We start from the raw sequence: 56,397 nt of genomic DNA, 5'->3' as shown, positions 1-56,397 counted from the left end.
TCCCGCCGATCAACACGCCCCTCACCATCCACGGGCGCAACAGCACGATCCAGCGGGCCTCGGGATCGAGCCCCTTCCGCCTGTTCACCGTCAACAGCAACTTCAACCTCGACCGGGTCCGGCTCATGGGAGGCGACGCGTCCACCTCCCCAGGAGCATTCGGCGGAGCCGTCGCGGTCAACAGCGGCACCACGAACCTCGACAGCCTGATCATCACGAACAACACCGGCACCTTCTCCGGCGGCCTCGGCGGCATCAACGGAACCATCGTCAACGTGACGAACAGCGTCATTCAGCGCAACTCCGCGACCCTGAACGGCGGCGGCGCGGCCAATGACGGCCGGATGACCTTCTCCAACAGCGTCATCAACAACAACCAGGCCGGGGCGAAGGGCGGCGGAATAGCGAGCGACGGAATACTCGTGGTGAACCAGAGCACGGTCAACGACAACACGGCCGGAAACGTCGGCGGAGGTATCGCGAATATCGGCCCCGGCACCGCGACGGTCACCCGTAGCGTGGTCAACAACAACAGGGCGAACAATGCTCCGGGCGGTATCGACAACGAGGGCGGCGCCGGCACCGTGACGCTGACGGCCTCGGTCGTGCGGGGCAACACCCCGACGAACTGCGCACCCACGCCTGTCGCGGGGTGCGTCAACTAAACCTCGAACAAGCGCGAGGGACGAAGCGGGGCCGCGCCACGAACCCGGCCCCGAACACCGCCCCGCGCCCGGCCCCCGGCAACGCCGGGGGCACCCAGCCCCTGACCGGCCAGAACGACCGGCCTTGGCGGGCCGGCTGCCCGCGTCCTACGGCGTGACCCACGCCGCCGCGCTGACACCGCTGCGAACCCGCTGAACGGACCCGCGGTTTCAGGACCCGGCAGCCTCCAGCACCACCTTCAACCGCCGCAACAACTCGATGTCGGAACGGCAGCCGCGATTACGCTCCTGACGACGCGCCGCCCACAGCCCGACGCCGCCGGAGCCGTCCGACGCCCGGATGACGTGGAGATCGACGAGGGCATCCCCGCGTACGACCTCGAACCGCTCGCCGCCGGCCTCGTCCACGATCGGGTCCGCCGGCCCCCGCCGCACTGCGACCTCGCCGCGAGCCCGCATCGACTCGACGACCTCCCACAACCGCGACGACCCGCGCACCATGACCCCTTGCAGCGGCGGCACGAGCCCGCCCGGCTCCCGCCCGGCGAGCCAGACCGCTCGATGACCGTCGACCTCACCGCGCCGCAACCAGGCGGGCACGGGCTGATCCATCCGCTCCACGGTGACCGCCTCTTCAGGCATCCCCATCGACAGCAACCGCCCGCGCAGCTCACCCGCCTCACCGACGCTCATGAACCCGACCCGGAAGAGGTGCTCGTCCTCGCTGTAGCCCTGCTGGGCCGGCGCGAAGACATCCAGCCCACCGGAAAGCACACGATCGGCCTCCACCACCCGCCCGACCACACTCGCGAACTCAACCCCAAGCGCCACCCTCACCACCCCGCCCCACCGAGAACGCCATTGTGCCCCAGCGCCTACCGCGCCAGCCCTGTGAGCAGAGCCGAGGAGATCAGCGATCGCCTGTTCGCTCTGATGGCGAGGTGATGAACTGGCGATATGAGCCTTGACGACGGCAAGAGCGCGGTTCGCGAACGTGTCTGGTCGGCGCTGATCGACGCTCGGATCTCCACGCCGGACGCACGCGGCTACATCCCCCGGTTCGTCGGCTCCGACCAGGCCGCTGAGCTGCTCGCCGCCACCGACGCCTGGCGACGAGCGCGCGCCGTGAAGGCGAACCCCGACGACGCCCAGCTCCCGGTGCGGACGCGCGCCCTCGCCGAAGGCAAGATCCTCTACATGGCCGTTCCGAGGATGGCGACCGTCGAGCCGTTCTACTTCATCGACCCCGCCCGCTCCAAGCTGCCACCTGACCAGGCCGCCACCTGCGAGGCCGCCGAGAAGGCGAGCCCGCGCGTGGGCACGGAGCGGATGCGCCCGATCGACTTGGTCGTGTGCGGAACGGTCGCGGCGAATCGGGACGGTGTGCGCCTCGGCAAGGGGGCTGGATACTCTGACATCGAAGTGGCCCTCCTCATCGAGGACGGCCTCGTCGATGACGACACCGTGATCGTCACGACGGTCCACTCTCTTCAGGTGCTGGACGAACCGCTGCCCGAAGGAGAGCACGACTTCCGGGTGGACGTGATCGTCACGGAGAACGAGGTCATCACCTGCCCCCGCGCTCCGCGACCCCGGGGGCTGATCTGGTCCAGCATGCCCGCTGACAAGATCGCGGCCATCCCGGTCCTCGGCGCCCGCGCGACGAGGGGCGGCGGCTGAGCGGATCGATCCCCAGCGCGTCCGTACGACTTGACCTTGACGCGGCGGCAACGTTTCTCATGGAGGCGAGCTGCCGAAGGAGGAGTACGTGATGGTCGGAGCCGTGCTGCGGATCGTGGGGTTCGAGGTCAAGGGACTGGCCGCCATCGGGCTGTGGGTCGTGCGCCGCAAGCACGGGGTGCCCCGGGGCGCGGTCGTCGTGAGCTACGCCAAGGAGCAGGCGTTCATGCTGACGCTGATGCTGTTCGCGATGGCGGTCGAGACCGTGGTGGTGGATCTGCTGCTGGTCGCGCTCGACGTGCCCGCGTGGCTGCGGTACGGGGTGCTGATCGCCGACCTGTACGGCCTGCTGTTCGGGGCGATGCTGGCCGCGTCCTGCGCCACCCGGCCGCACGTCGTCACCCGTGACGCGCTGCGCATCCGGTACGGCGCCTACTTCGACCTGCACATCCCCCGTGACCTCGTCACCGCCGTACGGACGAGCCGGACGTTCAACGAGGACGGCATGGTCTCCGTCAAGGACGGCCGGCTGAGCGTGGCGGTCTCCTCGCGGACCAACCTGACGGTCGAGCTGGCCGAGCCGGTCACCGTGGTGCGCCCGCTCGGCGGCCGGGCGGAGGTGCGCTCGATCCGGTTCTTCGCCGACGCGCCCGAGGCGATGCTGGCGGCGCTGCGCCCCGAGCAGGCCGCACAGAGCACCTAGCCGGGCCTAGTCGATCGGTGTGCAGACGACGTGGACCTCGACGGTGATCGTCTTGTCCTTGCTGTTGAGGAAGAAGAGGTCCCAGGCGTCGGCCACGGCGTCCGGCCGGTCGCTGGTGCGGCCGGGTGCGTTCACCTCGACGATCACGGGGTTTCTGGTGCTGTGGACACCGTGGTAGGCGTAACCGCCGCTGATGGCCCGCCGCCCCTTCGGGCAGACCACGTTCGTGCCGAGGTAGCCGGGAGGAACCTCTCTGTTCTCCGTCACGACGGTGACCTGCTGCGCGGCCGCGGTGCCGGCGGGCCGGTCGGCCATCGCGCTCCCGCTCCAGGCGAGCGCCCCGCCCACGAGCCCGCCGATCGTGACGAGTACGGCCGTTCTGCCGGACCCCGGAAGTCCACCCATGGTCGCCCCCTCCATCTCGGTCGGTGGTCAAGGTAGCCGAGCGCACTTGACGATCACTTGCCGCCGAAGTCGATGAACCCAGCACCGGCCGGAGCTTCCGGCAGCGAGCACCTAGGCGAACCCCTTTTGTGGCGTTACGTTCAGGCCAGCACCATCTCGGGATCTCCCACCCTCGACCTCGGATGGAGTCGTCGCCATGCACTTATCTAGGCGTCCGACCTGGAAGAACGGCATGAGATCGGTCATCGTGGCGGCGGTCGTCGCGCTCGCCCCCACCCTGACCGCACCGGCCGCGCGGGCCGCCGCACCGCCGGACATCCCGCTGGCGGGCGTCAAGGCCCACCTGTCGCAGCTCCAGTCCATCGCCACCGCCAACGGCGGCAACCGAGCCCACGGCCGGCCCGGCTACCTGGCCTCGGCCGACTACGTGCGCTCGCGGCTGGACGCCGCCGGTTACACCACCACCCTGCAGTCGTTCACCTACAACGGCGCCACCGGCTACAACGTGATCGCCGACTGGCCGGGCGGCGACCCGGACGACGTCCTGATGGTCGGCGCGCACCTCGACAGCGTGACGGCCGGGCCGGGCATCAACGACAACGGCTCGGGCAGCGCGGCCATCCTGGAGACCGCGCTCGAAGTGTCCCGCCAGGCGCTCCAGCCGACGAAGCATCTGCGTTTCGCCTGGTGGGGCGCGGAGGAGCTGGGGCTGCGCGGCTCGCAGTTCTACGTCAGCAACCTGCCGGCCGCCGACCGGACGCGGATCAAGGGGTACCTGAACTTCGACATGGTCGGCTCCCCGAACGCCGGCTACTTCGTCTACGACGGCGACAACTCGGACGGCACGGGCGCGGGGCCGGGCCCGGCCGGCTCGGCGCAGATCGAGCGGACGATCCAGGACTACTTCACCTCCATCGGCGTGGCCACGCGTGGCACCGACTTCGACGGGCGCTCCGACTACGGGCCGTTCATCGCCGTGGGGATCCCGGCGGGCGGCACGTTCACCGGGGCCGAGGGCGTCAAGACGGCCGCCCAGGCCACGCTGTGGGGCGGCACGTCCGGGCAGGCGTTCGACGTCTGCTACCACCGCGCCTGCGACACGACCGCCAACATCAACGACACCGCGCTGGACCGGAACGCCGACGCCATCGCGTACGCGGTCTGGACGCTCGGCACCGCCGTCCCGCCGGTGACGGTCTACTCCGAGACGTTCGAGACGGCCACGGGCTGGACGGTCAACCCGGCCGGCACCGACACGGCCACCCTCGGGCTGTGGGAGCGCGGCGACCCGGAGGCCACCGCGTCCAGCGGCGCCAAGCAGCTCGGCACCACGGTCAGCGGCACGAACGACCTGGTCACGGGCCGTCTGGCGGGTAGCGCCGCCGGCGACCACGACGTCGACGGCGGCGTCACCTCGATCCAGTCGCCACCCATCACACTGCCTTCGGCAGGGCCGCTGAACCTGTCGTTATCGTGGTACCTGGCGCACGGCTCGAACTCCTCCAGCGCCGACTACCTGCGGATCCGCGTGGTCGGGAGCAGCACGGCCACGGTGCTCAACCAGGCGGGCGCGGCCACCAACCGCAACGGGGCCTGGGCCACCGCCACGGCGAACCTGGACGCGTTCGCGGGCCAGACCGTACGCATCCTCATCGACGCGGCCGACGCCTCCGGAGCCTCGCTGGTCGAGGCGGGCGTGGACGACGTGAAGATCACCCGGTGAACGGGGAGGCGGTGTCTCCGGGCTGGAGACACCGCCTCGGCCGGACGGGTCCGGGTCAGCCCGACGAATCAGCCGTCAGGGCCGCCGCCTGGGGCACGGTCCTCGGCGGGATGGCCTTCAGGTTGTAGGCGAACCGGGCGACCGAGTCCGCGATGGCGTCGGAGTTCACGTCGAGCGCCGTGTCGTCGATGTTGGCGATCGTGTCGCACGCCTGGTGGTAGCAGGCGTCGTACGCCACCCCCGCCGTGCCGCCGAACAGCGCCGCCTCCTCGGGCGTCTTGAGGCCCTCGGCGCCGGTGAAGATGCCGCCTGACGGGATGCCGACGGCGATGAACGGCCCGTAGTCGGAGCGGCCGTCGAAGTCGGTGCCGACGGTCGGCAGTGAGCGGGAGCCGAGGAAGTCCGCGAGCTGCCGCTCGATCCGCGCCGACCCGGGCGGGCCGGCCGGCGAGCCGACGCCGTCGGAGTCGTCGCCGTCGTACAGCTTGTACGCGTAGTTCGGCGAGGCGATCATGTCGAAGTTCAGGTACACCCTGATCCGGTCGCGCTGCGCTTCCGTCAGGGAGTCCACGTACTGGTCGGCGCCGAGCAGGCCGAGTTCCTCGCCCGCCCAGAAGGCGAAACGCACCTTGTTCTTGACCGGGAGGCCGGCCATCTCCTCCGCGATCTCCAGGATGGCCGCGCTGCCGGAGCCGTTGTCGTTGATGCCGGGCCCCTCGGGCACGCTGTCGAGGTGGCCGCCGACCATGACGACGTTGCGCGGGTCGCCGGTGCGGCTCTCTGCGAGCACGTTGTCGTTGGTGCCGAGCACGAGGTCGGCGTCCACCTTGAGGCGGACGGTGGCTCCGGACGTACGGGCCAGTTCGTCGCCCACGGCGAAGTCGGCGAACACCATGGGGATCCCGGCCCGCCACTCGCCGAGGTCCAGCGGGTAGGCGTCCGTGCGTCCCGGCTGGCCCTCGTTGAAGATGATGATGCCGGACGCTCCGGCGGCGGCGGCGTTGTCCACCTTCTGCACGAACGGGCAGGTGCCGCGCTGGACGAGCGCGATCCGGCCGGACACGAAGCCGGCGAAGTCGGCCGTCTCGCAGCCGCTGGTCGAGCCGGGCGCCGGGGACGGCGGCAGCGTCAGGTCCACGGCCTGGACCGGCGCGGTCACGTCGCCCGACGGGGAGGGCTGGAAGGTGAAGAAGTCGTCGCCCGGCACGTACGACCGCGCGGCGGGCGCGGTGCGGTCGAGGACCGGCGGGCTGCTCTCGCGCCAGCTCTTGACGTACTTGATCGGCTGCCGCGTGACCTGGTAGCCGGCCTTGCGCAACTTGCCGGCCACGTAGTCGACGGAGGCGTCGTAGCCGGGCGTGCCGGTGGCGCGGGTGCCGCCGTTCGCGTCGGCGATGGCCTGGAGAGCCTCCAGGTGCTTCTTGACGTTGGTCCCTTTGACCTTCTTGACGAGCAGTCTGGCGAAGACGTCGTCGAGGCCGCCGGCGTGCGCCGGCGCGGCCGTGGTCAGGAGCAGGGCGAGCGCCGCGAGCAGCGCGATGGCGATTCTTCGCATACGTGTCCCCCATGAGTCATCAGGAAACGCGGCCTCTCCCCCCGAGCCGCCGCTGCCCGAACGTAACCCGGCCAGGAATCATCGTGAAGACCCACATGTGTGGCAAATCTCCGAGATTCCGACCGTCACTCCGCGCGGCGGGCGCGGGCGCGCCGCTTGCCCTCGTGCATGGCCTGCACGCGGGCGACCGGGATCGTGTGCCCCTCCGCGACGAGGTCGGCGGGCAGCCGCTGCGGCGCGGGCATCTGCCCGGCCCACGGGTCGGCGTCCTTCAGCAGCCCCGGCGCGGTACGCAGGGTGAAGTCGAGTGGCGAGACCCGATCGACGTCCGACCACGACAAGGGGAAGGAGACCGGCACGCCCGGCCGGATGCGGGGGCTGTAGGCGGCCACCACCGTGGCGCCGCCCGCGCGGGTCGAGTCGAGGAACACCTTGCCCGCGCGGTCCTCGCGGATGAACGCCGTGGTCGCCAGCGCCGGGTCCAGCCGCTCGGCGCGGGCGGCCAGCGCGCGGGTGGCCGCCGCCAGGTCGTCCATGGCCGTGTCCTCGGCGACGGGCACGAACACGTGCACGCCCTTGGCCCCGCTCGTCTTCACCGCCCCGGCCAGCCCGGCGTCCTCAAGCGCCTGCCGGACGAGCAGCGCGCCGCGCACGGCCAGCGAGAAGGAGTCGTCGTGCTCGGGCGGGTCGAGGTCGAGGACCATGTGGGTGGGATGCCCGCCGGCGAACAGCCCCGGGTGGTACTCCACCGCCCGCTGGTTCGCGAACCACAGCAGCGTCTTCCTGTCGTCGCACAACGCGTACGTCACCTGCCTGCGCGACGCCTCCGCCCACAGCGACACCGACCGCACCCAGTCGGGGGCGTACTTGGGCAGGTTCTTCTGCATGAACGGCGCCTGCCCCGGGCGCACGCGGATCACCGACAGCGGCCGGTCGCGCAGGGCGGGGAGGATGCGGTCGCGGACGGCGTCGAGATAGTCGACCAGGTCGCGCTTGGTGGCGCCGGCGCCGTCGAACAGCGCCTGGTCCAGGTTGGTGAGGTCGACACCGTCACGTGTCTCATCAGCGGCCACCCGCTCTACGATGCCGATGTTCGAACGTATGGTCAACAACCACGGAAGGTCGGCGATGACCCGATTTCTCTACCTCACCCGCCACGGCGAGGCCACGCCCGACGAGAGCCGGCTGACGGAGGCCGGCCGCCGCCAGGCCGCGCTGCTCGGCGACCGGCTGCGGGACGTGCCCCTCGCCGCCGTGCACCACGGCCCGCTGCCCCGCGCCGCCGAGACGGCCCGGCTGATCGGCGAGCGCCTGCCCGGCGTCCCGCTCCACGTCTCGGAGGCCGCCGGCGACTACGTCCCGTACGACGAGGAAGTGCCCCCGGTCTTCGCCGCCTTCGTCAGGCAGTTCACGGCGGACCCGGCGCTCGCGCAGGAGGCCCTCGACCTGTTCACCGGCCCGGTGGACGACGTCCGCCACGAGCTGGTCGTCACCCACAACTTCCTGATCGGCTGGCTGGTCCGCGCCGCCATGGACGCCCCCGCGCACCGCTGGCTCGGGCTCAACCACGCCAACGCCGCCCTGACCGCCATCCGCTACACCGAGGGCCGCCCGCCGTCCCTGCTCCTGTTCAACGACATGGGGCACCTGCCCGCCGAGCTGCGCTGGACCGGCTTCCCACCCGACCTCCGCGTCTGAGATCGCACCCGTCGGCATCCCCCCGACGAACTGGGTGTTCGGCCCACCGCCCACGTTTCGATCCGCGGGCGGGTGGGGTTATCGAGGCTTCGAGGTGCGGGACCACCTCGAAGCAAGGTGACGCGGATGCGTCGTGGTTCAGTAGCTGCCGTAGAGCCAGTTCCCGGGGGCGTCGGCGTCGGTGCTCGTGAAGAACTCGTCGACCAGCTTGCGCCACTCGTCCAGGTCCAGGTAGCCCCGTCCTTGGAGATCCAGGCGCTGGAACGCCTGGATCACGTCTCGCCGCGCCAGCCCGCATCCGACGGCGAACATGTCCACGTATTCGTCCTTGACCAGGCGACCGTCCCCGTTGGCGTCGGCGACCTCGAAGAACGCGTCGGCGGCACCACGGAACGCGTCGGCTCCGTCGGCGTCGGGAAGCGCCTCCGCCATCCGCTGCGTGAGTTCCTCGCGGGCGATGCGATGGTCGCCGTCGGTGTCCATGGGAGACAGCACCACCTTCCACCAGTGCTCCAGAGCGGCGCGCAGGCGGTGCGCCTCGGCGGAGTCGGGGGCATAGCCGCGGATCCGGGCGTAGCGGTCACCGATGGCCACCACGGTTGGCAAGGTCAGAGCGCCGGCCCCGTCGGGGTCGAGTACTTCGAAGAAGTGGTCGATCTTGCGCTGCTGGAGCTGGGTGAACATGGAGGATCCTTTCTGTTGTGACGCTCCGATGACGTACCGTCGCGTCGGTTCTCAGCCGCTCGTGTCGCGAAGAATGTCGACACTGGCCTTCTGAGAGAGGGTCTGGACGGCTGCGATGAGGAACAGGCCGGGCATTTTCGGAAAGACCGAAGCGTCCACGATGCGCAGCCCTTCCACTCCGTGGACCTTGAAGGAGCTGTCGACGACGGAGTCCTCGATGGTCCTTCCGAGCGGGTTGGAGCACGCCGCGTGGTGGCCGTAGTGCTCCTTGCGAATGAAGTCGCCGAGATCCTGGACGTCGGGGCCGGGGAAGATCTCGCCTTCGCCGGGCTCGAGGCGGTTCAGCTCGCGGCACATCTCGATGGCCTGCGTCAGTGCGGCGAGGTCTTTCGCTCCGCCCGCACCGTTGCCGAAGGCGCGGAAGTTGATGTCCGGGCTGTGGGTGGGGTCACCCGAACGCAGGCGCACGTAGCCGTTCCGGTCCCCGGTGTACCCCATGAGCGTCAACCAGGTCCAGGACTGGCCGACGTGTGCGAACGCCTCCTTGACCCAGTCGGGGTGGTGGGCCCGGAACTGGATGGGCACCCCGATCGTGACGCAGTTGGTGGCCGATCCGTCGGCGCCCTCGGTGCGATAGGTGATGCACGGAACGCCGAACTGGCCGAGTTGCGAATTCTCCGGGTCGGCCCGCCACCCGGACAGGCAGACGCTCAGCCGTGGCCCTGCCGGGCTGAGCGACTTGACGAGTGCGCCTACATAGGGATTCTCCGTCAGCTCCGGCAGGGCGTAGCGGTCGATGACGGAGATCTCGCGCCGGTCCTGCAGGTTGGTGCCGACGCAAGGTGAGTCGACGAGGACGTCGATGCCGTGCTCCCGCAGGTGGTCGGCGGGGCCGATGCCGCTCAGCATGAGAAGCTGCGGGCTGCTGTAGGTGCCGCCCGCGATGATGACCTCTCGACGAGCTCGGACCACCTGCCGCAGGGTTGCCCGCTCTTCCTCGGTCGTCTCCTGAAACTTCGGTGAGGCTTGGTAGAGGTGACGTCCGTTCAGGAACTGGACGCCCACCGCCCTCGGGCCTGTCTGTCCGGGCTCGAAGAGGATCTTCTCCACCAGCGCATCGCACTGGATCTCAAGGGTCGGGCAGTTTCGCTCGGCCGAGATGAGGCGATCCCGGACGCCGTGGCGCACGCCGCCCTTGATCCCGATCTGCAGGTGCCAGGGTCCTGGGGTGCCGACGTTGTTCTTGTCGTTGAGTTCCCCCGAGCGTTCGGCGTTCTCCATCGACTTGAGGAACCAGCCCGGGTCCTTGAGCGACGCGATCAGGTTGCCGGGATCGGTTCGGGGTGACTCCAGTTGGGCGAACGGGTTCTTGGAGGAGACGGCCTGCCATTCGAGCACCTTCTGCCAGTGCTGCCACATGGCTTCGTGGTGCCATCCGGTGTCGCCCGTCAGCTCCATGATGTCGTCCCAGTCGCTGTGCGCCGGGTACATGATGATGCCGGAGTTGTGGATGGCACAGCCGCCGAGGGCCGACGCCCGGGGGTAGAGGACCCCGTCCTTCTCATCGACCCACATGTCACCGTGGGCGGCCTTGCCCCCGTCGTTGTGCTGCACCCAGTACTCCCAGGCCACCTCAGGGTCCTCGGTGGCCTGGGCGAAGAACAGGGGAACGTCCCGGTAGACCTCGTTGCCGCTGGGCGGACCCGCCTCGAGGACGAGCACCGAGAAACCGGCCTCGGCGAGATTCGCGGCGACGGTCCCGCCGCCCGGTCCGGAGCCGACGACTATGTAGTCGTAGGTGGACGTTTCGGACGGATCATCTGCTTGAGCGTTGTCCATGAATGTCCCGGAGAATCGCAGGTTCGGTCCCGTGCGACGGACAGCAGCGGGAGCCGTTGAGCACTCACAGTCAGCACTCAAGCACGCAGAGTAACGATCGTCTGTGGCTGCTTGGTGATCCTTTGGTGACCCGTACGGGCGGCGAGGGCTCGGTCGATCTCGTTTCCCGGCGGGCGGGCGGCCCGGCAAGCCGCCCGTCGAGACGGCGGAGGCCAGGGTCAGAGCAGGCCGCCGTTTGCGCTGATGGTCTGCCCGGTGATCCACCCGGCGTCAGGACCCGCCAGGAAGGCGATGATGCCGGCGATGTCGTCACCTGTTCCCAGGCGGCCCAGGACGGTGTTGCGCGCGGCGCGTGCATGCAGCTTCGGCGGTAGCGACTGCTCGAGCATGGCGGTGTCGGTGGCGCCAGGGGAGACGCAGTTGACCGTGATGCGGCGTACTCCCAGTTCCAGCGCGGCGATGGCGGTGAACTGCTCGACGGCGGCCTTGCTGGCCGCGTAGATGGCGTTGCCCGGGGCCGGACGCCGCGTGCCGATCGAGGAGAGGTTGATCACTCGGCCACCGTCGGCGAGGCGGGCCGCCGCGTGCTGGAGCGCCAGGAATGTGCCTTTGGCGTTGACGGCCATCATCGTGTCGTAGGTTGCCTCGTCGGCCTCTTCGATCCGTCCGCTGGGCAGCCAGACCGCAGCGTTGTTCACCAGGATGTCGAGGCGCCCGACGGACTGCTCGGCCAGGTCGAACAGATCGGCGAGCTCGGAGGCCACCGCGATGTCGGCCTGTATCGGCTGTGCGCCGGTGGCGGCCGCGACCTCATGGGCGGCGTCCTTGGCCTGGCGGTAGCTGAAGACGACCCGTGCTCCTTCCGCTGTGAGCCGTTCGACGATGGATCGTCCGATACCGCGAGATCCACCGGTGACCAGTGCCGTCTTGCCCGGGAGTGAGCCCATGCCCATCCTTTACTCTGAGTTTCGAGTTGAATACACAGGGTAACTGTCGGGCAAGAAAATCACCGCCTCGGAGGGCATCTGTTGAGTGCCTGGGAAATCAACAGCCAAGCGATCCTGGAAGTCCTGGTGGCAGCGGTCCGCGGCATCCGGCCGGAACTGACCGGGCCGATCAGCGGTGAGGAGCACATCGCCGCCGAGCTGGGCCTGGATTCGATCGCTCGGGTGGAACTGCTGCTGGCGCTGGAAGAGGCGTTCGGCATGGAGGAGGAAGTGGATCCACGGATCTTCATGACTCCCCCGACCCTCAACAGCCTGGTGGAGCAGATCTGTGTCGCACAGGTGAGTTCACGATGAGCGGTTGCCCGGTTCCTGGTCCGCGGATCTACCTACGTGGCCCGGCCATGGCCGAGCACTTCTTCAACGCGGCCGACTCGGACCTGTCGCACGCCCGCGGCTGGGACCTGATCTTCGGCGACCGGTTCGGCAGAGGACTGCTGAACCTCGACGGCGAACCGCACAGGGCAGCCCGCAGAGCGTTGATGGCGGTCCTGAGCCGGAAGGCGACAGCCGAGTACGCCTCGGTGGCCGGCGAGATCCTCGACCGCGCCGTCCCGGCACTGCCCGTCGATGAGGCCGTTGACCTGCACGCTTTCACCAAGAGGGTGACGTTCGAGGTCGCGGCGGCCGTCTTCGCGGGGCTGTCGGCCTCAGAGGCGGCGGAACTCCTCGATCTGTTCACCACGCTGCAGGCACCCGATCTCGAACTCGGCACACCCGGCGGAGCCCGGTTGATCCGTGACTTCGCCCGGAGCCGCCGCCGGGTTCGCGCGCTGCTGCTGACCGCGCTCGACCGGGCAACCGCCGTGGACGACGAGCGCAGCTACGGGGTGGCGGGGTTGGTGGCGCGCCTGCGCGCATTGCCCGCCCCTCCCACGGATGAAGAGATCGCCGGCCATATCGCGATCCTGCTTCTCGCCGGATTCGAGACAACGGCGTATCTTTCGGCTCGACTGTTGTGGCTGCTCGCTCGCCACCCGGCAGAGCAGAGCGCCGTTCGCGAGGACCTGGCCGCCTCGGATCCAGGCGACTCACGGCTCCTGGAGGCTGCCTTCGCCGAAACCGCGCGGCTGCACCCGCCGCTGTTCTGGTTGCCGCGCCGAGCGGAGACCGACCTGGTCTTCGGAGACACCCTGCTACCTGCCGGCACCGAAGTGTTCTACTCCATCGCCGACACACAGCGCGATCCGGCGGCCTTCGCCGATCCAGACGAATTCCGACCCCGGCGGTTCGCCTCGACCGACACCAGGCGCGGCCGCTTCGCGATGACTCCGTTCAGCGCGGGCCGACGGCTCTGCGCAGGTATCCACGTGGGAACAATGGAGACCAAGCTGATCACCGCTGCCGTACTGCACCGCTTCCACCTCCACGCTCCACCAGGCCCGCACATCGGCGACGCCTCGCCCAACGGCACCAGCGTCACCCCCTCCGAGCCGCTCCTCGTGCGGTTGCAGGAGGTCAGGTGATGAGTGGCGGACTCGGCAGCGGCCGAGCTCTCGACTGTGCCACCCTGGCCGAAGCGGCGTCCATGCTTGATCCCGGTGTGACGGTGTCCTTCCCCGGTACCGGAGAGCAGCTCACGGCCGCCGACCTGGACCACGGATCCGAGCGATTCGCGGCCGGGCTGGTGGCCGCCGGAGTGAAACCGGGCGAGGTGGTCGGACTGCTGCTGCCCACCGGCCCCCAGGTGTTGCTCGGGCTGCTCGGCGTGGTGCGCGCCGGCGCCGCGGCGAGCATGCTGAGCGCGGCGGCCGGGACACCCGAGCGCTCTGCCGAGAGGCTGGCGCTCGTCGTCAGCTCCGCTCGGATGCGTCACCTCGTCGTGCACGAGGAGCACTCCGACATCGCGCACATCCTCCAGCGGACGTGCCCCGGCCTTGTCGTGCTGGACGCGAACCTGACCGCCCCACCCGGCCGGCTTCCCGAGGTCGCCGAGGGTGACCTGGCTGTCCTGCAGTACACCTCGGGCAGCACCGGCCATCCCAAAGGGGTGATGCTGCCGCACTCGGCCGTGCTGGCCGCGCTCCGGGCGATCGTCGCCTCGGCGCGCCTGACCCGCCAGGACACCATGGTGACCTGGCTGCCGCACTACCACGACATGGGCCTGTTCGGCCTGCTGGCGGTGCTCATGGCCGGTGGCAGCGGCCAGGTTCTGTCCCCGCTGGCCTTCATCCGGCGGCCGGCCCGCGTCCTGCAACTCCTGTCCGACCACGGCGGGACCCTGCTCATGGGGCCGAACTTCTCCTACGACAGGCTGGTGGCCGCCGCCACCCCCGAACTCGTGTCCGGCCTCGACCTCTCCCGCTGGAGACTGGCGTTCAACGGCGCCGAAACGGTGAAGGCGTCCACCGTGGATGCCTTCACCCGATGCTTCGCCTCAGCGAGGGTGCCGGAGTCGGTGATGTACCCGGTGTACGGGATGGCCGAAGCCACCCTGCCCATCACGTTTCCCGAGCCTGGAACCGTCCCGCGCATCATCCACGTGGACCGGACGCAACTGTCCGACCACGGCCGGTGCGTGCTGGCGGCCCCCCACGATCCAGCCGCCAAACCACTGGTGAGCGTCGGCCGCCCGGTCCAGGACCTGCGATTGAGACTCGTCGATGCGAACGGATCCGACTGCGCGCCGGGACAGGTCGGCGAGATCCAGATCAGCGGTCCTTCCGTGACCTCCGGCTACTACGCCGACCCAGCCGCCACCGCCGCGCTTTTCGAAGGCCCATGGCTGCACACCGGGGACCTCGGATTCCAACTCGATGGCGACCTGTTCATCGCCGGCCGCAGCAAAGAAATGATCATCGTTCGAGGGCAGAACTACTTTCCCGAAGACGTCGAAGTCCTCGCCGCCCGGCAGACCGGCGTGCATCGCGGCCGGTGCGTCGCCTACGCCGAGAACGAGCACGTCGTGGTCGTCGCCGAAATCGCCCCTCGCCACGACCCGACCGTCGTCTGCACCGAGATCCGCCAGACGATAGCCGATCACCTGGCGCTGACGGCCGTGTACGTCCACCCGGCGCGGCCGGGCTGGCTGCCCCGCACCACCAGCGGGAAATGGCAACGAGCCCTGACCCAGCGACGGATCAGCGAACAGAACACCATCCTCACCAGCCCGACCCGGGACCGCACGGCTTCCGGTGCAACTCCTGATCATGGAGAACGCACCTGAAGAGTACGGTGATCCAGGCATCGACCCGGTCGGCGACGTCGCCGTGTGAGACACCTTCCCGCCAAGCCCTCGCCTGACCGCACCATGATGACGTCGCCGAGCTGCGCCGGCCCGGCTTCCCACCCGAGCTCCGCGTCTGAGACCGCCCCTGTTACAGTGGGCCGTTGACGCGGGGTGCCCGGAAGGCCGGGCTGAGATCACACCCGTCGAACCTGATCTAGTTCGGACTAGCGAAGGGACGTCACAGCCGTGAACGCTGTCCCCAAGGTCCTGTCCATCGCGGGCACCGATCCCAGCGGCGGCGCCGGGATCCAGGCGGACCTGAAGACCTTCTCCGCGCTCGGCGCGTACGGCATGACCGTCGTGACCGCGCTGGTGGCGCAGACCACGACGGGCGTGACCGGCATCCACGAGGTGCCCGCCGCGTTCGTGGCCGAGCAGCTCGACACGCTGCTGGCCGACGTGCCGGCCGACGCCGTGAAGATCGGCATGCTGGGCAACGCGGCGCTGATCAGGGCGGTGGCGGCGGCACTGGACGCGTACCGGCCGGCGTACGTCGTGCTCGACCCTGTCATGGTGGCCAAGAGCGGTGACCGGCTGCTCCCGTCCGACGCGGTGGCCGAGCTGCGCGCGACGCTGCTGCCCCGGGTCGATCTGATCACCCCCAACCTGCCCGAGGCGGCCGACCTGCTCGACGAGAAGCCCGCCGCGAGCCTGGCCGAGATGCACGACCAGGCCGGGCGGCTGCGGGCGCTGGGCGCGCGGCAGGTGCTGCTCAAGGGCGGCCACCTCGACGGCGACACCTGCGTGGACGTGCTGGCGACGCCCGAGGGCACGATCGAGCTGGCCGCCCCCCGCGTGCGCACCCGCAACACGCACGGCACGGGCTGCACGCTGTCGTCGGCCATCGCCGCGCTGCGTCCCCGCCACGACGACTGGGCGGGCGCGGTGCGCGCGGCCAAGGAGTACCTGACCGGGGCGCTGCGCGCGGCCGACAGCCTGCACGTCGGCCACGGGCACGGCCCCGTCCACCACTTCCACGCCATCTGGTGAAGGGCTCCGCCATGTTCAGCGACGACGTCTGGCAGCGCACGGCCGAGCTGATGCGCGCCATCCACGAGCACCCGTTCATCCAGGCCCTCGGCGACGGGAGCCTCGACCCCGGCCGGTTCGGGTTCTACATCGTGCAGGACGCCCGCTACCTGGAGGCGTTCTCCAGGGCGCTGGCCACGGCCTCGGCGCGGGCCTCCGACCCGGCGGACGCGGCGTTCTGGGCGCAGAGCGCGCACACCGCGCTGGCCGCCGAGCGCATGCTGCACGCCGGGTACGTCGAGGAGCTGGGGGCCGGGGACCTGGCGACGTCGCCGACGTGCCTGGCGTACGCGTCGTACCTCCAGGCCACGGCTCTGACCGCGCCCTACCCGGTGATCGCGGCGGCGGTGCTGCCGTGCTTCTGGATCTACCAGGACGTCGGCACGGCGCTGCTGAAGCGGGCCGGCGGCACCGAGGGCCACCCGTACGGCAGGTGGATCTCCACCTACTCCGACCCCGGCTTCGCCGCCTCCGTCGAGCGGGCCAAGGGCATCGCCGACCGGCTCGCCGGCGCCGCCGGCCCGGACACCCGCGCGGCGATGGCGCGGGCGTACTGCCGGGCGGCGGCGTACGAGTGGATGTTCTGGGACAGCGCGTGGCGGCGCGAGAGCTGGCCCACGGAGGGCTGGCTCGCGCCCTGACGAGCCCGGCTCGGGTCAGCCGCCGGCCTTGGCGATCGCCTCCTTCTCCTCGCGGGTGGCGATGAGCCCGGCCGGCGCGTAGATCTTCGACTCCTCGAACGGCGCCTCGGTGGTCGCCAGCGGCTCACGCGCCCGGATCGCCTTGAGCCACACGCGGGCGGCGTCGACGATCACCACGATGATCAGGATCGCGAACAGCGCCGCGAGGACGCCGTCCACGGTGGAGTTGAGCACGATCTGCCGCATCGCGCCGGTGCTCTTGGCCGGGGCGAGCAGTTGGCCCTGGTCGAGCGCGGCCTGGTAGCGGTCGCGCTGGGCGAAGAAGCCGAGCGTGGGGTCGGACGAGAACACCTTCTGGTAGCTGGCGGTCAGCGTGACCGCCACGTCCCAGGCCAGCGGCACGCCGGTCACCCAGGCCCACTTGAGCCGGCCGCTCTTGATCAGCAGGGTGGTGGCCACGGTCAGCGCGACGGCCGCGAGGAGCTGGTTGGCGATGCCGAACAGCGGGAAGAGCTGGTTGATGCCGCCGAGCGGGTCGTTGACGCCCTGGTAGAGGAAGTACCCCCAGGCGGCCACGACCACGGCGCTGCTCGCGATCAGCCCCGGCCACCAGCTCACCCGGGAGATCGGCTTCCACAGGTTGCCCAGCGTGTCCTGGAGCATGAACCGTCCGACTCGGGTGCCCGCGTCGACGGTGGTGAGGATGAACAGCGCCTCGAACATGATCGCGAAGTGGTACCAGAACGCCTGGAGCGCCCCGCCCCCGAGGAAGCCGGAGAAGATCTGCGAGATGCCCACGGCCAGCGTGGGCGCGCCGCCCGTACGGGCGATCAGCGTCTCCTCCTGCACGGCCGCGGCGGCGGCCTGCAGTTGCTCGGGCGTGATGACGAAGCCCATGTTCGTGACCGCCTCCGACGCGGTCTGCACGGTGGCTCCGACGACGCCCGCCGGGGAGTTCATCGCGAAGTAGAGCCCGGGGCTCAGCACGCTGGCGGCCGTGATCGCCATGATGGCCACGAACGACTCCATCAGCATGGAGCCGTACCCGATCATGCGGACCTGGGTCTCCTTCTGGATCATCTTGGGCGTCGTGCCGGACGAGATCAGCGAGTGGAACCCCGACAGCGCGCCGCAGGCGATGATGATGAACACGAACGGGAACAGCGACCCGGCGAAGACCGGCCCCTTGCCGTTGAAGGCGAAGTCGGTGAAGGCGGTGGTCCGCAGCGGCGGCATGGTGACGGCGATGCCGACCGCGATCAGCACGATCGTGCCGATCTTCATGAAGGTGCTCAGGTAGTCGCGCGGCGCGAGCAGCATCCACACGGGCAGCACGGCCGCGACGAACCCGTACGCGATCAGCCACAACGCCAGCGCCGATGGGCTCAGCGTGAAGAACGGCGCCCAGCTCGACCCCTGCACCCAGCCGCCCGCCATGATCGCCAGGATCAGCAGCGCGACCCCGATGACCGTGGTCTCGACGACCTTGCCCGGCCGGATCACCCGCAGGTAGAACCCCATGAACAGGGCGATCGGGATGGTCATGGCGATGGAGAAGACCCCCCACGGCGACTGCGCGAGGGCGTTGACCACGACGAGCGCCAGCACGGCCAGCAGGATGATCATGATGGCGAAGACCGCGACCAGCGCGGCGGCCCCGCCCACCGGGCCGATCTCCTCGCGGGCCATCTGCCCGAGGCTCCTGCCGTTGCGCCGCATGGAGAAGAACAGGATCACCATGTCCTGGACGGCCCCGGCGAAGATCACCCCCGCGACGATCCAGATGGTGCCGGGCAGGTAGCCCATCTGGGCCGCCAGCACGGGCCCGACCAGCGGCCCGGCCCCGGCGATGGCGGCGAAGTGGTGGCCGAACAGGATGCGGCGGTCGGTCGGCTGGTAGTCGATGCCGTTGTCGAGCCGCTCGGCCGGGGTCGCCCTGCGGTCGTCGGCGCGCAGCACCTTGCGCACGATGAAGCGGGCGTAGAACCGATAGGCGATGGCGTACGAGCCGAGCGCCGCGCACAGCAGCCACACCGCGTTGACGTTCTCGCCCCTGGACAGGGCGAGCACCGCCCACCCGACGGCCCCGACGACGGCCACCGCCGTCCAGATGATGATGGAACGCAGCTTCACCGGTTACCTCCTATATAGCGGGTCATATATAGGGCGCCCCAGGCAGCAGCGCAGACCGGCGTCCGGCGGCAGATCGGAGACGAAGCGCCGCCAGCGCCACAGCGGGCGGCAGTCGATCGTGACGGGCAGGTCGGCGAGGTGCGACCAGGCGGTCGGATGGGCGTGCACGAGGCCGGCGGGACCCAGCGGGCGGGTTCGGCGGGGCAGTTTCGAGCGGCGCAACGCCCTGAGCGAGAACTCTCCGGCATCCCCGCAACACAGGCCGGTCCGGTGCCAGTCGAAGAAGAGCACTTCTTCGCTTCGCAGTGCCTGCCGGGCCGCGGGGGTGAGCGTGATGCGGGACATCTGTGGCTCCTGAAAACAGGCAGCTCAGAAATTACCGTCGGCTTTCCCGCCGCCGTCGGGGTTGAAACTCCGCCCGGCGGCACGGCGGCGGAAAGCGGGTCCGGCGCGGCTCGACGTGATGCGTGATCGGGTCACGGCCGACCGGCCCGACCTGTCCGTCCGTCTTCACGTGCTCGGCCGCGCCCACGGTGGCGGGTGAACCGGTGCCCGCCCAGCCACCGGGCCGCCGTGATCCAGCACACGCCCCAGAGCAGGAAGAACGGCGACCACAGCAGCAGATCCCAGTACGCCAGCTCGTGGGCCAGCGCCACGTGCCCGGACGGTGGCGGACGGACTCCGGTCAGCAGCAGCGTGTCGCCGACGAAGCCGAAGCCCAGCAACCCGATCGACCGGGCGATCATGAAGATCCCCAGCGTCCAGGTGATCGTCAGCAGCAGCCGGCGCGGCACGGCCGCACCCCAGGGCCGCACCGTGGCCAGCGCGACGACGACACCGACCATCGCGGCGACGGCGAGCACCCAGTGGCTCGTCACGAACAGCGGATCACGCGCGAGCAGCCGTTCGCGCAGGTCAGGGGGCAGCGGGTCCTTGTCCGCCAGGGCATCGGCACCCAGCGCCTGGGCGAGTTTCATCGATCCGTACGCCGACGCGCACACCGCCGCGCCGTAGGCGCCCACCCACGCTCGATCAGCTCGTGGCATGTCTGACCACCGCATAGGACCGGACCATCTCGAGGAACAGCCCGATCACCACGATTCCGACCACGCCGTGATACCACTGCCAGCCCACACCGATGCCGGCGAAGCCGTCCACGATCATGATCCCCGCGCCGCCCCCGACGGCCGGCAACATCCCGCCCAGTACCAGCACCATCAACGCCTTCGGCGCCCTGCGCCCCGGGGCCGTGACCGTGATGACGGCGAGGCACGCGCCCACCACGCCGGACGCGCTCGCGAGCCACTGTGCGGTGTCCGCCGCCATGAAGTAGCCGCCGGTCTCCGCGTCCGACACGGGTGGACCGCCCGGGAACCCGAGCCGGGACTGAAGCGCGAAGGCCGCCTTGCCCGCGGGGTAACCGAGGAGCAGCACCGCGAGCGCATACGCCGGCCAGCGCCGTGGACGAGCGAGATCAACCATGGTCACGACCGTAGCCGCGGCGCTCCGAGCGTCACTCCCTCCTACGGGGGAGGTCGCTCCCTCCCGGGCGGGATCCCCTGCGGTTCGGCTCCGCTCACGCGATGTCGCGGTCGAGGTCCACCGTGGTCCTCGCCACCCGCTCTCGGCAGCGGTCGGGAATGATGGCCTTTGTGCTCTCCCCGCGTGCGTCCATGCTTCGTCGAGTGAAGTCCCTGGCTGTGCTGGAGTTCGTCAACGTTCCGCTGATCGCCGGGGTGCTGACGGGTGTGCTGGGCATGCCTCTGACCCCGGCCAATGCGGCAGGGCTCGGGTTGGTGCTGATCGTGCTGGTCGAGGGCGGCGGGTACTGGTGGTTGAAGTTCGCCCAGCTCTCTTCCCGGTCACCGGTTCCGGCGGGGATGGCGGTGTACCGCGTGATCTCCTGGATCAACGTGGGCCTGCTGGCGGCGGGGGCCGTCGTGGTGGGCGCCGGACTGCTCATGGGCGGTTCCGGCACGCGGGTCTGGCCGGGGGCCGCGCTGTGGGTGTTCGCGCTGCTGGAGCACGTGAACTACTTCCACCTGCAGCTCATGCACGACACTCGCGCCGACGTGGCCCGCCTGGCGGCCACCCGCCGCCTGCACCGCTCGCACCTCGCCCTCGACCTGGCCCGCGCCGCCAAGGGGTCACGTTGACCGTGCGGTGGGCTGTGCCGTGGTGTTCCGGGCATTTCCCCGAACCGGAATCCGCGCCAGAACCGGAAAGCGCCCCCCGGTCTCCCGGAGGGCGCTTCTCGATCGGTCAGCTCTCAGGCGCTCACCGCAGCCACGGCTCGAAGTACGCGACCGTGGCGAAGTCGACGTCCAGGGCCCACGGCGGGGTGCCGCCGGTCGCGCTGGCGCCGGTCACGAAGATCCGGACCCCGTCGGCGCCGGTGGCGTCCACGGCCAGGCCGTGGGCGGTGTCGGTGGCGCCCACCGTCCCGTCGTAGCGGCCGGTCCAGATCGGGTCGCCGGTCGCGGCGTCGTAGGCGATGGTCACGTAGTCGGGGCCCTTCTCCTGGTCGTCCGCGCTCTGCCCGGCGACGACCACCTTGCCGCCGTCCGGCGTCACCCTGACGGCCCAGGCGTAGTCCTCGTTCTTCGCCTGCCCGTCGAAGCGCTGCACCCAGGACCGCTGCCCGGTGGCGGCGTCGTAGGCGAGCGTGGTGTAGTCGGAGCCGGTGCCCTCACCGGTGGTGTTGCCGGTGACGTAGATCCGGCCCTGCGCGAGCGTCATGTCGTGCGGGGTGTCGCTCTGGTGACCGGGGCCGTCGTACTGGTCGGCCCACAACTCCTTTCCGGTGGTGACGTCGTAGGCGACCGTCAGCACGTCGCTCTGCGTGTCGCGGGTGACGACGCTCCCCGTGACGTAGACGGCCCGCTCGTCGGCGGCCATGCCCGAGGAGATGTCGATCCCGTTGGCCGGGCCGTTGCGCATGGCCGTCCAGAGCTGCTGCCCGGTGGCGGCGTCGTAGGCGACCGTGCCCCAGTCGGCCAGGCCCGTGCCCTTCTCGCCGCTGCTCTGGCCGCTGACGAAGACCTTCGTCGCGTCCGGGGTCAGCTCGATCACGCGGGGGTCGTCGGTGCCGTGGCCGGGGCCGTCGAAGCGAGCCTGCCACTTCTCCTTGCCGTCGGCGGTGTCGTACGCGGTGACGAAGTAGTCGGCCTCGCCGTTCCCGCCCACCGTGGTCATGCCGGTCACGTAGAGGGTCCTGCCGTCGGGCGCGACCTTGGCCGCGTTGGCGTGGTCGGAGCGCGCCCCCTCGGCGGTGTAGCGGGCCTCCCACAGTTGCTCGCCCGTGGCCGCGTCGTACGCGAGGGTGACCCCGTCGTTGCCGGTGTCGGTGCCCGCGCTGAGGCCCGCCACGAACAGCTTGCTCCCGTCGGGGCTCACCTCCAGGGCGGCCGGCTCGTCGTAGTCACCCGCCGGGCCCACGTAGGTCCTGCTCCACAGCACCTTGCCGGTGACGGCGTCGTGGGCCACGGTGGCGATGCTCGGGCTGAGCGTGCCGGGCGCGGAGCCGTAGCTGGCGCCGGTCACGTAGACCCGCTCGCCCTTGGGGTCGTTGACGATGAACTCGGCGGAGTCCTTGCCGCCCGCGACGCCGTACGTGGCCGCCCAGGTCTCGGGCACCGGGCGCACGATGACGGGCACGCGCACGCTGTGCTCGCGGTTCTTCCAGACGAGCTGCCCGCCCACGTACGCGTTCATCGGGGCCGTGCTCCGCGTGAACGTCACCGTGAACGACTTCGTCTGCCCCGGCCGCAGCGTCAGCCGCTTCGGCGAGACCTCGGCGGTGACGCCGTCGAGGCCGGTGACCGCGGCGTCGTAGGTGGCGGTCGAGCGGCCCACGTTCGTCACCGAGCGGGTCACCTTCTGGGTGCCGGGCAGCCTGCCGACCGCGATCGACGGGACGTTCAGGTCGCTGGCGTCGAAGGAGTGGCCCTTCTTGGCCAGGGCGGCGCAGACCTTGGGCTCGACGGCGTTCGTGCTGCCGCACAGGAAGGCCGTCCAGTCCTTGATGCCGCTGTCGTAGACGAGGCCGGGGTCCGCGGCGCTGTTCGGGGTGACGTGCCCGGCACCCTGGCCGAAGATCACCGCCGGGTCGGTGGAGGGGCCGTCCTTGACGTCGGAGCCGCTGGTCATCAGGGCCGACTTGATGGCCATCGGGGACCAGCGCGGGTTCAGGTCCTTCAGCAGCGCGGCCAGCCCGGCCACGTGCGGGGCGGCCATGGAGGTGCCGCTGGAGAAGTTGAAGTCGAGCCCGTTCGCGCCCGGCGGCGCGTAGGCGGCCAGGATGTCCTGGCCGGGGGCGATCAGGTCGGGCTTGAGCAGGTCGCCGCCGCCCGCCTGGAGCGGCCCGCGCGAGGAGAACTCGGCCACGTACGGGGCCGGGGCGTCGGTGGTGATGCTCGCCTGCTCGATCGTGGCCGTGGCCCCGTCGGTGGCGGCGTAGTCCTTGACGGCCTGCCGGTCCTTGACCGCCAGGTGCACGGTCGGGATGGTGTGCAGGTCGGCGTTGAGCGAGTTCTCGTCGGTGTTGGCCATGATCAGGCCGATGCCGCCCGCCTCGGCGACCGCGACGCTCTTGTTGACCCGCGGCGTGATCCCGCGGTCGCAGAGCACGATCCTGCCCTGGATCTTGGCCGGGTCGAGCACCGCCGTGCCGCCGTTGTCCCTGGCGGCCCAGCACTGCGCCGCCTTCACCGGGTCCGCCCCGGCCACCCCGGCCGTCGCGGCGTCGATGAGCGGCGCGGGCCCCGCCTTGGCGGCGGCCAGCGAGGCGCCGCCGTACGAGGCGCCGTTCCCGAGCGTCGCCGAGCCCGTCGTGGCCCAGTTGTGGGTGCCGGCGGCGACCGTCGTCACCCATGGGGAGGGGTGGGCCACCGTGGCGGCGGCGGGCCCGCTGTTGCCGCCCGCCGCGGCCACGAACACGCCTGCCTCCGCCGCGGCCAGGAACGCCACCTCGGCCGGGTCCAGCAGGTCCGTGCTCGTGCCGGACACCGAGTAGTTGATCACGTCCACGCCGTCGGCGACCGCCTGGTCGATGGCGGCGACCAGGTCGGAGTAGTAGCCGTTGGCCGTCGAGGCGTCCTGGGTGGACCACAACGCCTTGTACGCGGCGATCCTGGCCCGCGGCGCGATGCCGCTGACCTTGCCGAACGCCGCCGCCGGGCCCGTCACGGTCACGTCGTGGTTGCCGCCCGCCGTGGAGGCGGTGTGGGTGCCGTGGCCGTTGTAGTCGCGCGGCGACTGGAACTCCCAGGGGAGCTGCTCCTTGACGCCCGCGTCGCCGCCCCAGCCCGCGTTGTAGTGCCGGGCCGCGACGATCTTGCCGTTGCAGAGCGCGGCGTTCCAGGACGCGTCGGGGCTGGTACGCACGCAGCCGCCGTGGAAGCCGCCGGCCGGGCCGTACTTCGCGCCGCTCGGGTCGGGGTTGGCGAAGCTCTGGCTGTCCGCCCAGATGCCGCTGTCGATCACGCCGATGACCAGGCCGTCCCCGGCGCCCTTGCCCTTCCGGCCGCCCGTCGGGCCGCCGAGCCGCTCCCACAGGCCGCCGCGGGCGTCGAGGCCGAGGAAGGCCGGGGTCGAGGATGTCGCCACCGAGACCTTCCGGTCCTCGGTCACGGACACGACCTCGGGTAACGCCCGCATCTTGGCGACCTCGGCGGAGGTCAGCCGGGCGGCGAAACCGCCGAACGAGTACGCGTACTCGTAGAGCTTGCGACCGCCGGCCCTGCGCAGCGCGGCGTCGTTGCGGCCCTTCAGGTGGCCGACGTAGTCGGTCACCTCGGCCGAGCCCGTGTCGATCTTCTCGCCGTCGGCGGGCTTGGTCCTCGCCAGCCCGGCCACGTCACCCTCGTACGTCGCGACGGGCTCCTCGGCCAGTCGCACGATGTAGGTCTTCTGCTCCTCCGCGCCGGCTGCCGCGGTGGCCGCGGTGGGCCAGGCGAGCCCGGCCATCGTCAGCCCGGTCAGCGCGGCTGTCGTCACCAGCCGTCTGGGGGATGTGGACAGATGCATCGTCGCCCCTTCATGCGTTCCGCGGGTCACGCGGATGATCGCCGAGGCTATTGAGGGGCGGGTGGGTACGACATCCGTACCGCATACGGATTTATGGCGTCATTAAATGGAAATTTGAGATCCGGTAGCCTATGGGCGCTGATATCCGGTTGGGGGTGGCCTCTTGCCTCTGGGACCGGCCCCCTCGGGCTCGCTCTCCGACGTGCTCGTCGGCCGCCGTTCCGAGCTGGCGCTGCTGCGCTCGGTCATCGCGTCGCCACCGTCGCTCGCCCTGGTCGAGGGCGAGGCGGGCATCGGCAAGAGCCGCCTGGTGGCAGAGCTGTTCGCGGAACCCGACCTGGCCGGGACGCGGCGGCTCGTCGGCCAGTGCGAGCAGCTCCAGGAGCCGCTGCCGCTCTCCCCGCTGCTGGACGCCTTCCGCCTGGCCGGGGACGAGCTGGCCCGGTCCGGCCCGCCCAACCCCGTCACCGGGGCGCTGGCGCCGCTGCTGCCCGAGATCGCCGAGCACCTGCCCCCGCCACTCCCGCCGCTGCCCGACCAGCGGGCCGAGCGGCACCGCGTCTTCCGCGCCGCGGTCGCGCTGCTCGACCACCTGAGCCCGCTCGTCCTCGTGCTGGAGGACGTGCACTGGGCCGACGGCGGCACCCACGACTTCCTCGCCTTCCTGGCCGCGCACCTGCCGCGCGACGTGGCGGTGATCCTCACCGTACGCACCGAGGCGGGCCTGCTGCCGATCCGCGAGGCGTTCGCCAGGGCGCCGTCCGGCCCGGCGCGCACGATCGGCCTGGCGCCCCTGGGCCCGGCGGAGGTGGAGGAGTTGGCCCGCGGCATACTCAAGGCCGACCTCCCGCCCACCTTCACCGCCCCCCTGTACGAGAAGACCGGCGGCATCCCGTTCGTGGTGGAAGAGGTGCTGCGCACGCTGCTGGAACGGCTGCCCGCCCACGAGCTGCCCGGCCGCCCCGACGTGCTGGCCGACCTGGCCGTCCCGACCGTGCTGCGGGACGTCCTGCTGCAACGCCTGTCCTCCCTCGACGACCCCGCGCAGGAGATCCTCGGCGCCGCGGCCGTCATCGGCATGACCCCGGACGACCGGGTGCTGGCCGAGGTCAGCGACCGCAGCCCGCTGGAGGTGGCCAAGGCGCTGGCCAGGGCCCAGTCGGTCGGGCTGCTGCACGAGGAGGACGGCCGCTCCCGCTTCCGGCACGCGCTGGCCCGGCAGATCGTGTACGAGTCCGTGGCCGCGTCCGGACGGCGCTGGCTGCACCTGCGGACCGCGCGAGCCCTGGAGACCTGCGCCCTGGAACCCGGCGGCGGCCCCCGGCCGGTCGCCCGGCTCGCGCACCACTTCCGGCACGCGGGCCGCACCGCCGACTTCGTCGGCAACGCCGAGGCCGCCGCCGACACGGCGCTCTCCCACGGCAACGACGCCACGGCCGCCCGGTTCCTGCTCCAGGCGCTGGAGGTCGTCGAGCTGCCCCGTGACGTACGGGTGCGGCTGGCCGTCAAGCTCGGCCGGGCCGCGGTGGACGGGCTGGCGCACGCCGAGGCCGTCCCGGTGCTCGAACACCTGCTGGCCACCGAGCCGCTGCCCGCCGCACTGCGCGGTGAGCTGCGCTTCGCGCTCGGCCGCCTGCTGCGCCAGGACGGCGCGGTCCGGGCCGGCTACCTGCAGATCGAGCACGCCATCGACGACCTCGGCGAGCGTCCCGCGCTGCTGGGCCGGGCGCTGGCCGTGCTCGCCGCGCCCGAGACCGTCGTCGACCGGACCATCGCCGAGCACACCGCCCGCTGCGACCAGGCCGAGCGGGCCGCCTTCCGGGGCGGCGACCCCGACGTCGGCATCGCGGTCCGCATCGCCCGCGCATCGCTGCTGCTGGAGCAGGGCGATCCGGGCGCGTGGCAGCTGATCGACGCGCTGCTCGGCGACGAACGGCTGCGCGCGACCCCCCGCGAGCACGCCCGCGCCTGCCTCAACTGGGCCCAGGGCGCGCTGCACGTCGGCCGGCTCGACCGCGCCGAGTCGCTGCTGGCCGAGGGCCGGCGGGTGACGGACGAGGCCGACTACCTGCGGGTGGCCGAGGTCGTCGCGCTGGTGACGGCGGCCGTGGATCGCGCGGCCGGCCGCTGGGACGGGCTGGCGGCCCGCGTCGGACGGCTGGGCGGCGCCTCCGCCAGGTTCGCCGCGGCCTCCCCCGAGTCGCGGCTGCTGCACGGGGCGCTGCTCGCCGCCATGGGCCCCGCCGAACGGGCCGCCGACTGCCTGCGTGAAGTGATCGCGGTCGCCGAGCGGGTGGGGGCGGTGTTCCCGCTCGTCCCGGCCAGGACGACGTTGTCACGGCTGCTGCTATCCCTGGACGACGCGGCGGGCGCCGCCGGGCAGGCGCGGGCCGCGCTGGCGCTGGTCCGGGCCAAGGGGAACTGGGTGTGGGGCGCCGAGAGCGTGTCGTGCCTGGTGGACGCCCTGGACGCGGTGGGCCGCGCGGACGAGGCAGCGGGTCTGGTGGCCGAGTTGCGTACCGGCCTCGACGGGGCCGACGCGCCGCTCGCCCGTGCGGCGCTGCTGAGCGCCGAAGCCGTGCTGGCGCGGGCCGGGGCTCCCGGGCAGGCCGATCGGCTGCTGGAGCAGGCGCTCGCCGTGCTGCGGACGGCGGGGCTGCGCTACGAGGAGGCGCTGGCCGCGGAACGTCTGGGGCGGTGGCGCTGCGAGCGCGAAGGCGTCGCGGGCGACGGCGGGGCGCTGCTGGAGGCGGCCCTGCGGGCGTACGGGGCGATGGGGGCCGATCGCGACATCGCCCGCGTCTGCCGGATCATGCGGCAGAACGGCGTGCCCATCCCCTACCCCTGGCGCGGCGGACGCCCCTCGCATGGAGGCACGCTGTCGTCCAGGGAACACGAGGTGGCCCTGCTGGCGGCGGCGGGACGGACGAACCAGGAGATCGCCGACGCGCTGTTCCTGTCCAGGCGCACGGTCGAGAGCCACGTCGCGAACGCGCTGCGCAAGCTCGGCCTGTCCTCGCGCAGAGACCTGCGCACCTTCCTCCTGGACGGCGCGCCGGGCGGTCCCCCCGACGGACCCGCCTAGAGCCCGCAGGGTACGTGGACAACATTCCGGCACATTGTTACGTTCACTCCAGAGAACGCATGACAACGCTGTCATCCCCGGTCCCCTCCCACGAAGGACCCCCACGAGGAGCAGTGAACGCCGATGGTGTCTCGACGTACCTTCCTGCGGGCGAACGGCGTGGTCCTCGCGACCAGCGGGCTCGGGGTCACCCTGCCCGCCCCGTCCGCCGCCGCCGCGACCCCTCTCCTGCCCGGCTTCGGCCGTCCGTCCCGCCTCGACTTCGCCGACCTCACCGCCCTGCACGGCGACGACCAGCTCCTCCTGACCACCCTCCAGGGAGTCGTCAACCGCCGCCGCCCGCGCCTGTACTTCAACTACACCGCCGAGGGCTACGACACCCGCTGGCTGGACGGCACCGGCGCCGCCGTCACCCAGCACGACGACCCCCTCGACCTGATCGCCCGCTACAAGGGCGAGGCCCGGGGCGCGATCCTGCACGACCCGGACGTCCCCGACTCGGTGAACGTCGCGACCACCCTGGCCGGGCTGGAGAACGCCGTGGCCGCCACCGCCGAACAGGCCGCCGAGCACGGCTTCGGCACCATCACCGACCTGCGTGGCCGCTTCGACCCGGACGACGTCCTGGCCACCTACCGCTGGCAGCTCGACACCCTGTTCCCGCGCTGCACCAAGGCCCTGCTCAGCGGCCTCCCGCCGACCAGGACCGTGAAGGTGGACGGCGTCGCGTGGCGCGAGGTGGCCAGGGAGAGCGAGCGCGTCAGGGACTCCTCCAACCGGCAGGTGCGCACCTTCGACCTCAGCCAGGAACTGTCCGGCCAGGACGGCGTCTACCTGCGCTTCCAGGACTCGCTCGGCGACGACGGCTGGGGCGCGTCGGTCGGCTCGGTCGTGGTGCGGGCCGACGGCGTCCAGATCGCCTCGTTCACACCCGGCACGGACGCCGAGACCCCGTTCCTCTTCGACGGCCTCAACTCCGCCGTCGGCGGCGACGCCAACCGCTTCGCCGACGGCGGCAACTACTTCGTCTACCGCTTCACCGCCCCCGCCGGCACCCGGCAACTGCTCGTCGAGGTGGACCTGTGGAACCAGTTCCTGGTCACCGCCACCACCACCGCGCCGACCCGGGTGGAGCCCTTCCCGTACTTCCGCGACTACACGGTGGCCATGCGCGCCATGGTGTTCTGGCTGCCGCCCAGCGGCGAGACGGGCGCGCTGCTGGACGAGATCCTGGCCAAGGTACGCCCGACGACCCCGTACGCGGGCTGGTTCGCCAACGACGTGGCCGGCGAGTGGGGCGGCGTGGACCGGGCCTCGCAACACGCGGTCGAGGTGGTGCCCGCCGACTACTACATGAACGCCACCGTGCACGCGGGCGTCCAGGCCACCGTCTCCGACCGCGTACGTCCCCGCCCGCCGGCCACCCTGCGCGACCGGGTCTACCTCACGCTGACGGTCGGCGAGGGCGACAACGTCCAGTACTGCCAGCGCCGGATGCGGCAGATCTGGGACGACCCCGCCCGCGGCCGGGTGCCCACCAACTGGACGGTCAGCCCGCTGCTGGCCGACATCGGCCCCGCGCTGCTGGCGTACTACCAGCGCACGGCCACCGGCAACGATCTGCTGGTCGCGGGCCCGTCCGGAGCGGGCTACACCTACCCGGGCTCGTGGCCGCCGAGCGACGTGGACGCCTACACCGAACTGACCGGACGCTTCCTGCGCCGTACCGGAATGGACCTGGTCTACGCCTACAACCACCGCAACGCGGCCGGCGACGGCTGGGTGGCCTTCGACGAGCGCATCGCCGCCTCGTACCGGAAGAACACGCCGCTGCGCGGCATCATCCAGTCGTGGGAGACCGGCGACCTTCGGTCGGCCCCCGCCGGCCTGCCCGTGATCGGCAACTTCTCCCCGCAGGGCAAGGCCCAGGAGTACCGGGACACGCTGCTCAGGCACATCGAGAGCTGGGACGGCACGAGCCCGCTGTTCATCGCGGGCGCGGTCAACGCCTGGAACTGGTCGGCGAGCGACATCGCCGAACTGGCCGAACTCCTCGGCGACCCGTTCGAGCTCGTCCGCGGCGACACCTTCTTCACCCTCCTCACACAGGCCACCAGCCGCCCGACCTGAAAGCGCCGCCCGCGAGTCGTGGTGTCGGCAGATCGGCCGGGGCGCGCCAGTCGAACGCGGTCACCTCCTCCGACTGGAGGGATATCTCGCTGTCCTCGACCCGGAAGGCGAACCGGAAGTCGGCATGCAGATGCTCCGGTTCGCCTTTCGCGAGGTTGGCAGGAATTTCGTGAACGTCCACGTCCACCGGAACGACGTCGTACGCCGGCGGCGAGACGGCGCGCCGCCAGGCGACACCGGTTTCCTCCTCCAGCTCCCGCAGGGCAGCGCCGTACAGGCTGTGGTCCTCCGGCTCGACGTGCCCACCTGGGAGCAGCCAGCGATCCAGCGTCCGATGGTGGATCACGAGGACCCGGCCATCGGCGGCGACGGCGGCGCTGCAGGTGATGTGCAGCGGAAACGTCTTACGTGAGGTCAGATCCCGCCCCGAGTCGAGCGCCGCGATCAAGCGGGCGACGTCCGTGCCTCGGTCGGGATGAGCGGCGAGGTAGCGCGCCAGCACGGCGCTGATCTCCTCGGAAGTCACTGTCATGAGGCTTCATGGAAGTAGTGCCCGGTGCGGGCGTAGTGGGTGACGTGCGGCTCGATATGCGTCCGCGTGTACAGACCGGTGAGCGCCGACAGTTCGAGCTCATCGTCGCTGCTGGTCACGGATGCGATATAGGCGCCGTTGGCCACACGGGAGAAGTCGTCCTCCCGCAGGGCGAAGTTTCCAGTCGCGCAGACGACGATCCCGGCCCCGGTGAGCGCTTCGATCAGCGTGGCAGCGGCACGGTACCCCTGTGAGAGAGCTTGGACGCGACGCACGGGATCAACGTCGTAGACGGTGACCCCGACGTGCTTCGCGTGCAGCATGGCCGCGATGCTGCGGCCCAGCTTGCCGTACCCGATGACGCAGGCCGGGCGGCCGTTGAGGATGTCGTCCCGACTACGCACGAGGGCCTCTGTGGAGAAGACGACGCTTTGGCCGACGAGATAATCTTCAGGCTCCTTCAACGGCGAGCGGGCGACGCTGAAGACGGGACAGGGCAGCTTGTCGAGTACGGCGTAACGTTGGTGGCCGTTCTCCGTGTCTTCCACCACTCCGATGATCCGACCGGTGAAGTGGGCGTGCAGGTGGCCCAGGACCGGAGCGAAGTAGCCTCCGACGTCGAGCAGGATCAGGTCCCTTCCTGCGGCTCGCGACTCGACGTAGGCGAGTGCGGAGTCCGCGTTGGCGAACTGTTCGCGGTCGAGCGTGTCCACCTGCAAGCTGGTGCGAACCGCGCGAAGCGCGGCCTCGTTGATGGAGCGTGGTTTCGGCAGCACGGCTGCGATGTGGGTGAGGCGAGCCACTCCTTCCAGGAATGCCGGTCGCTCGGCGAGCAGGTGAGTGATGGCCAGGCTTGAGGGCCGGTCGATGACGGGGATGGCGTCAGCGACCCGGCGGAAGAACGCGGTGACACGTCCTCGCTCGAAGTCCTCCAGCACGATCCCTCCTTCGGAATAGGTAGTTACCTAATTCGGAGTGTCCGCTTGGCCGACCTAACCATCAATAGATAGTGATGTAATGGCCCGTATTCGAAGGAGGAGTCATGGCGCGCTGGCATGAAGTCGCTCAGGCCCTGCGCGAGGCCATCACCGCAGGCGCCTATGCGCCCGGCACCAAGATCCCGACCGAAGGCCAGTTGGAGCAGCGGTTCGGCTGCAGTCGGACCACGATTCGCCGCGCGATCGCGCAGCTCACCACCGAGGGGCTCGTCCTGCCCGTCCGCAAGGGCGGCACAACTGTTCGGGAGCAGCCCGAACGGCATCCTCTCGCTCTTGACACACACGCGTACCGCGACGAACTCGGCTACTACTTCAGCAGTGCCGTGCAGGGCCTGCGGCCGGTGGAACCGCCCACCGTGAGCGAAGGACCCTGCCCGCCCGATGTGGTCCACCTGCTGGGACTCCGGACCGGCGACCCAGTGATCATTCGCGACCGTCTGATGGGAAATCCCGAAACCGGCCAGGTCGTCCAGTTGGCGACCTCTTACCTCCCCACCGACCTGGCCGCGGGGACCGTGCTGGCCGAGCCCGACACCGGCCCCGGTGGTATCTACGACCGCATGGAGGGCGAACTCGGCTGGGGCCCGCTCTCCTGGCAGGGCGTGATCAGCTCCAGACCCGCCACCGCTGACGAGGGCCGTCTGCTCGGCCTTGCTCCGGGCGTGCCGGTGCTCGCCATCGCCCGTACGGCCATCGCCACCGCCGGGATCGCCGAAGGGCGCGTTGTGGAGGTGAACGTCACTCGCCGCGACGCGAGCCGGTTCGAGGTGCGCTACCCGGTCACGCGCGCGACTCGGGTGGCCGGAAAATGAGTGGCAGCGTGGGCTGTTCGGGGAGTCCACTGGATCATCCGTTCCAGAGGGAGTCTCACGCAATGATCGCCGTCTCGGCCGCCTCAGGCGCACTCGGCCGCCTCGTCATCGACCACCTGCGCACCCGGACGAAGGTGGTGGCGGTGGTCCGCGACCCCGCACGCGCCCCGGCGGGCGTACCGGCGCGGCGCGGCGACTACGACGACCCGGCCGGCCTGCGCGCGGCCTTCGAGGGCGTCGATCGCCTGCTGCTGATCTCCTCCCCCGAGCTCGACACCGCCCGCCGGACCGCCCAGCACCTGGCCGCCGTGTCCGCCGCCGCGGACGCCGGTGTCGGCGCGATCGTCTTCACCAGCTTCCTGGACGCCGACACCTCCGCGACCGGCCTGACCGCGGCCTACCACGCCACGGAGCGGGCCATCCTGGCGAGCGGCCTGCCGTACACGATCATGCGGCATCCCTTCTACAGCGACGCCTTCCTGCCACGGGTCGCCGGCGGGGAGCTGACGGGCAGCACCGGAGGACGCGGCCTGAACACGGCGTTCCGGTCCGACCTGGCCGAGGCCGCGGCGAACGTCCTGACGGGTGAGGGGCATCTCGGCCGCGCGTACGACCTCACCGGCCCGCTCTGGACCCATCCTGAAGCGGCGCAGGCGCTGGGGGTCACCTACCGGGAGGTCCCCGACACCGGCTCCGGCCCGATGAGCTGGATCAACGGACAGATCCGCGCGGGCGCGCTGGAGCGGCGGTCCCCCGACCTGGAGCAGGTGCTCGGCAGGCCCGCCGAGACGGTCGTCGCCCGCCTCCTCAGGACGGCGGCCGAGCCCACCGGGTCGTAAGGTCACCCGGTGGTTCGTCGGACCCCCGCGTATCCTTGGCCGGGTCGCCGAGCGCGCGGCCGTGAAGGGGTTGGGGCATGCGTCGTTACTCACGTGTCGTGGTCAAGCTCAGCGGCGAGGCGCTCGCCGGAGAGACCGGATGGGGCAGCGACCCCGCCAGTCTGGCCCAGCTCGCGGACGAGATCCTCTCGGTCAGCGACCTCGGCGTGCAGATCGCGGTGGTGATCGGCGGCGGCAACTACTTCCGCGGCCGGATGGCGCAGGGCTGGGGCATCGGCCGGGCCGAGGCCGACAACATCGGCATGCTGGGCACGGTCATGAACGCGCTGATGCTCAGGGGCGTGCTGACCGCCCGCTCGGAGACGGACGTGCGCGTCATGACCGCGATGCCCATGCAGAGCGTGGCCGAGCCGTACATCCGGCTGCGCGCCGACCGGCACCTGCGGCGCGGCCTCATCGTGCTGCTCGCGGGCGGCATCGGCCAGCCGTACGTCACGACCGACTATCCCGCCGTGCAGCGGGCCCTGGAGCTCGACGCCGATGCGCTGCTGGTGGCCAAGCGGGGCGTGGACGGCGTGTACGACAGCGACCCGAACGTCAACCCGGACGCCAAGCGCTACACCAACCTCACCTACCGGGAGGCGCTGGCGGCCGGGGTGCGGGTGATGGACGAGAGCGCGTTCGTGCTCGCCAACGAGCAGCGCCTGCTCATGCACGTCTTCGACGTCGCCGCCAGGGGCGTCATGCGGGCGATCTGCGAAGGCGAGGACATCGGCACCCGCATCACCGTCGACGACCCCGACGAACCCTGACCACCCCACCGCGATGACAACCGATCAGCGAACGGGACGCCGCTGGTACCGCGGCGACTGCCACGTCCATTCGCTGCACTCCAGCGGCGCGGACCTGACGCCCTCCGAACTGGCGACCGCCGCGCGCGCCGCCGGGCTGGACTTCATCGCGGCCACCGAGCACAACACCACCGCCACGTACGAGGCCTGGAGCGCGCTGTCCGGCGACGGTCTGCTGGTCATCCCCGGCCAGGAGGTGGTCACCCGCACCGGGCACTGGCTGGCGCTCGGCCTGCGCCCCGGCCCGCCGATCGAGTGGCGCTACGGCGTCCGCGACGGCGTCGTGCACCGCCACGTGGACCGGGTGCGCCGGTCGGGCGGCCTGTGCGTCGCGGCCCACCCGTACGCGCCGTACCCGTCCGGCGTCTTCATGTACCCCTACGGCGGGTTCGACGTGGTCGAGGTGTGGAACGGCCGGTGGGCCTCCGACCTGCCGTGGAACGCCGACAACGAGGCGGCGCTGGCCGAATGGGGCCGCACCCTGGCCTACGACGTCCACCGGGGGTCCTGGCGGCCGGCGATGGGCAACAGCGACGCCCATCTCGACGGCCAGATCGGCACCCCGCACACCGTCGTCCTGGCCGAGGAGCCGAGCGCCCGCGCCTTTCTCGCCGCCATCCGCGCGGGCCGGAGCTGGATCGCCGAGTCGACCGCGATCAACCTGTCGTTCCACGCCGCCGCCGGCGAGCACCGCGCCGGCCCCGGCGAACGGCTGGTGACCGGTGGCGGGCCCGCCACCGTGCGCGTGGACGTGCGGGGCGTCCCCTCCGGCGTCGTCACCTTCCACACCGAACGCGGCGCGGTGCGGCGCGAGACGTTGCCCGCTGACGGATCGGGCACGGTGGAGTGGCGGACCGGCGCGGCGGAGTCGTTCGTCCGCGTCGAGGTGCGGCATGCCGGAGGGCGGATAGCCGCTCTCACCAACCCCGTCATCCTGACCTGACCCCCGCAGCAGCGAACAAATCACCACAAGTGTTTCTTAACCATCGCCATACCTGCCAACATCTAAAGTCCTAGGACATTAGATAAATGGAGGTATCAGGTGATCGAGTTCCACCTGGACGCCAAGTCGGGTCTGTCGCCATACCTGCAGATCGTCCAGCAGGTACGCCACGCGCTACGGCTCGGCATGCTGCGCGAGGGCGACCAGTTGCCGACCGTCAAGGAGGTCGTGGCGCACCTGGCGATCAACGCCAACACCGTGCTCAAGGCGTACCGGGAGCTCGAACACGAGGGCCTGGTCACCGCCCGTCCCGGCGTCGGGACGTTCGTGACGGCGACGCTCACCGGCACCTCGCTGGCCGCGCACGGCCCGCTGCGCCTGGAGTTGCAGCGCTGGCTGGCCAAGGCCCGCCGGGCCGGGCTCGACGAGGAGAGCATCGAGGCCCTGTTCATGACCACCTTTCGGAGCACCGCACAGGAGGACATAGCGTGACTTCGGTCCTGGAGGCCCAGGGACTGGGCAAGAGATACGGCAAACGCTGGGCGCTACGCGAGTGCACCATCGACATCCCGGCGGGGCACGTCGTCGGCCTGGTCGGCCCCAACGGCGCCGGCAAGACGACCCTGCTGAAGCTGGCCAGCGGCCAACTGGCACCCACGACGGGCGACATCACCGTGCTGGGCGGTCGTCCCGCGGCCGGCCCCGGACAGCTCGCCAAGATCGGCTTCGTCGCCCAGGACACCCCCGTCTACGCAGGGCTGACCGTCGCCGAGCACCTGCGGCTGGGAGCCCGGCTCAACCCGTCCTGGGACGCCGCGACGGCGCGAGATCGCATCACCCGGCTCGGCCTCGATCCCGGTCACCAGGCGGGCAAGCTGTCGGGCGGCCAGCGCGCCCAGCTCGCCCTCACGATGGGCCTGGCCAAACGTCCCGAATTACTGATCCTGGACGAGCCGGTCGCCTCGCTCGACCCGCTGGCCCGCCGCGAGTTCCTCCAGGGGCTGATGGAGGCGACGGTCGAGCACGAGTTCAGCGTCGTGCTCTCCTCGCACCTGGTCTCCGACCTGGAGCGCACGTGCGACTACCTGATCGTGCTCACCGACTCGCGCGTCCAGGTGGCCGGGGAGGTCGATGAGCTGCTGGCCACCCACTACCGGCTCACGGGCCCGCGCCGTGACCCCGACCGGCTGCCCTCCGGCCAGCAGGTGGTCTCCGCCCGCCACACCGACCGGCAGAGCACGTACGTGATCCGCACCGTCGACCCGATCCACGACCCCGTCTGGACGGTCACCCAGCTCGGCCTGGAGGACCTCATCCTCGCCTACATGGACCAGCGCCCCGCCGAGCCGAGCCGGACCGCCCTGGAGGTGCGGCGATGATCTGGCTGACCTGGCGCCAGTTCCGCGGCTCGGCCGTGCTGACGGCCGCCGTGCTCGTCGTCCTGGCCGCCGCCCTGGCCGTGACCGGCCCCGACCTGGTCGAGAGGTACTCCGCCGGGATCGCCGGTTGCACCCCGGACGACTCCTGCGCCCGCTTCTACGACCAGTTCTTCGACGAGTACCAGACCCCGTTCATGGCGCTCTGCCTCATCGTGCTGCTCCTGCCCGCGATCGTCGGGCTCTTCTGGGGGGCGCCGCTGCTCACCCGCGAGCTGGAGGCCGGCACGCACCTGCTGGTGTGGAACCAGAGCGTCACCCGCGCCCGCTGGCTGACGGTCAAGCTCGGGCTCGTCGGCCTGGCCGCCGTGCTCGCCGCCGGCCTGTGCGGCCTGGCCGTGACCTGGTGGTCCGACCCGCTGGACAAGTCGGCGATGGCGGGCTACGGCCTGATGGACCCCCTGGTGTTCGACGCGCGCGGCATCGTGCCGATGGGGTACGCGGCCTTCGCCTTCGCGCTCGGCGTGACCATGGGCATGCTCGTCCGCCGCACCCTGCCCGCCATGGCCCTCACCCTGGTGCTCTTCGCCGTGGTCCAGCTCGCCATGCCGACGCTGGTACGTCCCTACCTGAGCACCCCGGTCACCGCGACCTACGAGCTCGGCACCGGGAACGTGAGTCACCTCGGCATCCCGCGGGAGGGCGGCGGGACCGCACGCGTCATGCTGGATTCGATCGTGCCCGGCAACACCGGCGCCTGGGTGCTGTCCAGCGTGCTGCTCGACCCGTCCGGACGCAGGATCGCCGCCGCCGGCGACGATGCCGCCATCCCGATCTCCACGACGTCCGGCCCCTGCGCCCCGCAGGGCATGGAGCTGTGCATGGCCGAGATCAACCGGCTCGGCTACCGGCAGCAGGCGATCTACCACCCGCTCGCCCGCTTCTGGACCTTCCAATGGCTGGAGACCGGCATCTACGCCCTGCTCACGCTCGGCCTCACCTGGCTGTGCTTCTGGTGGCTCCGGAGACGCCGGTCATGAGAGCCGCCAGGTGCGCCGCCGCCGGGCTCGCCCTCGTCCTGGCGGCGGCCTGCACCGCGCCGACGCCGCCCCGCGGCCAGGCGAGCACGTCGGCCGCCCCGGTCTGCCCGCCGCCGCAGAGCCCGCCCGGGGCGGAGACGCCCGCCACCATCGACGTCATCGAGCAGGCGTACCGCTGCATCCTCGGCGAGTACTACAGCGGCTCCGTCCTGGACCCGCGCGTGCTGCTGACCGCCGGGTTCGTCGCGCTGACGCAGGAGCTCAACCGCGAGGGGCACGACGTGCCCGAGGCCACCATGCCCGCGCTGACCGGAGACCGCGACACCGACTGGACCGCCTTCGAGACCGCCTACCGCAGAACCACCGATCCGGTCCCCGATCTGCGCGACAAGCTGGCCGTCGTCACCCTGGAAGCCATCGTGGCCGCCCTCGGCGACGACCACGCCGTCTGGACGCACGGCGTCGAGCGGCACCCCGACCGCTACGAGGGCGACGGCTACGGCCTGGGCCTCCAGGCGAACGTCAACGGCCCGCAGGTGACCGTCAACCCCGGCACCGCCGTCCCGCCGCTGTTCGTCACCACCGTGGCGGGCGGCGCGGCGCGGGCCGCCGGGCTGCGTCCGGGTGACGTCATCGAGTCGATCAACGGATCGGCGCCCTTCATCGGCGGACGGGCCACCCCCGCGATCGCCGCCCTGTACCCGCGCTATCCGGAGGCGGCCCCGGTCCGGCTGCGGCTGCTGCGGCAGAGCACCGGCCGCCGCTGGAGCGCCACCCTCGAACCCGGCCTCTACGAACAGGATCTGGCCACCCTCCAGACGGTGCAGTCGAAGCTGCTGAAGGACGGCGTCGCCTACGTACGGCTGCGCGGGTTCAGCACCGACGCCGCGAACCGGGTCCTCAGGGCGATCTCCCGGCAGCGCGACGGCCGCACGCTCACCGGCGTCGTCCTCGACCTGCGCGGCAACGGCGGCGGCAGCCCCACCGAGGCGGTCAGGCTGCTGAGCGCGTTCGCGCACGGCAAGACCACCGCCTACCTGTGCACCGTGGACGACACGTGCCAGGCCCTGCCGACCGACGACACCGTCGAACTGCTCGGCCTGCCGCTGGTCGTGCTCACCGACCGCGGTTGCGCCTCGGCGTGCGAGCACTTCAGCTCAGCGGTCAAGGACCTGCGCCTCGGCCAGTTGGTCGGAACCAGGACCGCCGGCGTCATCTCCGGTCCCGGGCAACCGCACCTGCTCCGCGACAACACCGTCCTGAGCTTCCCCAGCAGGCACCACCTCGGACCCGGCCGCGAGACGATCGACCGCGTCGGCGTGCCCCCCGACCACCACGTGCCCCAGACCCCCGAGGACGCGGCCGGCGGACGTGACCCCGCCCTGACCAAGGCCCTGACCTTGCTCGGCAGTGAAGGGACCCCTCGATGAGACACCTCCTGGCGGTCGCCGCCGGACTGGCGCTCCTCGCCGTGCCGGCCTGCAGCGCGCCCGCGCCGCCCCGCGCCGCCACCGCGCCGTCCCCCACGCCGACCGGGCCCGTCACCCTGCCCGCGCCGACCGGCGGCCGTCCGGTCGGCACCACCGTCCTGCACCTGAACGACACCTCCCGCCCCGACCCCTGGAACCTCGACGCCGCCTCCAGAGAGCTCAAGGTCACCCTGTGGTACCCGGCCGATCGGCGGGACGGGCGGCACGCGCCGTACGTGTCGCCCGAGGAGTCGGCGCTCCTGCTGAAGGGCCTGCGGATCGTGGGCGTGCCGTCCGGCACGCTGAGCGGCACCCGGACGAACGCCGTCAAGGACGCCGCACCCGCCACCGGCGCAAAGCTCCCGCTGGTGGTGCTGTCCCCCGGCTTCACCAAGCCGGTGAGCACCCTGACGTCCCTGGCCGAGGAACTGGCCAGCCACGGGTACGTCGTGGCCGGCATCGACCACGCCTACGAGAGCTACGCCACGACCCTGTCGGGCGGGCGGATCGCCGAGTGCCTCGCCTGCGACAGCGACACCGACCCCGGCTTCGGCACGGGCGTGGTGCGGGGGCGGGCGGCCGACGTCTCGTTCGTGCTCGACCGGCTGCCGTCGGCCTGGGACGGCTCCAGCGTGATCGACCGCTCCAGGATCGCGATGGCGGGCCAGTCGATCGGCGGGGCGAGCGCGCTGGCGACCATGGTCGAGGACCCGCGCGTCCGGGCCGGCATCGACATGGACGGCACCACCTACGCCCGCCTCCCCAAGACCGGGTTCTCCCGGCCGTTCCTGTTCATGGGGTCGCCGGAGCACGTGCCCGGCGGCCGCGACGCCACGTGGGACCGCGACTGGAAGCTGCTGACCGGGTGGAAACGCTGGATCGTGCTGTCCGGGGCCGAACACCAGTCCTTCACGGACGCGCCGCTGCTGGCCGGGGTGCTCGGCGTCAAGCCCACCCCCGGGGTGCTGGCCGCGGGCCGCTCGTCCGAGCTCACCCGCGCGTACGTGGTGGCCTTCCTCGACCGGCACCTGAAGTCGAAGCAGCGCCCCCTCCTGGACCAGCCGTCAGCCGGCCACCCCGAGGCCAAGCTCTGCCCCACGGCCTGCGCCCGGCCCTGACCCCCTCAGACGGCACCCTGCCGCACCGCGCTCACCGCCACCGTGACGGAGGACATCGTGAAACCGCCCCCCATCGCGTCGATCGCGGCCCCGACACCCTCCAGCACCTCCGCGAGCCTGTCCGCCGGCAGCCCGGTGAGAACTCCGTGGGTGGGCAACTGATCGAGCCACTCGTCACGCGTGTACGAACGTTCCCAGGCGAACCGCCACTGCTCCGGCTCGCCGAACCCGCCCGCCTGCCGGATCCCGTCGGCGATCCGGTCGAACAGCGGCTGATACAACTCCGCGGCCGGACTCGACGCCTGGCGGCCCAGGTCGACCGGCGAGTCGGGCACCACCCGCCGGTAGACCGCGGCGAGCGCCGCCGTCACCTCGGGCGGGGTCTCGAACACGTGGTGGAACGGCGCGAGCAGACCACCCGGCCGCAGCACCTGGGCCGCCCGCTCCGCGCCCACGACCGGATCGACCCAGTGCCAGGCCGTCCCGGCGACCACCGCGTCGAACGCCCGGCCGGCCGGATCCCAGGTTTCGAACGTCGCCACCTCGACCTCGATCCCGCCGCGCCTGGCGACCTCCGCCATCCGCGCGTCGGGCTCGACGCCGAGCACCGCGCACCCGGCCGCCCGGAACTGCCGGGCCGCCGTACCGGTGCCACAGCCGACGTCGAGGACGTCCGTGCCCGGGAGCACGGCGACGACGCGCTCGATCAGGGCATCGGGGTAGCCGGGACGAGTGCGGTCGTAGCGCTCGGCGTCCGCGCCGAACGACTCCGCCATCTGCCGGTGCCGATGAGGCTGAACCTCGGCGGACCCGGCCTGTTCCGAAGAAATGGGGGACATGCGCACACCGTAGTACCGCCCTCGGCGGCGGCCCAGGCTCCGCGGCAACGCTTGCAGCGTAACGACGACAGCCGGCGAAACTCCCCCGAAGCGCGACCGTCAGCCGGGAAGTGGCGGGACGACGCGACCCGTTCGGCCACGCCGCCCCACTCCATCCCCTTGACGCACTACCTGTTCGGAGCAACCCACTCCAAGAGGAGCCGCCACACCGTCCAGGAAACGGCGCACTCGGCCGTCCCCCGCCAGGACCCGCGCACTCACCCGCACCGGCCTGGCAGCGGCGACCGACGGCACGACCGGGTTCCGGCGACCCGCCACCGACGCGGAACCAGCACCCCACAGAGCGACCCCACCACGGCCACGGCCACCTCCCCCAGCCACATGCTCTCCCCTTGCGACACTCGACTGACTGTCACCGCCAGAGCCTAGGGAACGACGGTATGGGACGGGTATGCACACCTTCTCCTCAGCCACTCACGGCCCGGCACAACCCTCATCCCGAAGCCGAATCGCCCCGGCCACAGGCACTGCGCTTCGTCACGGCTGCTTGACGAACGGCACGCCGACCGAACGAGCCTCCTGGACTCACGGTACGTAAGAGCTTCGTCACTCACATGACTATGGTCACGATTAGTGACACCCCGACAGCATTGAGTCTCCCCGAGAAGTGGAGGCGATGTGGCCAGTGAGTTCCAGCGTAAAAAGGTCGGCGGAGTCTTCCGGGCGATGGACGTGGACGGCGACGGCCGGCTGACCCAGACCGACTTCCAGGCGCTCGCCCACCGCTGGACCGCCGTCGCGGGGTCCGTCGACCCGGAGCGACTGGCCGCCATCATGACCGGTTGGTGGCCGGTGCTCCGCGCCGCCTCCGACCCTGGCGACGACGCCGTCTCCCTCGACGAGGTCCTCCGCGTCGTGGATGGACTCGGTGACATGACCGACGCGGTCTCCGGCACCGCCGACGCGATGTTCGAGGCCATCGACCTCAACGGCGACGGCCTCATCTCCTGCGCGGAATACGGCGCGCTCATCGCAACGTGGAACGGGACGCCCTCAGCGACCGACGAGATCTTCCCCCGCCTCGACCTGGACGGCGACGGCCACCTCACCCGCGACGAGTTCCGCATCCACTGGACGGAGTTCTGGGCCGGCGACAACCCGGACGCCCCCGGAACCTACGTCTTCGGCAAGCTGGCGGAATAGCCCGAACACGACGTCGCCGCGGAGCGCACCGAACTACCGGCGCAGCATCACCACGGCAAGCCAGATGATGGTGGGCAGCAGAACCAACAGGGCTATGAAGCCGGCTCCGACAGCGAGCTCGGCGTCGCTCCACAACTGGATCACAGGATCATCGTCGTCCACCCTGCGAGGCTATCCGCGAAAAGGATCAGTCGCCGGCGGCCGACGTCGCTCGTAGTGCCTGGGCGGCGGCGGGCCGGTGGTCGGCGAGGCACTGAGGCACCCCGGGGTGCGCCTCCATGCTGGAGCGGCATGTCCCATCATGGAGGTTGTGATCGAGGAACCTCTCACCGGTGGAAACAATGCGCTGGAAGTGGTCCGCGTTGGCGACACGGTGCGCCGCGCTCGTGATGCGGGCGCCGAGTTCGCCTCCCAGGCGCTGATCTACTTGGAGTCCGTCGGCTATGCGCACGCACCACGCCACCTCGGTATCGACGAACACGGCCGGGACATACTGACCTTCATTCCGGGCAACACCACTGACCATCCCACGCAGCGAGCACCCGGCGCGTACGCCTGCGGGGGTCGAATGCTCCGCGCCCTGCACGCGGCAACCGCCGGGCACGTGCTGGCAGCCGCCGCCGAATGCGTCGTCCACGGTGATCCAGGCCCGTTCAACACCGTCTTCCAAAAAGGTCTGCCGGTGGCCTTCATCGACTGGTCGTCAAGCCGTCCCGGAAACCGGCTCGACGATCTCGGCTACATGGCGTGGACCTGGTGCATCCAGTCCCAAGGCCGCGTGCCGATCGACCAACAGGCCCGGCATCTGCGTGAACTACGCGACGGCTACGGCGACGTCGAACCCGAACAACTCCTGGATGCGATAGTGCGCGGGCAGACCAGCATCGCTGACGCGGAAGCAGTCAACGTAAACAATCGCCACCTCACCGCCGTCCGTCGCCGGCACGCCCAAGCCGCCATCGCCTGGGCGACGGCTGACCGCGAACTTGTCTACGAGCACATGGCGTTCCTGCAATCTGCATTGGAATGAAGTGCCAGCCGTGAACAGCTCACAAGGCCCCCGCTTCGCCCGCCAACCGAAGGACGAGGGTAGGGGCGGGCCATCCCGCTGATCGTCAAACCGCAGTGCTCGGTGAGCCGGGGGTTGAGGCAACCATCGTCCCCATGCACGGGCAACAGGCCGGCTCAAAGCACGGAACGACGACGATGACGGGGGCACAACCGACGTCCTGGTCCCTACAGGGTGATCACGGGTTAGTGGCCGCGAAAATCGAAGAAGTCCGGAACCATCAAAAGCTCCGGTCGGGATTCATGTCCCCACCTGGGCCTCACCAGTTGGAGATCGATCAGCTCTCACCAATGCACAACTCTCCGCCGGCGACCACAGGAGGATGAGAGGTAGGATAGAGGGCATGAGCGAGCCTACTGGTAAGTATTCGATCACCATGCCGCGTGACATCGCCGAGGCCGCCCGATCGCGGAGTGGCCCTTCCGGCCTGTCCGCCTACGTCGCCGCCGCCGTCGCCCGCCAGATCGAGCGTGACAACCTCAGCGAACTCATCCAGGTCGCCGAGGCCGAGCACGGCCCCATCACCGACGACGAGATCCAGGCATTGCGTGACCAACTCCACCAGACCCGACGGGGACCGGCCAATGGTGGGGCGGCTGCGTGACCCGTTCTCCCGCCACTCCCGGCGGCACCCTTGTCCTCGACAGCGAAGGACTGGCCAAGGCAGTCCTTCGCGACCGTACGGTCACCACCTGGCTCGCCCTCGCCCGTGCTGACGACCTCCGCGTCATCACCTCTGCCGCCACCCTCGTCGAGGTGGTCCACCCCCATGTCAACCGGACGGCCCTGGAATGGACGCTGTCCCGCCTCGTCATCGAGCCGATCACCGAACAGATCGCCCGTCACGCCGCCACACTCTTGTCCAACGCCGGCCTGCACGGGCATAAGTACGCCATCGACGCCATGCTCAGCGCTACCGCCCTCGCAGCCCCAGGCCCCGCCACGATCCTCACCTCCGACCCCGAAGACCTCGCCGCACTGTGCGGTCCACGCGTCACTGTCATCAAGGTTTGAGCGATGCCCCGGCCCCGCTGGTTCCGGCAGAGTGATCATGACCAAATGGCACCGCAAAGATCAACGACATCAGGAAACACCAAGGCCCAGGCACCGAGTCCATCGGTCTACCTGGGCTTTCACAATGAGAGCGGGTGACGGGAATCGAACCCGCGCTGTCAGCTTGGGAACTGGAAGGATAACGGCATGTGAGGGCTCTGAGCTGGGCGGGAACCCGGTCGTGAGTGACCGTGATTGACCCCTCGTTACCCTGTCTAATTGCACGCTAATTGCACGGCGATCAGCTCACGACCTGGTGTTTCTCGCGCGACGCGCGCACCCTGCGCCTGATCATCCCGTCTGCCGTCGACCCGCCCGAAGGGGAAGCGGGCCAGGGCCATGGGTACCAGATGGAGCGCCCCACCGGACGAACGATCTGGTACCCATGGCCCTGGTCTGCTCGGCTTGTCCCGGGTCGATGGCGGGCGGGATGATCAGGCTCCCACCTCAACCCCTCCATGACCTCAAGGTCCGCGTCAGGCATCATCCCGGAGTCGGAGGCCCCCGCCGGAGGCATGGGTTTGTCTGTCACTACCGCTAACGTCGGGGGCCGTGGCATACAACTCCGCGCCTCTGGACCAACTCGTTGCTCTGGTTCCTCCACCGTCGTCGCCGCTCTTCGGTACTCGCGCATGGGATGAGCTCTTCGCGGATATCGGGATCCGGCTTCCGGACGACTACGTCGTCTTCATCGAGCGCTACAGAAAATGAAGTGCCAGGGTGACGGTCCGACTGGGCCGCTCACCTGCTCAAACACTCGCCCGGTCGATAACCTTGGCCTTTGATCCTCTGTACGCCCCCTCGCACACGTGCTGGGCGCGCTGTACACCGCAGCCGCACGTGGCCTGCCTACCCTCGCGAAGATATACCACCAACATACCGGCGACTGTTTCACTGACCTCCGAAGACCATCACCCCATGACACGGAGGACGCATGCGGAGAGTCGCACTCGCACTCGCCATCGCGGCGAGCACGTTTGTGCTGGCCAATCCCACCGCTGCAAACGCGGCAATGCCAAACTGCAGGATGGTGCTTAACTTCAAGTCAGAACCCGATAGGGGCTGGATTATGTGCGCCCAAGGAACCCATCGTCTTAAGGTAAGCTGTATGAATGATAACCTCTACCCGATGTATAAAACGGTATACGGCCGCTGGGCGAGCGGAAGCGTAAAGTCCGCAGTGACCTGCCCCTCCAACCGCCCGGCGCTTCGACACCCCTCAGTCGAGAGCAAATAACAACTGCTCCTGGGCACCCCTATCGTAAACGATTATCGCCACCGATTGATCGCCTTTATTACGCCATGGAAAGGGGTACCGGCTTGGCCGGTACAGAGGATCAAAGGCCAAGGTTATCGACCGGGCGAGTGTTTGAGCAGGTGAGCGGCCCAGTCGGACCGTCACCCTGGCACTTCATTTTCTGTATGGCAGCTGTCAGTTCGCTCGCTGGCTTGGCATCAACGACATGCGCCTTCTCAGCAAAGAGGCTTGTGCTCAAATGCCTCAAGAGATGGACTACTACCGAGAGTGGCGAGAGGACTCCCCCGAAGAGTATTCCCTTGCCATGTGGCCAGAGCTCGGCGGCTTCTTCCGGTGGGGTAGCACAATCGACGGCGACGCGATCGGCTGGTTGACCATAGGTGAGCCTGAAGAATGGCCGGTGATCGTCGTTCCTCACGACTCCGATCAAGAGCCGCCCATCGCGGAAACCATGACGGAGCGGCTGGTGGGGTGGGCTTCGGGCATTCGATACGACAGCAGCGGATTCGCTGAAGGCGCCGAAGGTCATCCGCTGGTGTGTGAAAGGTGGTGAGGAGTCCTCTCAGTGCGGCCCGAGTGGCGGGTGCGCGCGAGAACGGCCCCCAGGCCGCACGCGCAGCGCGCGGCCCGCAAGCTCGGGCCGCGCGGCGGCGCGTGCGCCGCCGCCTTGATCCCTATAAGAACAACTCGGCAAGATTCCCCGGAACTACGAGCCGGGTCTACCGACAAGGTGGGCGTTGACAGACCGTGCCGCCTCGGCCAGCTCGGGAAGCGTGATCACGGTGATGCCGGCGGCGGCAAGGGCCTCGGCCCCGTGGGCGTCGATGACGAAGGTAGGGGGTTCCTTCCAAGCGATCACTACGCGTGGGATGCCTGCCTCAAGGATCAACTGTGTGCAGGTTCTCGGGCGTGATCGCCGCTTGGTGCACGGCTCCAAGCTGCTGTAGAGGGTGGCTCGCTTCAGACGCGGGTCGTTGGCGGGGAGCTTGGACAGGGCGGACTCTTCGGCGTGTACGTGGTCGTCTGTCTCGCGAGAGTAGCCGCGGCTGAGCTCATTGCCGTGCTCGTCCACGATCACGGCACCAACGGAGAAGGCGGTGTACGAGAGTGGGCACCGGCAAGAGAGATCAATCGCCGTTTGCAGCCATTCCCGGTCTCGTTTGGAAAGCTCTCGACCGCGACGATCCGCCGGTGGAGAGCCGATCTGCTCGGCAAGGGTGTGTCAGTTGGAATGGCGGCCAAGGCTTATCGTCTGCTGCGGGCCGTACTCATGACGGCGGCGGAAGACGACAGGATCATCCAGCGCCCCGTGCCGGATCCGGGGCGCTGACGCCGAGCATGCCGCCGAACGACCGGTGCTCACCGTGCCCAGGTCTTCGAACTGGCTGACCGCGTCGGCCGTCGTCCTGTCGGCAACGTGCGCAAGGTCGCGAACGAGGTCTACAGGCTGCGGTTCCAGCGCCACGGCGCGATGCGGACGCACCCTGAGGTCTTCGGTACCAGGTTGGAAGCAGAGCGGGCGCTGTGGGAGATGGCGGCCAACGGTAGAGCCGACTCGGACCAGGATCGCCGGTTCCGCGCCATGATCCTGCTGACCACATTCGCCAGCCTCCGGTGGGGAGAGGTCAGCGCGCTTCGGCGGATGGACGTCGATCTCATCGCCAAGACCGTACGCGTCCGGGCCGCGTTCGTGGAGCGCTCGACGGGTGGTCTGGTGCTGGGGCCGCCCAAGTCCAAGGCGGGCCGGCGGACGGTAGGCATCCCCGAGAGCATCGTCCCCATCCTCGAAGAGCACATGGAGACGTTCGTCCAGGATGATCCCGGAGCGCTGATGTTCCCCGGCGCGAAAGGTGGTCCGCTGCGGCGTAGCGGCTTCAACGCGCGTACCCGATGGGTGGACGTCGTCAAGGATATGGGCCTGCCCGGCCTGCACCTTCACGATCTACGCCACACGGGGAACATGCTCGCCGCCGAGTCGGGCGCGGGTCTGAAAGACCTCATGGCACGCATGGGGCATGACAACGTCCGGGCCGCCATGATCTACCAGCACGCGGTCAGAGGGGCCGATCAGGCGATCACTGACGCCATAGAGCGGCAGCTCAAGCAGCGTGATGAGGGCGATGACGACGGCTCGGCGGGGGTGCCGGCTCCCGTGAGCTAGTTGCACGCTAATTGCACGGAAGATCGAAAACTGCCCCGAAAACGATTGAAGCCAGGTTGGGAATCCATCCCCGACCTGGCTTTTCATTCTGCGAGCGGGTGACGGGAATCGAACCCGCGCTGTCAGCTTGGGAAGCTGATGTTCTGCCATTGAACTACACCCGCGCACGCCCTTGAAGGCTGCGTCCCCCACTGTAGCGGAAACTTGGCTCTCAACCGCAATCCCAGCCCCACACTCCCGGGACCGGACCGGTAAGTTGCTCACCGTGTTGCTATCTGACCGTGACATCCTCGCTGAGATCGAAGCCGGCCGGTTGGGCCTCGACCCGTTCGACCTGGAGATGATCCAGCCGTCGAGCATCGACGTCCGGCTCGACCGGTTCTTCCGGGTGTTCGAGAACCACCGGTATCCGCACATCGACCCGTCTGTCGAGCAGCCGGATCTTACGCGGATGGTGGAGCCCGAGGGGGACGATCCGTTCATCCTGCATCCGGGTGAGTTCGTGCTCGCCTCCACGTACGAGGTCATCTCGTTGCCCGACGATCTGGCCTCGCGGCTGGAGGGCAAGAGTTCGCTGGGCCGGCTGGGGTTGTTGACGCACTCGACGGCGGGGTTCATCGATCCCGGGTTCAGCGGGCACGTGACGCTGGAGTTGTCGAACGTGGCGACGTTGCCGATCAAGCTCTGGCCGGGGATGAAGATCGGGCAGTTGTGTGTGTTCAAGCTCACCTCCCCGGCCGAGCACCCGTACGGGTCCAGCAAGTACGGCTCCCGCTACCAGGGCCAGCGGGGTCCGACCCCGTCGAGGTCGTACCGGAACTTCCACCGCACCAAGATCTGAACGTAGATGAACAACAGATGAACATGCGGGGAACACCTTGGTGTCATCCCCCGCTCCGCCCTGCCCTGATGAGGGTTCTGAACAGTCCCGAAATAGCTGCGAGCTGCAAAAAACCCCTGAAACTACGCGGGTCTGCGGTGTCGTACAACATACGCCGGGTAGCCAGTAGGCGAAGGGCAGATGAAGTTCGCATTTCGCCTGGTAAGCCATACCCTCTTCCACGGACCATCCCCGCACATCTGGAGAACGACGTGCGCCTGCGTCTCACGCCACGTGAGGACAGCTACTACGACCTGTTCGCCGACTCGGCGAACAACCTGGTCACGGCATCCCGTCTACTGGTTGAGATCATCAGCGACGGCTCGGACAGGGAGGCCCTGGCCGAGAAGATGCGCGCTTGCGAGCACGCTGGTGACGAACGTACCCATGCGATCATGAACCGGCTCAACGAGAGCTTCATCACCCCGTTCGATCGCGAGGACATCTACCGGCTGGCCTCCAACCTCGATGACGTCATGGACGCCATGGAGGCCGCCTCCGACCTCATCGTCCTGTACCAGCTCGACCACCTCCCCAAGGACGTCGTGCGTCAGGTGGAGGTGCTCGAGCGGGCGGCGGAGCTGACCGCCGAGGCCATGCCGCGCTTGCGCTCGATGAAGAACCTCAACGAGTACTGGATCGAGGTCAACCGCCTCGAGAACCAGGGCGACCAGGTCTACCGGCGACTGCTGGCCAAGCTGTTCAGCGGCGAGTACGACGCACTCACCGTCATGAAGATGAAGGAGGTCGTCGACGCCCTCGAAGAGGCGGCCGACGCCTTCGAGAGCGTGGCCAACACCGTCGAGTCGATCGCGGTCAAGGAAAGCTAGGCCCCAGCAGTGGACCTCACGCTCGCCCTCGTCATCGGCGTGGTCGTCATCGCTCTGGTCTTCGACTACACCAACGGGTTCCACGACGCGGCGAACGCCATCGCGACCTCCGTCTCCACCAGAGCCCTGACCCCCAGAGCCGCGTTGTTCATGGCCGCGGCCATGAACTTCATCGGCGCCCATCTGGGCACTCAGGTGGCGCAGACGGTCGGTTCAGGCATCATCGACGCCCCGGACGGCTCCCACGGTCTGGTCATCGTGGCCGCGGGACTGATCGGCGCCATCACCTGGAACCTGATCACCTGGTACTTCGGCCTGCCCTCCTCCTCCAGTCACGCGCTCATCGGCGGCCTGGTGGGCTCCGCGCTGGCGTCGTCCAGTCTGGTGCACTGGGACGGTGTCCTGGAGAAGGTCGTCATCCCGATGGTGCTGTCGCCGCTGATCGGGTTCACCCTCGCGGCACTGGTCATGATCGCGATTTACTGGATCTTCCGCAACAGCCAGCCCGGTCGCACCAACCGCGGCTTCCGCTACGCGCAGACCGTCTCGGCCGCCGCCATGGCGCTCGGGCACGGGCTGCAGGACGCGCAGAAGACGATGGGCGTGATCTTCCTGGCGCTCACCGTCGGCGGGTTCGCCCAGAAGGGGGAACCCATCCCGCAGTGGGTCATCCTGGCCGCCGCGGGCGCGATCTCCCTCGGCACGTACGCGGGCGGCTGGCGCATCATGCGCACGCTGGGGCGGCGCATCATCGCGCTGGACCCGCCCCAGGGGTTCGCCGCGGAGTCTGCGGCGGCGACCGTCCTGTACGGGGCCGCCATCGGGTTCGGGGCGCCCATCTCCACCACGCACACGATCACCTCGGCGATCATGGGCGTGGGCGCCACCAAGCGGCTCAGCGCCGTGCGGTGGGGGGTCGCGGGGAACATCGTGACCGGATGGATCCTGACCATCCCGGCCGCCGCCATCGTGGCGGCCGTGTCCTACTTCGTCCTGCACGCCCTGGTGGAAGGCTAGGGGGCCCGCCCCGCAGGCCCCTAAGGCTGGGGCGCGTACATCACGTCCACGTCCCACCGGTTGAAGCCGAGGGACTCGTACAGCCGGATCGCCGCCGTGTTGGTCTCGTCCACGTACAACATCGCCTGGGCGAGACCACGCGAGCGCAGATGACACAGGCCGGCCAGGGTGAGGGACCTGCCCAGGCCGGAGCCCTGCTGCGCGGGGTCCACGCCGACCACGTACACCTCGCCCAGCGGCTCGTGGCCGTGGTCGGAGGAGCCGTGGATCTTCGTCCAGTGGAAGCCGGCCAGCCGGTCGCCGCGGAAGGCCAGGAAGAATCCCTCGGGGTCGAACCAGGGCTCCTGCTCGCGCCGCAGCAGGTCGTCCGTCGTCCACGCGCCCTGTTCGGGGTGGTGGGCGAAGGCCGCGGCGTTCACCTTGAGCCACGCCTCCTCGTCCTGTCCGGGCACGAACGTGCGCAGGCTCACGTCCGGCGGCAGTGTGTACGACGTCAGCGGGGCGAACAGCGAGCGGCGCATCTGCCACAGGGACCGCACCCGGTCGAAGCCGAACGCGGCGGCCAGCGCCCCGGCGCCCGCGTGGTCGCCGTGGGCCCACAGGCGCGGCCGGCCGTCGGTCAGCTCCATGACGGCGCGCAGCAGCCGCGCCCCGTGCCCCTGACGCCGGTGGGACGGGTGGATGACCAGTTCCACGCTCGGTCCCTCGACCTCGTCCGTGGGGTCGACGTGCGCGTAGCCCGCCAGCGTGTCGCCCGTCCACAGCAGCAGGGAGCGGGCCCGCGGATCGCCGCCGTAGCGCAGGTGCAGCATCACGTGCTCGTTCAGCGGGCGGACGCCGTCGGTCTCCGTCGCCGCTTCCACCAGGGCGATCACCCCGGCGATTTCCTGGTCTTCCAGCAGGTCCCGGTTCTCCACTCGCACGCTCACAGAACGAACTCTAGGCGTAGGACTGGCAAATAACGCCATGTGACGGCCTGGCGAATCGTTACCTTTGCGACATTGGCTGCACAGGTTGCCGCCGTAACGTCTGTGGCCATGACGTCTCGTTCCTTCCTCCGGCTGGCGCTGGCCGGAGCCGTCGCCTCGGGTGCGGTCCTGCTCGCCACCCTCCCGGCGGACGCGAGCAAGGCCCCCCGCACGGTCCCCGTGCGCCTGCTCGCCCTCAATGACTTCCACGGCAACCTCGAACCCCCCACCGGCTCCTCCGGCCGCATGGTGGACGAGAACGGCAACACGGTCGACGCCGGCGGCGCGGCCTACGTGGCCACGCACATGAAGGCCCTGACCGACAGGAACACCATCGCCGTCGCCCAGGGCGACCTCATCGGCGCCACCCCGCTCATCTCGGCCGCCTACCACGACGAGCCGTCGATCGAGTTCATGGACAAGCTGGGACTCAAGGTGGCCGCCGTCGGCAACCACGAGTTCGACGAGGGGTACACCGAGCTGCGGCGCATCATGGACGGCGGCTGCCACCCGGTGGACGGCTGCTCGCCCGCCGGCAAGTGGCAGGGCGCCGCGTTCGACTACGTGGGCGCGAACGTCCTGTTCAAGAACCCCCGCGAGCGGACCGACGCGCTGGCGGCGCTCGGCGGCTCGAACTCTCCCCAGGTCAAGAAGGTCCTGGCCGACTGGGGCGTGCCCGCGCTGCCGCCGGTCAGCATCAAGTGGATGAACGGCGTGCCGATCGGCTTCATCGGGCTCGTCACGCAGACCACGCCGAGCATCGTCACGAGCGAGGGCATCAAGGACCTCAAGTTCGTGGACGAGGTCAAGGCCGCGAACGTGGCCTCCAAGCTGCTCAAGCTGGTGGGCGTGAAGGCGCAGGTCGTGCTCGTGCACGAGGGCGACCAGGTGACCGCGGGACAGTCGCCCGACGCCTGCGCCGCCACCCCCGGGGCCGGCAACCGCATCGCCACCCAGGTGGACGCCGAGATCGACCTGATCCTGAGCGGCCACTCGCACCAGGCGTACCTGTGCCAGGTCAGGGACCCGGCGGGCAACACGCGCCTGTACTCGCAGGGCGGCTCGTTCGGCCGGGTCATCACGCAGATCGACATGAGCGTGAACGTCAAGACGCGGGACATCGACCGCGCCTCGGTCGTCGCGGACAACCACGTCGTGACCCGGACGGTCGCCGCCGACCCTGAGATCTCGGCGTTCGTCCAGACGTGGAAGGACCGCGTCGCTCCCGTCGCGAACAAGACGGTCGGGACGATCAGCGCCGACATCGGCAACACCGCCGCGCCCTCCGGCGAGACCCCGCTCGGCGACCTCATCGCCGACGCGCAACTGGCCGCCACCAGGACCGGCGGCAACGCGCAGATCGCGCTGATGAACCCCGGCGGCGTGCGGGCGCCGCTCTCGTACGCCTCCTCACCCGCGCAGGAGGGCGACGGCGTCGTGACGTACGGCGAGGCGTTCACCGTGCAGCCGTTCAACAACCTGATGCAGGTCGTCACGCTGACCGGCGCGCAGCTCAAGACGGTGCTGGAGCAGCAGTTCACCGGCGGGCCGAACAACCAGGCGTTCACCAAGATCCTGCAGCCGTCGGCGAACTTCACCTACACCTACAGCCAGGGCGCCGCCTGGGGCTCCAAGGTGTCGGAGATGAAGATCGACGGCGTGCCGGTCACGGACACGCAGACGATCCGGGTCGCGGCCAACAACTTCCTGGTGGGCGGCGGTGACGCGTTCCTCGCCTTCAGGGACGGCACGGACCTGTGGAGCGGGCCGCTGGACGTCGACGCGTTCGTCGAGCACCTCGGCCGGGACAACCCCATCGCGCCCCCGGCCACGAACCGCATCACCGTCGTGAGCTGACCGCTCTCCCGACGGCAGCCGGGCCCGCCTCCCCGGAGGCGGGCCCGCTCATTTCCGGCTCAGCCACTTGCGCGCGACCTCCTCCTCCAGGTCCACCCCGTGCTGGCGAGCCATGAGCAGCACGTGACACAGCACGTCGGCCAGTTCCTCGCGCAGGGCCGTCGCGAGCTCCTCCTCCGTGCGGCCCTTCTTCCTGGCTCTGCCGGTGAGCATGAGGAACGCCTGTGTCAGCTCGCCGACCTCCTCCTGGAGCTTGAGCACGAACCAGGTGTCGTCGCGCCGCACGCCGATGTGGTCGGCGTAGCGGCGCGAGATGGACTCGATCTCCTCGGACAGCTCGCGCAGGTCCATGCCGCCGAGTCTAGGGCCGGTGCAGCGGGAACACGGCCTCGAACCGGGCTCCGGGCTCGTGGTCCACGACGACGAGCGCGCCGCCGTGCGCCACGGCGATCTCCCTGGACAGCGGCAGCCCGAGGCCGCTGCCGCCCTTCTCCTTGGCCCTGGCGCTCTCCAGCCGGGTGAACCGCTCGAACACCCGCTCCCTGTCCTTCGGCGCGATCCCGTCGCCGTCGTCGGTGACCGTCACGACCACCCGGCCGTCCCGTACCAGCACCTCCACATCGATCCTGGACGCGGCGTGCCGGGTGGCGTTGTCGAGCAGGTTCGTCAGGAGGCGGTCGAGCTGCACGGGCGAGCCGTGGACCGGTGCCGCGCGGGGGGCGTCCAGGAAGATCGGCACCCGGCTGCCCTCACGGCGGCGGAGCTGGTCCTCGGCGAGGCGGCGCATGTCCACCACGCGGCGCTGCGTGAGGGCGCCCGCGTCGAGCTTGGCCAGCATGAGGAGCTCGTCGATGATGCCGGTGAGGCGGTCGGCGGCGGCCAGCGCCCGTGCGCCGGTGACCGGCCAGTCGGTCTCGTCGGGGTAGCTGTTGGCCACCTCGAGCTGGGCGCGCAGGGCCGAGATGGGGCTGCGCAGCTCGTGCGAGGCGTCGGCGACGAAGCGGCGCTGGGTCTCGGCCGAACGTTCCAGGCGGTCGAGGGTGTCGTTGGTGGTGGCGGCCAGGTCGGCGATCTCGTCGCCGGTGTCCGGCACGGGGACGCGCCGGCTGAGGTCCTGGCCCGTGATCTCGGCCAGCTCGGCGCGCACCCGCTCGACGGGACGCAGGGCGTAGCTGACCGCGGCCCAGGTGAGGAGCGCGACGATCACCAGGATGAGGGGGGTGCCGATGAACACCATGATGTGGATCCACATGAGGGCCCGCTCCACGTCGGCGAGGGAGGAGGCGCCGTACACGGTCATGGGGCCCTGCGGCGTGCGCACCGTGAGGGCCATCAGCAGGTAGTTGGTCCTGGGCTCGTCGGGGTGGCGGGAGAGCCGCAGTTCGGTGGTCTCGGGGGTGTCCAGTTGTTTCGGCCGGAACGCCGTGATCCGGGGGTCCTCGGGAAAGGACGGGCTGCTCGCCCGGACCTCGCCGGTCTCCGAGACCACGCGCAGGAGCAGGACGCGTGAGGGGGTCTGGAGCACGGCCGGCAGGGTGCCCATGCGCGCCTCGCCCGCCACGCGCCGCACGGCCAGCTCCACCCTGGTGTAGACGACCCCGCGCAGGTTCTCGGGCACGGTGGCGAGGGTCAGAATCGACGCGCCCACGAACACCATGGCGGCCACCAGGGTCGCCGCCATGGTCATCCGCGCCCGGATCGAGCGCGGGAAGAGCCGCCCTGACAATCCCATCCCACCTTCCTAGGTCACTGTCTGTGACATTTACCCGGCGCTGACGGTCACAACATGTTCTGGTGGACACTCTCCGTACATGTTTCGCTGCCGGCGATTCCGCTGACGGCGTTCATGCCTTCCACGCGGGCGGCCCGGCGGGCAGGGTGAGGCCATGAGGCTTCTGGTGTTGGGTGGCACGGGGTTCGTGGGCAGGGTGGTCGTCGAGGAGGCGCTGGCGACGGGGTGGGAGGTGACGACGTTCAACCGGGGCGGCCAGCCGCCGCCCGCGGGGGCGACGGCGTTACGCGGCGACCGCACGGCGCCCGGCGGGCTGGCCGCGCTGGACCGCGGCGAGTGGGACGTCGTGATCGACACCTGGTCGTGGGCGCCCTCGGCGGTCCGGGACTCCGCCGCGCTGCTGGCCGGGCGGGCCGGCTCCTACGTCTACGTCTCCAGCCGCTCCGTCTACGCCGAGCCGGTGCCGTTCGGGGCCGACGAGAGCGCGCCGGTGGTGGCCGCCACGGCCGACGACGGCGACGGCGACTACGCGCGTAACAAGGCGGGGGCCGAGCTGGGGGCCGTGGCCGGGTTCGGTGACCGGGCGCTGCTGGCCAGGGCGGGGCTGATCATCGGGCCGCACGAGAACGTCGGACGGCTGCCGTGGTGGCTGACCCGGATCGCGCGCGGCGGGCCGGTGGTCGCGCCCGCGCCCGGCGAGCGCGGCCTGCAGTACATCGACGCCCGCGACCTGGCCGTGTGGTGCCTGAAGGCGGGGGCCGCGGGCCTCGGCGGGGCCTTCGACGTGGTGAGCCCGCCCGGCTTCACCACGATGCGGGAGCTGCTGGAGACGTGCGTGAAGGTGACCGGCTCGAATGCCGAGCTGCGCTGGATCGAGGAGGAGCGGCTGCTGGCGGAGGGCGTGCAACCGTGGATCGGGCTGCCGTTCTGGCTGGTGGGCGCCGACTACGACTTCCTGCACGGGGGCGACGTGCGCAAGGTGCTGGCGGCGGGGCTGCGTCCGCGGCCGGTGGCCGAGACGGTGGCCGACACGTGGGCCTGGCTGCGCGGGCTCGGCGGGCAGGCGCCGTTGCGCAGCGACCGGCCGCTCAAGGGCCTCGACCCGGAGGTGGAGGCGCGACTGCTGGCGTCATGAGAAGCCGGGGCCGGGGTCTCGGTCTCGGCGCTGGTCTGGGTCTGGGTCCCGGCGCGGGTCGAGGTCGGGACCGGGATCTTGGCACTGGCCGAGGTCCGGGTCTCGGCGCGAGTCGGGGTCTGGACGTCGGCGCGGGTCGGGGTCCGGGTCTCGGCGCGGGTCGGGTGCGGGGCGAAGGGTCGGGGTG

Annotated in this window: 53 protein-coding genes, 1 tRNA gene and 1 riboswitch (1 of these 55 only partly in view); of the genes, 33 read left to right on the top strand and 21 right to left on the bottom strand. The window is 70.3% G+C overall.

All coding sequences use genetic code 11. The annotated features are described in order from the left end of the window. Positions 1–665 carry the 3' portion of a hypothetical protein gene (locus FAF44_RS10870; protein WP_237102951.1) on the top strand. It extends 211 nt beyond the left edge of the window, so only the last 665 of its 876 coding nucleotides appear in the window; its start codon lies beyond the left edge, outside the window; the stop codon is at positions 663–665. Positions 666–875: 210 nt separating this feature from the next. Here the strand turns inward: FAF44_RS10870 and FAF44_RS10865 are convergent, their stop codons facing one another. Next, positions 876–1,469, bottom strand: a complete 594-nt coding sequence (locus FAF44_RS10865) for a hypothetical protein (protein WP_237102950.1) — start codon at positions 1,467–1,469, stop codon at positions 876–878. 153 nt (positions 1,470–1,622) lie between these two features. On the opposite strand from FAF44_RS10865, the gene FAF44_RS10860 reads away from it, so the two are divergent. Both FAF44_RS10860 and FAF44_RS10855 read left to right on the top strand, forming a co-directional pair. Then, positions 1,623–2,345, top strand: a complete 723-nt coding sequence (locus tag FAF44_RS10860) for a 5-formyltetrahydrofolate cyclo-ligase (protein ID WP_237102949.1) — start codon at positions 1,623–1,625, stop codon at positions 2,343–2,345. An 88-nt stretch (positions 2,346–2,433) separates the two neighbouring features. After that, entirely contained in the window at positions 2,434–3,048 is a 615-nt protein-coding gene (locus FAF44_RS10855; RefSeq protein WP_237102948.1) for a hypothetical protein, read from the top strand. Between the two features lie 6 nt (positions 3,049–3,054). Here the strand turns inward: FAF44_RS10855 and FAF44_RS10850 are convergent, their stop codons facing one another. Further along, positions 3,055–3,453 (bottom strand): hypothetical protein, encoded by a 399-nt coding sequence (locus FAF44_RS10850; protein ID WP_237102947.1) that lies wholly within the window; start codon positions 3,451–3,453, stop codon positions 3,055–3,057. A 232-nt stretch (positions 3,454–3,685) separates the two neighbouring features. On the opposite strand from FAF44_RS10850, the gene FAF44_RS10845 reads away from it, so the two are divergent. After that, the gene (locus FAF44_RS10845) at positions 3,686–5,176 is read left to right on the top strand and encodes a M28 family peptidase (protein ID WP_308193310.1); all 1,491 of its coding nucleotides are present in this window, start codon (positions 3,686–3,688) and stop codon (positions 5,174–5,176) included. A gap of 55 nt (positions 5,177–5,231) precedes the next feature. Here the strand turns inward: FAF44_RS10845 and FAF44_RS10840 are convergent, their stop codons facing one another. After that, a complete protein-coding gene (locus FAF44_RS10840; RefSeq protein ID WP_237102945.1) occupies positions 5,232–6,731 on the bottom strand; it encodes a M28 family metallopeptidase in 1,500 nt (499 codons plus the stop codon). A gap of 125 nt (positions 6,732–6,856) precedes the next feature. Further along, a complete protein-coding gene (locus tag FAF44_RS10835) occupies positions 6,857–7,804 on the bottom strand; it encodes a DNA polymerase domain-containing protein (protein WP_237102944.1) in 948 nt (315 codons plus the stop codon). 55 nt (positions 7,805–7,859) lie between these two features. Here FAF44_RS10835 and FAF44_RS10830 point away from each other — a divergent pair, with 55 nt between their 5' ends. Then, entirely contained in the window at positions 7,860–8,429 is a 570-nt protein-coding gene (locus FAF44_RS10830; protein ID WP_237102943.1) for a histidine phosphatase family protein, read from the top strand. 138 nt (positions 8,430–8,567) lie between these two features. Here the strand turns inward: FAF44_RS10830 and FAF44_RS10825 are convergent, their stop codons facing one another. From FAF44_RS10825 to FAF44_RS10815, 3 genes are all read right to left on the bottom strand, one after another. Continuing rightward, entirely contained in the window at positions 8,568–9,113 is a 546-nt protein-coding gene (locus FAF44_RS10825; protein ID WP_237102942.1) for an EF-hand domain-containing protein, read from the bottom strand. 51 nt (positions 9,114–9,164) lie between these two features. Further along, positions 9,165–10,952: a GMC family oxidoreductase gene (locus tag FAF44_RS10820; RefSeq protein ID WP_237102941.1), complete on the bottom strand. Its 1,788-nt coding sequence runs from the start codon at positions 10,950–10,952 to the stop codon at positions 9,165–9,167. Between the two features lie 218 nt (positions 10,953–11,170). Continuing rightward, the gene (locus tag FAF44_RS10815; RefSeq protein WP_237102940.1) at positions 11,171–11,905 is read right to left on the bottom strand and encodes an SDR family oxidoreductase; all 735 of its coding nucleotides are present in this window, start codon (positions 11,903–11,905) and stop codon (positions 11,171–11,173) included. A gap of 75 nt (positions 11,906–11,980) precedes the next feature. Between FAF44_RS10815 and FAF44_RS10810 the strand changes: the two genes are divergently transcribed. The 5 genes from FAF44_RS10810 (at position 11,981) to FAF44_RS10790 (ending at position 16,855) form a co-directional block, all read left to right on the top strand. Beyond that, positions 11,981–12,253 carry an acyl carrier protein gene (locus FAF44_RS10810; protein ID WP_237102939.1) on the top strand — a complete coding sequence of 91 codons (273 nt, stop codon included), beginning with the start codon at positions 11,981–11,983 and terminating at the stop codon, positions 12,251–12,253. A 47-nt stretch (positions 12,254–12,300) separates the two neighbouring features. Next, positions 12,301–13,422 (top strand): cytochrome P450, encoded by a 1,122-nt coding sequence (locus FAF44_RS10805; protein WP_237102938.1) that lies wholly within the window; start codon positions 12,301–12,303, stop codon positions 13,420–13,422. Then, entirely contained in the window at positions 13,422–15,122 is a 1,701-nt protein-coding gene (locus FAF44_RS10800; RefSeq protein WP_237102937.1) for an AMP-binding protein, read from the top strand. Before FAF44_RS10805 ends, FAF44_RS10800 begins: the two co-directional genes overlap by 1 nt. A gap of 160 nt (positions 15,123–15,282) precedes the next feature. Beyond that, positions 15,283–15,378, top strand: a riboswitch (TPP riboswitch). Next, positions 15,372–16,175, top strand: a complete 804-nt coding sequence (gene thiD, locus FAF44_RS10795) for a bifunctional hydroxymethylpyrimidine kinase/phosphomethylpyrimidine kinase (RefSeq protein WP_237102936.1) — start codon at positions 15,372–15,374, stop codon at positions 16,173–16,175. Its footprint overlaps the riboswitch before it by 7 nt. Before the next feature lie 11 nt (positions 16,176–16,186). After that, positions 16,187–16,855 (top strand): TenA family protein, encoded by a 669-nt coding sequence (locus FAF44_RS10790; RefSeq protein ID WP_237102935.1) that lies wholly within the window; start codon positions 16,187–16,189, stop codon positions 16,853–16,855. A 15-nt stretch (positions 16,856–16,870) separates the two neighbouring features. On the opposite strand, the gene FAF44_RS10785 is transcribed toward FAF44_RS10790, so the two are convergent. The 4 genes from FAF44_RS10785 to FAF44_RS10770 form a co-directional block, all read right to left on the bottom strand. Further along, positions 16,871–18,988: a carbon starvation CstA family protein gene (locus FAF44_RS10785; RefSeq protein ID WP_237102934.1), complete on the bottom strand. Its 2,118-nt coding sequence runs from the start codon at positions 18,986–18,988 to the stop codon at positions 16,871–16,873. 3 nt (positions 18,989–18,991) lie between these two features. Next, entirely contained in the window at positions 18,992–19,333 is a 342-nt protein-coding gene (locus tag FAF44_RS10780; RefSeq protein WP_237102933.1) for a hypothetical protein, read from the bottom strand. 131 nt (positions 19,334–19,464) lie between these two features. Then, entirely contained in the window at positions 19,465–20,034 is a 570-nt protein-coding gene (locus FAF44_RS10775) for a DUF3995 domain-containing protein (protein WP_237102932.1), read from the bottom strand. Further along, positions 20,021–20,470: a hypothetical protein gene (locus tag FAF44_RS10770; RefSeq protein WP_237102991.1), complete on the bottom strand. Its 450-nt coding sequence runs from the start codon at positions 20,468–20,470 to the stop codon at positions 20,021–20,023. Before FAF44_RS10770 ends, FAF44_RS10775 begins: the two co-directional genes overlap by 14 nt. A 203-nt stretch (positions 20,471–20,673) precedes the next feature. On the opposite strand from FAF44_RS10770, the gene FAF44_RS10765 reads away from it, so the two are divergent. After that, positions 20,674–21,144: a hypothetical protein gene (locus FAF44_RS10765; RefSeq protein WP_237102931.1), complete on the top strand. Its 471-nt coding sequence runs from the start codon at positions 20,674–20,676 to the stop codon at positions 21,142–21,144. A gap of 121 nt (positions 21,145–21,265) precedes the next feature. On the opposite strand, the gene FAF44_RS10760 is transcribed toward FAF44_RS10765, so the two are convergent. After that, on the bottom strand, positions 21,266–25,015 hold the full coding sequence (locus FAF44_RS10760; RefSeq protein WP_237102930.1) for a S8 family serine peptidase: 3,750 nt from the start codon (positions 25,013–25,015) through the stop codon (positions 21,266–21,268). A 163-nt stretch (positions 25,016–25,178) separates the two neighbouring features. On the opposite strand from FAF44_RS10760, the gene FAF44_RS10755 reads away from it, so the two are divergent. Beyond that, positions 25,179–28,100 (top strand): AAA family ATPase, encoded by a 2,922-nt coding sequence (locus tag FAF44_RS10755; protein ID WP_237102929.1) that lies wholly within the window; start codon positions 25,179–25,181, stop codon positions 28,098–28,100. Positions 28,101–28,223: 123 nt separating this feature from the next. Then, positions 28,224–30,230: a GxGYxYP domain-containing protein gene (locus FAF44_RS10750; protein WP_237102928.1), complete on the top strand. Its 2,007-nt coding sequence runs from the start codon at positions 28,224–28,226 to the stop codon at positions 30,228–30,230. Here the strand turns inward: FAF44_RS10750 and FAF44_RS10745 are convergent. Together FAF44_RS10745 and FAF44_RS10740 are read right to left on the bottom strand one after the other, a co-directional pair. Continuing rightward, positions 30,202–30,732: an NUDIX hydrolase gene (locus FAF44_RS10745; protein ID WP_237102927.1), complete on the bottom strand. Its 531-nt coding sequence runs from the start codon at positions 30,730–30,732 to the stop codon at positions 30,202–30,204. The genes FAF44_RS10750 and FAF44_RS10745 overlap by 29 nt on opposite strands. 26 nt (positions 30,733–30,758) lie before the next feature. Then, positions 30,759–31,700: an adenosylhomocysteinase gene (locus FAF44_RS10740; RefSeq protein WP_237102926.1), complete on the bottom strand. Its 942-nt coding sequence runs from the start codon at positions 31,698–31,700 to the stop codon at positions 30,759–30,761. Positions 31,701–31,804: 104 nt separating this feature from the next. Here FAF44_RS10740 and FAF44_RS10735 point away from each other — a divergent pair, with 104 nt between their 5' ends. The 9 genes from FAF44_RS10735 to FAF44_RS10695 all read left to right on the top strand — a co-directional run bounded on the left by FAF44_RS10735 (position 31,805) and on the right by FAF44_RS10695 (position 40,208). Next, on the top strand, positions 31,805–32,572 hold the full coding sequence (locus tag FAF44_RS10735; protein WP_237102925.1) for a GntR family transcriptional regulator: 768 nt from the start codon (positions 31,805–31,807) through the stop codon (positions 32,570–32,572). A gap of 62 nt (positions 32,573–32,634) precedes the next feature. Further along, positions 32,635–33,411 (top strand): NAD(P)H-binding protein, encoded by a 777-nt coding sequence (locus FAF44_RS10730; protein ID WP_237102924.1) that lies wholly within the window; start codon positions 32,635–32,637, stop codon positions 33,409–33,411. A gap of 77 nt (positions 33,412–33,488) precedes the next feature. After that, positions 33,489–34,223 (top strand): UMP kinase, encoded by a 735-nt coding sequence (gene pyrH / locus FAF44_RS10725; RefSeq protein WP_237102923.1) that lies wholly within the window; start codon positions 33,489–33,491, stop codon positions 34,221–34,223. Positions 34,224–34,236: 13 nt separating this feature from the next. Then, positions 34,237–35,205, top strand: coding sequence for a CehA/McbA family metallohydrolase (locus FAF44_RS10720; protein ID WP_237102922.1), 969 nt, complete (start codon positions 34,237–34,239; stop codon positions 35,203–35,205). 99 nt (positions 35,206–35,304) lie between these two features. Beyond that, entirely contained in the window at positions 35,305–35,697 is a 393-nt protein-coding gene (locus FAF44_RS10715; protein WP_237102921.1) for a GntR family transcriptional regulator, read from the top strand. After that, positions 35,694–36,584, top strand: a complete 891-nt coding sequence (locus FAF44_RS10710; RefSeq protein WP_237102920.1) for an ABC transporter ATP-binding protein — start codon at positions 35,694–35,696, stop codon at positions 36,582–36,584. The genes FAF44_RS10715 and FAF44_RS10710 overlap by 4 nt, the downstream gene beginning before the upstream one ends. After that, positions 36,581–37,621 (top strand): ABC transporter permease, encoded by a 1,041-nt coding sequence (locus FAF44_RS10705; RefSeq protein WP_237102919.1) that lies wholly within the window; start codon positions 36,581–36,583, stop codon positions 37,619–37,621. The genes FAF44_RS10710 and FAF44_RS10705 overlap by 4 nt, the downstream gene beginning before the upstream one ends. Beyond that, positions 37,618–39,051 (top strand): S41 family peptidase, encoded by a 1,434-nt coding sequence (locus FAF44_RS10700; protein WP_237102918.1) that lies wholly within the window; start codon positions 37,618–37,620, stop codon positions 39,049–39,051. The genes FAF44_RS10705 and FAF44_RS10700 overlap by 4 nt, the downstream gene beginning before the upstream one ends. Next, positions 39,048–40,208: an alpha/beta hydrolase gene (locus FAF44_RS10695; protein ID WP_237102917.1), complete on the top strand. Its 1,161-nt coding sequence runs from the start codon at positions 39,048–39,050 to the stop codon at positions 40,206–40,208. The genes FAF44_RS10700 and FAF44_RS10695 overlap by 4 nt, the downstream gene beginning before the upstream one ends. 5 nt (positions 40,209–40,213) lie before the next feature. Here FAF44_RS10695 and FAF44_RS10690 read toward each other — a convergent pair whose 3' ends face one another. Further along, a complete protein-coding gene (locus tag FAF44_RS10690; RefSeq protein ID WP_237102916.1) occupies positions 40,214–41,047 on the bottom strand; it encodes a bifunctional 2-polyprenyl-6-hydroxyphenol methylase/3-demethylubiquinol 3-O-methyltransferase UbiG in 834 nt (277 codons plus the stop codon). Positions 41,048–41,725: 678 nt separating this feature from the next. Here FAF44_RS10690 and FAF44_RS10685 point away from each other — a divergent pair. Then, on the top strand, positions 41,726–42,250 hold the full coding sequence (locus FAF44_RS10685) for an EF-hand domain-containing protein (RefSeq protein ID WP_237102915.1): 525 nt from the start codon (positions 41,726–41,728) through the stop codon (positions 42,248–42,250). Between the two features lie 33 nt (positions 42,251–42,283). Here the strand turns inward: FAF44_RS10685 and FAF44_RS54580 are convergent, their stop codons facing one another. Next, positions 42,284–42,412 carry a hypothetical protein gene (locus FAF44_RS54580; protein ID WP_272894338.1) on the bottom strand — a complete coding sequence of 43 codons (129 nt, stop codon included), beginning with the start codon at positions 42,410–42,412 and terminating at the stop codon, positions 42,284–42,286. Between the two features lie 148 nt (positions 42,413–42,560). On the opposite strand from FAF44_RS54580, the gene FAF44_RS10680 reads away from it, so the two are divergent. From FAF44_RS10680 to FAF44_RS10665, 4 genes are all read left to right on the top strand, one after another. Further along, positions 42,561–43,280 (top strand): aminoglycoside phosphotransferase family protein, encoded by a 720-nt coding sequence (locus FAF44_RS10680; protein ID WP_237102914.1) that lies wholly within the window; start codon positions 42,561–42,563, stop codon positions 43,278–43,280. 382 nt (positions 43,281–43,662) lie between these two features. Continuing rightward, positions 43,663–43,923, top strand: a complete 261-nt coding sequence (locus tag FAF44_RS10675; protein ID WP_237102913.1) for a CopG family transcriptional regulator — start codon at positions 43,663–43,665, stop codon at positions 43,921–43,923. Further along, positions 43,920–44,333, top strand: coding sequence for a PIN domain-containing protein (locus tag FAF44_RS10670; protein WP_237102912.1), 414 nt, complete (start codon positions 43,920–43,922; stop codon positions 44,331–44,333). Before FAF44_RS10675 ends, FAF44_RS10670 begins: the two co-directional genes overlap by 4 nt. 1,502 nt (positions 44,334–45,835) lie before the next feature. Beyond that, positions 45,836–46,183 carry a hypothetical protein gene (locus FAF44_RS10665; protein ID WP_237102911.1) on the top strand — a complete coding sequence of 116 codons (348 nt, stop codon included), beginning with the start codon at positions 45,836–45,838 and terminating at the stop codon, positions 46,181–46,183. Between the two features lie 153 nt (positions 46,184–46,336). On the opposite strand, the gene FAF44_RS10660 is transcribed toward FAF44_RS10665, so the two are convergent. Further along, positions 46,337–46,762 carry a dCMP deaminase gene (locus FAF44_RS10660; RefSeq protein WP_237102990.1) on the bottom strand — a complete coding sequence of 142 codons (426 nt, stop codon included), beginning with the start codon at positions 46,760–46,762 and terminating at the stop codon, positions 46,337–46,339. 285 nt (positions 46,763–47,047) lie between these two features. Between FAF44_RS10660 and FAF44_RS10655 the strand changes: the two genes are divergently transcribed. Then, a complete protein-coding gene (locus FAF44_RS10655) occupies positions 47,048–47,791 on the top strand; it encodes a site-specific integrase (RefSeq protein WP_237102910.1) in 744 nt (247 codons plus the stop codon). Between the two features lie 93 nt (positions 47,792–47,884). Here FAF44_RS10655 and FAF44_RS10650 read toward each other — a convergent pair. Further along, positions 47,885–47,955, bottom strand: a tRNA-Gly gene (locus FAF44_RS10650). A gap of 101 nt (positions 47,956–48,056) precedes the next feature. Here FAF44_RS10650 and dcd point away from each other — a divergent pair. From dcd to FAF44_RS10635, 3 genes are all read left to right on the top strand, one after another. Further along, entirely contained in the window at positions 48,057–48,632 is a 576-nt protein-coding gene (gene dcd, locus FAF44_RS10645; protein WP_237102909.1) for a dCTP deaminase, read from the top strand. 251 nt (positions 48,633–48,883) lie between these two features. After that, the gene (locus tag FAF44_RS10640) at positions 48,884–49,501 is read left to right on the top strand and encodes a DUF47 domain-containing protein (protein WP_237102908.1); all 618 of its coding nucleotides are present in this window, start codon (positions 48,884–48,886) and stop codon (positions 49,499–49,501) included. A 9-nt stretch (positions 49,502–49,510) separates the two neighbouring features. Continuing rightward, positions 49,511–50,518, top strand: a complete 1,008-nt coding sequence (locus FAF44_RS10635) for an inorganic phosphate transporter (protein ID WP_237102907.1) — start codon at positions 49,511–49,513, stop codon at positions 50,516–50,518. Between the two features lie 20 nt (positions 50,519–50,538). Here the strand turns inward: FAF44_RS10635 and mshD are convergent, their stop codons facing one another. Next, a complete protein-coding gene (mshD, locus tag FAF44_RS10630; RefSeq protein WP_237102906.1) occupies positions 50,539–51,447 on the bottom strand; it encodes a mycothiol synthase in 909 nt (302 codons plus the stop codon). A 108-nt stretch (positions 51,448–51,555) separates the two neighbouring features. Between mshD and FAF44_RS10625 the strand changes: the two genes are divergently transcribed. Beyond that, on the top strand, positions 51,556–53,343 hold the full coding sequence (locus FAF44_RS10625; protein ID WP_237102905.1) for a bifunctional UDP-sugar hydrolase/5'-nucleotidase: 1,788 nt from the start codon (positions 51,556–51,558) through the stop codon (positions 53,341–53,343). A 48-nt stretch (positions 53,344–53,391) separates the two neighbouring features. Here FAF44_RS10625 and FAF44_RS10620 read toward each other — a convergent pair whose 3' ends face one another. Then, a complete protein-coding gene (locus tag FAF44_RS10620) occupies positions 53,392–53,694 on the bottom strand; it encodes a MazG nucleotide pyrophosphohydrolase domain-containing protein (protein ID WP_237102904.1) in 303 nt (100 codons plus the stop codon). Positions 53,695–53,704: 10 nt separating this feature from the next. Further along, positions 53,705–55,075, bottom strand: a complete 1,371-nt coding sequence (locus FAF44_RS10615; protein WP_237102903.1) for a cell wall metabolism sensor histidine kinase WalK — start codon at positions 55,073–55,075, stop codon at positions 53,705–53,707. Between the two features lie 154 nt (positions 55,076–55,229). Here FAF44_RS10615 and FAF44_RS10610 point away from each other — a divergent pair, with 154 nt between their 5' ends. Continuing rightward, the gene (locus FAF44_RS10610; protein WP_237102902.1) at positions 55,230–56,210 is read left to right on the top strand and encodes an NAD-dependent epimerase/dehydratase family protein; all 981 of its coding nucleotides are present in this window, start codon (positions 55,230–55,232) and stop codon (positions 56,208–56,210) included. Positions 56,211–56,397 lie beyond the last annotated feature (187 nt).

Origin of the sequence: Nonomuraea sp. MG754425, assembly GCF_021699195.1 — a bacterium.
Classification (GTDB): domain Bacteria; phylum Actinomycetota; class Actinomycetes; order Streptosporangiales; family Streptosporangiaceae; genus Nonomuraea.
This window is presented reverse-complemented; position numbering and strand designations above follow the sequence as displayed.

Bases quoted from the DNA above. Each gene is read 5' to 3' on its own strand.
- FAF44_RS10615 (WP_237102903.1), bottom strand. From the start codon at position 55,075: ATGGGATTGTCAGGGCGGCTCTTCCCGCGCTCGATCCGGGCGCGGATG.
- FAF44_RS10610 (WP_237102902.1), top strand. From the start codon at position 55,230: ATGAGGCTTCTGGTGTTGGGTGGCACGGGGTTCGTGGGCAGGGTGGTC.
- FAF44_RS10620 (WP_237102904.1), bottom strand. From the start codon at position 53,694: ATGGACCTGCGCGAGCTGTCCGAGGAGATCGAGTCCATCTCGCGCCGC.
- FAF44_RS10705 (WP_237102919.1), top strand. From the start codon at position 36,581: ATGATCTGGCTGACCTGGCGCCAGTTCCGCGGCTCGGCCGTGCTGACG.
- FAF44_RS10790 (WP_237102935.1), top strand. From the start codon at position 16,187: ATGTTCAGCGACGACGTCTGGCAGCGCACGGCCGAGCTGATGCGCGCC.
- FAF44_RS10625 (WP_237102905.1), top strand. From the start codon at position 51,556: ATGACGTCTCGTTCCTTCCTCCGGCTGGCGCTGGCCGGAGCCGTCGCC.
- FAF44_RS10800 (WP_237102937.1), top strand. From the start codon at position 13,422: ATGAGTGGCGGACTCGGCAGCGGCCGAGCTCTCGACTGTGCCACCCTG.
- FAF44_RS10845 (WP_308193310.1), top strand. From the start codon at position 3,686: ATGAGATCGGTCATCGTGGCGGCGGTCGTCGCGCTCGCCCCCACCCTG.
- FAF44_RS10840 (WP_237102945.1), bottom strand. From the start codon at position 6,731: ATGCGAAGAATCGCCATCGCGCTGCTCGCGGCGCTCGCCCTGCTCCTG.
- FAF44_RS10805 (WP_237102938.1), top strand. From the start codon at position 12,301: ATGGCCGAGCACTTCTTCAACGCGGCCGACTCGGACCTGTCGCACGCC.
- FAF44_RS10860 (WP_237102949.1), top strand. From the start codon at position 1,623: ATGAGCCTTGACGACGGCAAGAGCGCGGTTCGCGAACGTGTCTGGTCG.
- FAF44_RS10760 (WP_237102930.1), bottom strand. From the start codon at position 25,015: ATGCATCTGTCCACATCCCCCAGACGGCTGGTGACGACAGCCGCGCTG.
- FAF44_RS10675 (WP_237102913.1), top strand. From the start codon at position 43,663: ATGAGCGAGCCTACTGGTAAGTATTCGATCACCATGCCGCGTGACATC.
- FAF44_RS10825 (WP_237102942.1), bottom strand. From the start codon at position 9,113: ATGTTCACCCAGCTCCAGCAGCGCAAGATCGACCACTTCTTCGAAGTA.
- FAF44_RS10820 (WP_237102941.1), bottom strand. From the start codon at position 10,952: ATGGACAACGCTCAAGCAGATGATCCGTCCGAAACGTCCACCTACGAC.
- FAF44_RS10770 (WP_237102991.1), bottom strand. From the start codon at position 20,470: ATGGTTGATCTCGCTCGTCCACGGCGCTGGCCGGCGTATGCGCTCGCG.
- FAF44_RS10690 (WP_237102916.1), bottom strand. From the start codon at position 41,047: ATGTCCCCCATTTCTTCGGAACAGGCCGGGTCCGCCGAGGTTCAGCCT.
- FAF44_RS10695 (WP_237102917.1), top strand. From the start codon at position 39,048: ATGAGACACCTCCTGGCGGTCGCCGCCGGACTGGCGCTCCTCGCCGTG.
- FAF44_RS10830 (WP_237102943.1), top strand. From the start codon at position 7,860: ATGACCCGATTTCTCTACCTCACCCGCCACGGCGAGGCCACGCCCGAC.
- FAF44_RS10720 (WP_237102922.1), top strand. From the start codon at position 34,237: ATGACAACCGATCAGCGAACGGGACGCCGCTGGTACCGCGGCGACTGC.
- FAF44_RS10700 (WP_237102918.1), top strand. From the start codon at position 37,618: ATGAGAGCCGCCAGGTGCGCCGCCGCCGGGCTCGCCCTCGTCCTGGCG.
- FAF44_RS10750 (WP_237102928.1), top strand. From the start codon at position 28,224: ATGGTGTCTCGACGTACCTTCCTGCGGGCGAACGGCGTGGTCCTCGCG.
- FAF44_RS10665 (WP_237102911.1), top strand. From the start codon at position 45,836: ATGCGCCTTCTCAGCAAAGAGGCTTGTGCTCAAATGCCTCAAGAGATG.
- FAF44_RS10735 (WP_237102925.1), top strand. From the start codon at position 31,805: ATGGCGCGCTGGCATGAAGTCGCTCAGGCCCTGCGCGAGGCCATCACC.
- FAF44_RS10780 (WP_237102933.1), bottom strand. From the start codon at position 19,333: ATGTCCCGCATCACGCTCACCCCCGCGGCCCGGCAGGCACTGCGAAGC.
- FAF44_RS10730 (WP_237102924.1), top strand. From the start codon at position 32,635: ATGATCGCCGTCTCGGCCGCCTCAGGCGCACTCGGCCGCCTCGTCATC.
- FAF44_RS10815 (WP_237102940.1), bottom strand. From the start codon at position 11,905: ATGGGCATGGGCTCACTCCCGGGCAAGACGGCACTGGTCACCGGTGGA.
- FAF44_RS10775 (WP_237102932.1), bottom strand. From the start codon at position 20,034: ATGCCACGAGCTGATCGAGCGTGGGTGGGCGCCTACGGCGCGGCGGTG.
- FAF44_RS10850 (WP_237102947.1), bottom strand. From the start codon at position 3,453: ATGGGTGGACTTCCGGGGTCCGGCAGAACGGCCGTACTCGTCACGATC.
- pyrH (WP_237102923.1), top strand. From the start codon at position 33,489: ATGCGTCGTTACTCACGTGTCGTGGTCAAGCTCAGCGGCGAGGCGCTC.